The sequence below is a fragment of the Streptomyces sp. NPDC058307 genome (genome assembly GCF_042880295.1).
In the GTDB taxonomy this organism is placed as follows: domain Bacteria; phylum Actinomycetota; class Actinomycetes; order Streptomycetales; family Streptomycetaceae; genus Streptomyces.
In genome coordinates, this window is sequence record NZ_JBHVYZ010000071.1 from 1 (window position 1) to 42,028 (window position 42,028).

The following is a 42,028-nucleotide window of genomic DNA, read 5'->3' on the forward strand; positions in this document are numbered from 1 at the left end:
GTCAGTGGCAGAGCCACGACCACCGGAACCTGAGTATCAGGATCAATGTCAGTGGGGCCGTTTATGCTGCACCAACGATCACGCGGGACCAGGGGAGGGCGCGGCATGTTCGGCAAGCTGTTCGGAAAGGATGCGGAGAGACCGGGGGCGAATCCGTACGCCCTGCCCGTTCCGCGCCGACAGAAGAACGGGACGTACCGGCTGCGCGCCCTCGGCGACACCCGGGTGCTCGCGCTGGTGGAAGCGGCCGACGCCGGTGACTGGGAGGCGGTCAAGGCGGCCCTGGCTCCCTTCGATCTCGGCCGTGACCACGCGGTGCTGAGCGAACTCGCCGAGTTGGACGGTCTGCAGGACTGGATCGGGCGGGCCGTCGAGGAGGACAAGGAGCACCGGGCCACGGCCCTGCTGATATCCGGGGCGCGCCACATCAGTTGGGGCTGGGAGGCCCGCACCTCCGCACGCGCGGTGAACGTCACACAGGAGCAGTGGCGGATCTTCCACGAGCGGCTCGAGATCGCCGAGGAGCAGTTGCTCGAAGCCGCCGAGCTGCGGCCCGACTGGGTCACCCCGTGGCGCCGCCTCCTCACCTCGGGGCGTGGCATGTCGCTGGGCCCCGCCGTCAACGAGACCCGGCGCGACGCCGCCCTGCGCCGCGACCCGCTGGACCTGGAGACGCACATCGAGTGGGTGTCCCAGCTGCAGCCCAGGTGGGGCGGCGAACCCGGCCAGGCCCTGGCGTTCGCCCGCAAGGCCTTCGCCGGCGCGCCCGACGGGCACCGCCTCGGCTGTGTGATCGCCATGGCGCACATCGAGGAGTGGGTGGAGTCGGACAGCCGTGACTGTCTGCAGGACCCGCGCATCCGGACCGAGCTGAGGGAGGCCGCGGAGCGCAGCATCCTGCACCACTCGTACGAACGCCGCCTGGGCTGGCAGGGCGACTACAACCTCTTCGCCATGGCCCTTTCGCTGGCGGGCAGCAGCAAGGCCTCCAATGTCTTCCGCGAGCTGGACGGTGTCTTCACCGAGTGGCCGTGGACCTTCATGGCGGACCCCCAGAAAGCCTACGCACGCTTCCGCAAGGCCTTCTGAGCCGAAGGCCGCACGGTCCCCGCCCGTCCCGGCCGGACCATCGCCCACCCCCGCCGTTCCCTCTTCCCCGGACTGCCCCATGCCTCTGCGCCACGACCCCGCCGACCCCGCCACCGCCGACCGCACCTTCCAGGTGGACCTGCGCGGCCTCGTCGACCTCCTCTCCCACCACCTCTACTCCAGCCCCCGCGTCTACCTGCGCGAGCTCCTCCAGAACGCGGTGGACGCGCTGACCGCCCGCCGCAGTCTCGAACAAGGCGCCCCCGCCGACGCGTTCGGCATCCGCCTGTACGCCGACGGCGCCGTGGTACGCGTCGAGGACGACGGCGTCGGACTCACCGAGGCCGACGTGCACACCTTCCTCGCGACGATCGGCCGCAGCAGCAAGCGCGCCGAGCAGATCGCCGACCAACGCGCCGACTTCATCGGTCAGTTCGGCATCGGTCTGCTCTCCTGCTTCCTGGTCGCGGACGAGATCCACGTCGTGAGCCGCTCCGCCCGCACCCCCGACGCACCCGCCGTGGAGTGGCGCGGACGCGGCGACGGCAGCTACACCGTCCGCACCCTGCCCACCACCGCCCGCCCTCGGCCCGGCACCACCGTCACGCTGACGCCCCGCGCCGACGCCGGCGAGTGGACCCGCCCGGCCCAGGTGCACGCACTGGCCCGGCACTTCGGCTCCCTGCTGCGCCACCCGGTGACCTTCGACGACGGCACCGGCGGCCCCGGTGGCCAGGCCGCGCCCGTCAACCCCGAGCCCGCACCCTGGGCGCGCACCCATCCCACCCCCGGAGCCCGCGCCCGCGCCCTGGCCGCCTACGGCGAGGAAGTCTTCGGGTTCACGCCGCTGGACACCATCGAGCTGGACCTGCCGGCCGTGGGCCTCAAGGGCATCGCCTGCGTGCTGCCCGAGGCGGTACCGGCCGGGCGCCGCCACGGCCACCGCGTACACGTCAAAGGCATGCTGCTGTCCGAGCAGGCCGAGGAGATCCTGCCCGACTGGGCGTTCTTCGTCCGCTGTGTCATCGACGCCGAGAGCCTGCGCCCGACCGCGTCCCGCGAGTCCCTGTACGAGGACGACACCCTCGCCGCCGTACGCGACGCCCTCGCCGAACACCTGCGGGCGTGGATCGCCAAGGCCGCCGCCAGCGATCCCGAACTGCTCGGCCGCTTCCTCCAGGTCCACCACCTGGCCGTGAAGTCGCTCGCGGTGCACGACGACGAGATCATGCGGATGCTGCTGCCCTGGCTGCCGTTCGAGACCACCGACGGACACGCCACCCTCGACGAGTTCGCGCGCACCCACCGCACCGTGCTCGTCACGTCGAGCGTCGAGGAGTTCCGCCAGGTCGCGGCCATCGCCTCCGCCGCCGGGCTCGGCGTCGTCAACGGCGGCTACACCTACGACCGCGCACTGGTCCACCGGCTGCCCGAGGTCAGGCCCGAGGTCAGCGTCGCCGACCTCGACCCGGCGACCCTCACCGCCCACCTCGACCCCGTCGACCGGGAGACCGAGCTGGCCGCCGCGGCCTATCTCGCCCAGGCCCGCGACGCCCTCGCCGTCTTCGACTGCGATGTCGCGCTGCGCACCTTCCAGCCCGCCTCCGCCCCCGCCCTCCTCCTCGACAGCCGCGAGGCCCGGCACGAACGCACCCGCTCCCAGCTCGCCCGCGAGCAGCAGGGCGGCGTGTGGGGCGACATCCTCGGCGCCCTGCGCCAGGAGGCCCCGCGGGCCCAGCTGATCCTCAACCAGCTCAACCCGCTGGTGCGCACCGCGGTCACCATCGACGAGCCCGAGCTGGCCCGCACCAGCGCCGAAGCCCTCTACGGGCAGGCCGCGATGCTGTCCCGCCGCCCGCTCAGGCCCGCCGAGTCGAGCCTCATCAACCGCTCCTTCCTCGACCTCCTCGCCCACGCCCTCCGCAAGGACAGCTGACGATGCCCACCACGATCCAGACCACCGACGAGCTGTACCAGGCGCTCCAGGACAACGACGAGCGTCCCTACGGCCGCACCCGCACCGTCACCGCCGAGGAACTCGTCGACGCCGCCGATCAGTTCGAGGAGCCCGTACCGCTGATCCACGCCCTCCTCGAACTCCAGGAGGCGTACACCTACGGCTCCGAACCCCGTAAGTCGCCCGTCGTCTTCGCCCGGCTGCTCACCCTCTTCGACGAGCAGCCCGACGTCTTCGACGAGCGCCTGCGCCACCTGCTGTTCTGGCGGTTCAAGTGGGTGGGCCACGCCCTGCGCCAGCTGCCCGAGATACCGCTGGCCAGCCTGCGCCAGTGGCTGACCGAGATGCGCGACCGCTACGAGAAGGCCGGCCTCGGCCTCCAGCCCTACTACAGCCAGGCGTACCAACTCGCCGCCCACGTCGGCGAGGACACCACCGCCGCCTACGAGCTGTGGGCGGGCCGCACCCGCACCCGGCTCAGCGACTGCGAGGCCTGCGAGATCTGCGAGCGCGCCCTGTTCCACCTCGCGGCGGGCGACGACGAGCGGGCCCTGCGCACCTGGCAGCCCGTCCTGAACGGCAAGGAGTCCTGCCAGGAGGAGCCGGCCCGCTCCCTCTCCCACGCGCTGCTGCCCCTGCTGCGCACCGGTGCCGCCGACCGGGCCCGCGAACTGCACCTCGCCGGCTACCGCGGCTGCCGTCGCAACCCCTCGATGTCCGGGGAGGTCGGCCGGCACCTGGAGTTCTGCGCGCTGACCGGCAACGAGGCCCGCGGCCTGGAACTGCTCGCCGAGAACCGGAACCTGTTCGACGAGGTCGACTCGCCCCTGGACCAGCTCGACTTCCTCACCGGCGTCGAGGTCCTCCTCCAGCGCGTCGAGCACCTCGGCCACGGCGACCTGCCCGCCGCCGGATACCCCGGCCGCACCTGGACGGTGTCCGGGCTGCACGCCGAGGTGCGGGGCCGCGCGGACGACCTCGCCGCCCGCTTCGACGCCCGCAACGGAACGTCGACCCACACCGACCGCCGCAGGGCCCGCCTCGACCGGGCCCCGCTCCTCGACGCGCTGGAACTGACCCTGCGCAGCCGCAGCCTCGACGACGTCGCCCCGGCCGCACCGGTCACCGCGTCGGCCTCCCGTACGACCGCCCCCGTTCCCGACGCCCTGCCCGAACTCATCCTCCAGGCAAGGACGTTGGACGAACAGGGGCACCCGGGCGCCCAGACCTGCTTCGCGCGGCTGCGCACGCTCGTCGCCGCCCGCGACTACACCCACCCCGACGACCCGGCCGTGGGCCCGCTGGTCCGGCTGCGCGCCGACCTGCTGGCCGACGAGGCGACCTCGGCGGCCAACAAGGACGACTTCGCCGAAGCCGCCGCGCTCGACGAGGAGGCCGCGGCCCTCTACGACGACGCCGCGGAGCCCGGTCACGCGGCGATCGCCCGCGCCTGCGCCCTGCTCGCCACCGCCCAGATCCCCGAAGAGAACGGGGACGACACCGAGGCCAAGGCGGCCGCGCTGAGTGCCGCCCACGCGTCCGTGGTCCGCCTGCACGAGGAGACGGCCGGCCTCGCTCCCTACCTGGAGGCCCGCCTGCTGCGGCTGCGGGCGACCGCGCTCGGCCTGCGCCTGCAGACGACGGGAAGCAAGGAGCACGTCGCACCGGTCTTCGCCGAGACGGAACTGCTGCACGCCTTCGCCACCCGGCACGACCTCGCCGGACAGATCTCCGGCGCCCTGCTGCTGCGGGCCAGCACCCACGCCATCTCCGGAGACCTGCCCGCCGCGGTCACCGAGATCGACGCCCTCCTCGACCGGCTGAAGGCACACGGCCCCGCCTGGCACCTGCCCCGCACCCTCGGGCTGCGCGGCCGTCTCCAGCTCGTCCTCCAGGACCCGCAGACCGCGCACGCCAACCTCACCGAAGCGCTGCGACTGGCCGCCGACTGGCCCGCCGACACGGTCGACACCGGCCGCCTGCACGGTGATCTCGCCGAGGCCTGCATGCACCTGGGCCGCCCCGACGAGGCACTGCGGCACCTGACACGCTCGGCGGATATGAACCTCCGCGACGGCAACCGGATCGACGCGTTCTGCACCTACAGCAACGCCGCCCAGCTCAGCCTCGACCTGGGCCGCGTCGAGGACTGCATCGCCCTGCTCGACTCCCTGCTGGCCGAACCGGACGTCGTCTCCGGAGAGCTGGACGACCGGCTCGCCGCCCAGCTGCGCCTGACCCGCGCCCGCGCACTGCGCGCGGGGGAGGACCTCAAGGCCGCCACGGCCGAGTTCGCCGCGCTCGCGGCCGAGTCCGCCGACTGGGACGACGACCCCGGCAGCCACGCCATGATCGCCGCCGAGACGGCCGTACTCCTCGGCGAGTCCGGCGAGTTCGGCCCGGCCCGCGAGGCCGCGGACCAGGCGATCGCCGCCCACGCCCGGGACCCGCGCTACGAACTGCTCAGCAACAGCCTGCGCGAACTCGCCCGCCTCCAGGCCCAGCAGCAGGGCCCCGAGGGCCTGGCCGACGCCCGCGCCTTCCTCGCCGACGCCGGCCGGATCGCCGACGAGGCCCGCGCCGCCGGGTACGAGGCCCGCGGCCGTTCGCTGGACAGCGCCCTGGCCTACGAGCACGGGCGGGTCAACGCCTACGCGGGCGCGTACGAGGACGCGCTGGCCGCTCTGGAGAAGGCCCTGGCCCTGCTCGGCGAGCTCGGACCGGAGGACGACCGGGCCGGTGAGTGGGCCGAGTGCGTCCGCCTCGCGGGCGCGGTCGAGGGCCTCTACCTGAAACGCCCGGCACCCGCCCTCACCCGCCTCGACGCGGCGGTCGCCCGCCTGACCGCCCTGGGCCACACCGAGGAGACCGAGACCCTGACGGCCCTGGCTGCCCGGCTGCGCGACGAGGAGTGAGCCCCGTCCCATAAAATCGTTCACGCGGACGTCAGTTGCCCGGTGGATCCACGTCGAGGAGGCAATGGTGCTCGGAAAGGGCACATGGTTGCTCGTGGGCGCCATGATCGTGGCCTGGATGGTGCTCTCCGGTCCCAGCGCGCCGAGCGGTGCCCTCGACGCCGGATCACTGCCCGCCGAAGCCGCCAGGGACGTCGTACCCAACCGGGTCATGACGTGGAACCTGTGCAACCCCTGCGAGACGGGCAACGACGACCGGGCCGCGGAGATCGCCAGGTTCGCGCCCCAGGTCATCGGCCTGCAGGAAGCGTGCGTGGGTGACGTCAAGCAGATCCGCGACTATCTGGAGAACCTCCACGGGCTCGTCTACCACGTCGAGTACGGGCCGGTTCTCCAGAGCTGGGGCCGTTGCGGGGGAGCGCCCTGGAACCCGGGCGGCTACGGAGAGGCGATCCTCTCGGCGGCCCCGATGACCGACGTCGTCACCGAGGAGTATCCCGACGGCGGCTCCGAGGACCGTGGCTACATGGAGGTCACCACCACGGTGGGCGGCCGCCCGGTCCGGATCTTCAACACCCACCTCGCCGAACGGCGTCAGGAGCCGGTCCGGGCCAAGCAGGTCGCCGTCCTCGCCGAGGAGGTCGCCCGGCGCGACCGCGCGATCGTGATCGGCGACTTCAACGCCGTGCCGGACGCCTATGAACTCACCCGGATGTGGGCCCTGGCCAAGGACGCGGACCCACAGTGCCGTCCCGGGGCCGACGGCACCTGTGAGCCCACCACCGACTGGCAGAGCAAGTTCGACTACGTGTTCTTGCGGGGTTATGTCCCCCTCAGACAGCGCGTGCATCCGAGCCCGGTCTCGGACCACCACGTGGTGTACGCGGACGTGGCCTGAGGTCACGGAGAGCCGGGATTCGCCCTGGCCGCGGCTCAGCTCCTTCTGACACCGATCGCCTGGGCGGCCGCCACCGCGGCCGCGAGGACCCCCGCCGAGCTCGCGAGCAGGACGGCGGTGGACGCCAGGAGATCCGCGGAGCCGGACGCGTTCTGGAGGTCGCCGAGCAGCACGTTGACCGGGGAGACCCCACCTTGGCCAGCAGGACCGCCAGCAGCAGGACGAGGGCCAGCAGCAGCGCGTATCCCTGTCGGCGGAAGAGCAGCCCGGAGCAGAGCACACCGATCGCGATACCGGTGAAGGCGCAGGTGAGCTGGGCCTCGGTGCCCAGGACGGCGTCGGCGAAGGTGAGGGTTGGTGTGCGAGCCGAACAGCAGGGGCAGGACGAGTCCGGCCGCCGTCAACGGCAGGCACCACAGGACGGCCGTGCCCACCGAGCCGAGCAGCACCCGCAGATGGCTGCCCGCGGTGACGACGACGACCGAGCGGTGCGTCCGGTCCTCCAGCCCGAGCAGCCCCATGGTGAGCCAGACCGAGCAGACCAGCATGCCACCGGCCGCCGAGCCGTAGGTGGCGGCCAGCGGGCCCGAGTCACTGCTGGTGAGAACCGCGAGCAGACCGACGAAGAGCAGGAACGGCGCGAGATAGCGCTGCGAGAGCAGCATCACGGTGAACAGGTAGCGCACCAGGGCGATCACAGGGCAGCCCTCCTCGCGCCCGCGCGGGAGGCGTGGCCCGCGCCCGGCCTCGTGAGACTCTCCACCGACCAGTGATGGTCCAGCGCCGTCAGGAGCACGGCGTCCGAGTGCTCCCGCGCGACACGCAGGACGATCCCGTCGTCCCGGCGTGCGGCGTCGGTCACGCCGGGCAGGGCGGACCAGTTCACTTCGAGCGGCGCAGCGCCGGTGACCGGCACGGTCAGGACCAGTTCCACCTCCGTGCCCCGCCCGAAGTACGGTCCGCCGCGCGGGCTCACCCGGCCGTCGCTGAGGGCGTGGACAACGGTGGCGTGCGTCTCGGTGATCGCCTCGCGGTGGTCGGTGAAGACCACGGCCCCGCCGGCGCCGGACACCTCCCCGACGAACTCGGCCAGTACTTCATGCGCCGAGGCGTCCAGGCCCGACCACGGTTCGTCGAGGACCAGCAGCGCGGGCTCGACGAGCAGCGCCTGGGCGAGCGCGACCTTCTGGGCGTTGCCCTTGGACAGGGTGCGCAGTGCCGCGTTCCGGTCGCCCACCAGGTCCAGCCGGTCCAGCAACCGGCCGGCCCTGGTTCGCGCGGCCGCGCCGGACAGACTCCGGATGCGCCCCATGTGGGTGAGGTAGGAGAGTGCGGAGACCCGCTCGTGGGCGGTGAAGCGGTCCGGTACGTAGCCGATGTGCCGCGGCCGGCCCAGCACGTGTCCGGACGTGGGCCGCGACAGCCCCACGAGGATTCTCAAGAGGGTCGACTTTCCCGAGCCGTTGCTGCCCACGACCGCCAGGACGTCGCCGGCCGAAATCTCGAGATCCACGTCCCGCAGGATCCAACGCCCCCTGCCGTAGCGCTTGCTGACGGATTCACAACGTAACAAGTCGACTCCTCGCCCACCTCGTCTGCGCAGAGGTGGGCGAGTCTATTCAGGTACGACACCAGGGGAGCCGGACCCGTGTCACACCGTCAGCGCTGCAGTGTCAGCAGACCCGGCCGGTAGGGCAGGAGGCCGTAGTCCCCGCCGGAGCTGGGGCTGCGCCCCTGGTAGAGGAACTGCAGGTTGCAGGGATCGACGGTGAAGGTCTGATCGGCGCTCGCGCGGATCAGTTCGCCATGGCTGATGTCGTTGGTCCAGGTGGCGCCACTGTTGGCCTTGCCGGCGAAGGGGTTGCTCTCGGTCGCGGCCTGGGGTGTCCACGAGCCGTTCAGACTGGTGGCCGTGAACGAGCGGAAGTAGCGGCCCTGCGAGCCGATCGCCTCGACGATCATGAGGTAGCGGCTCTGGCCCTGCAGCTTGTAGACCTGCGGGGCTTCGAACAGGTTGTTCGTCGTATCGCTCATGACCGTTGTGTAGGTCGAGCCGAAACTGCCCGGGAAGTTCCCGATCGGCATGCTGGCCCGGTAGATCTTGCCGTTGTCACCGGCGAAGAACAGGTACATGTTCGTCCCGTCACCGATGAGCGTCTGGTCGATGGGCCCTGTTCCGGAGCCGGAGATGCTTCCGGAGAAGAGCACCTGCGGGGACGACCAGCCGTTCGGGTTGGTGGGGTCGCTCGATGTCCGGTAGGAGAAGGCGGTCCCGCCCCACTGGTAGGCGAGCACCCAGATGTTCTTCGGCGCGAAGTAGAAGAGCGTGGGTGCGACGGTGGAGGACGACATCGTGTTCTGGCCGGCCGAGGCCATCTCCGACCAGTTGGTGAAGGGGCTGAAGTTCATCGAACCCCAACTCGTCCCTGTGTCGTGCGTCGTTGCGTAGACGAGTTGCTTGCCGTTGTAGGGGGCGACGGTGAAGTCCTTGAGAGAGACCCACCCTGCCTTGGGCTGCGCCAGCGCGCCCGTGGAGTTCCAGCGGTACGTCGACGGAAGATCACAGGCGCCGGGAGTGTCGCCGCCGACCTTGACGAGCTGCCACTGCTGGTTGGTGCCGCCCCAGTCGTCGTACTGCACGATGTTCCCGTTGTCGGCGGTGGAGGCGCCCTGTACTTCGAGGGCCTTGCTGCTGTGGCGCGAGATGAGCCGCACGTAGCCGTCCGAGCTGTCGGCGAGCCGCCACTGCTGGTTGGTGGCGTTCTGGTCGCTCCACTGGACGATCGGGCCGCCGTTCGCGGTGGACCAGTTGTAGACGTCCAGGACCTTGCCCGAGAGGCGGGACTTGATGCGGTAGTAGCCGCCCCCGGAATCGACGAACTGCCACTGCTGCTGGGCCTGATCGTTCCTGGCCCACTGGGTGATGCGGGCGCCGTCGTCGGTCGCCATGTCGTAGACGTCCAGGGCCTTGCCGCTGTTGCGGTTGACCAGCACATACGAGGCGTTGGGATCTACGGTCGCCGCGCCGGCGGGCTGGGCGCCGAGGAAGGCGGCCATGAGCAGCAGGGGCGCGAGGACGGCGAGTAATCGTCTCAGGCGGACCGGGGACCGGTGGCGCAACCACATTGCGGGGCCTCCTTTGAGGGGCGGGGGGGCTTCGAAAGTTTCGAAGAATTCCCGGATGGCTCGACGCCACAAGCTAGGAATGCGGGACCCTCCGGTCAAGACCTGTCACCGATCTGCCCACGCGAAGGCGGCTCCGGAAACTTTCGGACGAGAAACGGAAACTTCTTCTGCTCGGAGTATTGACGATGCATCGTCAACGCCTCAATCATCCCTGTCGAGAAGGCGGCCACAGTTCGAGATATCGAACCGCGATGGCCGCAGTTGAGATCGCCCCGGTCTGCCGAGTGGCCGATGGACGACACATTCCCCTGCGCTTCAGTCCTTCCGTGATGTCCACCTTGGAGGCACAGTCATGCGCTCATACGCCCTTCCCAGACCCGTCATCCACCGGAAGATCCGCGGCCTGGTGCTGGCGCTGGTCGTCGGTGTCCTCGGCGCGGTCGCCGCACTGGCCGCGCCGCCGCCCGCACACGCCGCCGAGACCACGCTCGGCGCCGCTGCGGCGCAGAGCGGCCGCTACTTCGGCACCGCCATCGCCTCGGGCAGGCTGGGCGACTCGGCGTACACCACGATCGCCGGCCGTGAGTTCACCATGGTGACGCCCGAGAACGAGATGAAGATCGACGCCACCGAACCGCAGCGGGGCCAGTTCAACTTCACCGCCGGTGACCGCGTCTACAACTGGGCGGTGCAGAACGGCAAGAAGGTGCGCGGTCACACTCTTGCCTGGCACTCCCAGCAGCCCGGCTGGATGCAGAGCCTCAGCGGCAGCACGCTGCGCCAGGCCATGATCGACCACATCAACGGCGTGATGGCCCACTACAAGGGCAAGATCGCCCAGTGGGACGTCGTGAACGAGGCCTTCGCCGACGGCGGTTCGGGAGCACGGCGCGACTCCAATCTGCAACGCACGGGCAACGACTGGATCGAGGTCGCCTTCCGCACCGCGCGCGCCGCGGACCCGGCAGCCAAGCTCTGCTACAACGACTACAACATCGAGGACTGGACCTGGGCCAAGACGCAGGCCGTGTACGCCATGGTCCGGGACTTCAAGCAGCGCGGTGTGCCGATCGACTGCGTCGGATTCCAGTCGCACTTCAACAGCGGCAGCCCCTACAACAGCAACTTCCGCACCACCCTGCAGAGTTTCGCCGCCCTCGGCGTCGACGTGGCCATCACCGAACTCGACATCCAGGGTGCCTCGGCCACGACCTACGCCAACGTGACCAACGACTGCCTGGCCGTCTCGCGCTGCCTCGGCATCACCGTCTGGGGCGTGCGCGACACCGACTCCTGGCGATCACAGGACACGCCTCTGCTGTTCAACGGAGACGGCAGCAAGAAGCCCGCCTACACCGCCGTCCTCAACGCGCTCAACGGCGGCACCTCCACGCCCCCTTCCGGTTCCGGAACGATCAAGGGCGTGGGGTCGGGCCGCTGCCTGGACGTGCCCAGCAGCAGTACCACGGACGGCACCCAGCTCCAACTGTGGGACTGCAACAACGGCACCAACCAGCAGTGGACGTACACCGCCGCCGGCGAGCTCAGGGTCTACGGCAACAAGTGCCTGGACGCCGGCGGCACCGGCAACGGCACCAAGGTCCAGATCTACGGCTGCTGGGGCGCCGACAACCAGAAGTGGCGCCTCAACTCCGACGGATCCATCGTCGGCGTCCAGTCCGGCCTCTGCCTCGACGCCGTCGCGAGCGGCACCGCCAACGGCACGCTGATCCAGCTCTACTCCTGCTCGAACGGAAGCAATCAGCACTGGACCCGCACCTGAGAGGACTTCCCTCCGCTCGGACTTGCGGGTGGAAACCGATCGGTTTACGATGAGGGTGAACCGATCGGTTTCCTGGGAGGGCATTGGCCATGAGTGCGAATTCACAGCAGAAGAAATTTTATGCCCTGAACATGTTTGACGTGGTCGACTTGAAGAAGTACCTCGCGTATTTCAGTCGTCTGCCCGAAGCGGCTCCCCAATATGGAGGCCGAATGGTGGCGTTCGGCCGTTTCCGGGACAACGTAGCCGGTGACCTCGCGCCCCGGCAGGTTCTGTTCCTCGTTGAATGGGAGTCCGAAGAGGCGTTCAACAGCTTCCGGGACGACCCGGCCTTGGCCGACCTGCATCCGCTGCGGGAGAACGGGACGGCGTCCTACGTCTGGCAGACGTTCGACGGTTCCGATATGAGTGACCCCGCCAGTGTTTCGCTGGACGATGTACTGGCGGTGCTCAAGCCTTAAGTCCTGTATCGCGGTCACGGTATTTCGGATCACTGGGGTGAACTTCCCTTGCTCTGCTGGTGTGCTGAGAGTGCCGTCAACAGCAAGCCGGTCAGAGCGGTGAGTTGCTCGCTGTCGAGGGCGAGGCTCAGGTCTTTGTCCGATGACGCATAGGCGCGTCTCCCGGCCTCGAGGAGGTCGTATCCCTTGTCGGTGATGTGGAGTTCCGCGGTGTGGCCGCGGCCGGGGAAGCTCCTGCGTTCGACGGCCCCGCGCTGCTCGAGCTGACGGACGGTGGCCTGTGCGCTCTGCGCGGTCACTCCGGCTCGGCGGGCGAGTTCACTGTAGGAGATTCCCGGCTCACGCTTCTGAGCCGGGACGATGAGACGTGGCCGGAGTCTCTCCCGGCACGCCGCAGACTCATCAAGCAACTTCCCGAACTCATCCGCGCGCTCCGAACGCCCCGCCCCTCAGGAAGTGAAGGGCGAGCCAGGCCCGGAAAGCGACCAAGTGTGCCGTAGTCGGGTGCTCCGGTAGTCCGGAACGACGGCCTGCCAGGTAGGAACCGCTTCCGGGCGTCTACTGCGGGCCAGGCTCCACGTCCGGCGCTCAGCCGAGCAGCAGTCCCAGTGCGGTCTCGCCCGCGATGATCCGCCAGGCGGGCATCCGCACGGTGCGGCTGACGGGGCAGGGCTTGGCCCCGTGGCCCCCGGAGGGCAGACCGATGAGCAGGTCGCCTCGCGCGTGGGTCAGCTGGAGGTGCCGCGCGGGGTCCGCCCCGGGCCCCGGACCGGGGTCGATCAGCACCGCCGTGTTCTCGCCGGCGTCGGTGAACAGCAGGTCCACCGGGTGGCCGCCCACCAGCACGGCCCGCTCCAGATCGGTGATGCCCCGTCCGGCCAGGTACCGCTGCAGGCGGTCGGCGAGGTCCGCGCGGGCCTCGGCCACCGGGCCGGGGGTGCCGGCCTCGGCTGTCGTGTCGTCGTCGCCGGTTCCCAGGGGCGACGAACGCGCGGAGAGGAGGGCGGGTAGTCCGCTCTGGGCCTGCCAGAAGGCACGGCTGCCCACCGTGATCAGCTGCGACTTGGCCCGGGTGACCGCCACGTTCCACAGGTTGACCTGGCTCGCGACCCAGTGCGTCGTGCGGGACGGTGTGTTCTGCGCGGCCACCGGGCTGAGCACCATCACGTCCCGCTGTCCGCCCTGGAAGGTGTGGACGGTGCCGACCCGGACGCGGTCGTCGTCCCGCCACATCCGTGCCAGGGTCTCTTTCTGCGCCCGGAACGGCGTGACCACTCCCACCGTCGCATCCGGGGGAAGCCCCGCCAGCAGCCCGTCGACCACGCGTCGGACGGCCTTCGCCTCCTCCGCGTTGCGCCAGGACTGTCCGTCACCGCCGCGCGCCGATTCCCCGGACGGTACGTCGACCCAGCCGAGCACCGGCGCCGGGTCGGCCGCTCCCGTCGGGTCGTGTGCCGGCACCTGGCGTCGCACGTCGGTCAGCACCTGCAACCGGCCGCCGTAGCAGTGGCCGTTGACGACGTCCGCGATCCGTGGGTGGCAGCGGTAGTGCTCGTCGAGGAGCAGTGCGCTGTCGCCGTGCTGTTCGGCCGCGTGGTACGAGGAGTAGACGTGGTAGGTGAGGCGGTGGTGCTCCAGCTGCGCGGCGCTCAGGCCGGCCCGTATCCGTGCCTGGCGCTCCTGCTGAGGTGACACGCCGGGGATGTGTCCGAGCTGCATGGGGTCGCCGATGATCAGTGCTCGGCGGGCCCGGAAGAGCAGCGGCAGCACCGACGGGATGGAACACTGGCTGGCCTCGTCGATGACCACGAGATCGAACAGCTTCGGAGCGAGCTCCAGTTGCCGCACCGAGTGGGTGCTGACGGCCCATCCCTTGATGTGCGTCATCAGGTTCTTCTGGCTGCGCTGGTAGCCGGAGCGGCGGCGGAGCGCCTGGAGCCGCTGGTTCATGAGCCCGGTGGCCCGGTCCAGGGCCTCGGCGGACAGCGCACGGGACAGTTCCGCCGACAGCCCGGACAGTGCCTCCGCCGTCGCGAGCCGGGCTTGCCTGAGCCCTTCCTCGTCCCATTCTCCGTGCCGGTGGACGAGTTCCCGCACCTCCCGCTCCACGGACACGATCCCGGCCAGCGACTCCAGCAGTTCGGGCGGCACGGGTCGTTCCGTCGCCCACTCCGGCCATGCAGGTCCGGCACCGTCCTCACGCTCCACTCCCGCCGCGACCAGAGTGGCGAGCGCCCGCCCGCGCCGCCATGCTCCCAGCTGCCACCAGCGGGCCCCGGCCGTCTTCAACGCCCTCTCCGCCCACCGGCCCAGCGCTGCAACGCCGTCGACGTCCGCCGCCCAGGCCCCCTCGATCAGGGGAAGGGGCAGCCCCAGGGCCGCGGCCCGCTCCTCCCGGTCGCGCAGCAGTTCCAGCAGCTGCCCTTCCTCGCCGACGCGGTGTGCCGCCTGCGCCCGCAGGCGGTCGGCCGTTCCCCGGGTGTTGCGCAGCTCGCCGCCCACGGTGGCCGATCCGCGCCGCGACGCCCCGGCCGGTTCGGCGAGCAGCCGTTCCAGTTTGGCCGCCTCCCGCTCCAGCGCCTCGGCGTTGCCCGTCCGCATGAGCAGGCCGGGCGCGATGTCGTCGCAGCGCTGGGCGACGACGTTCACGGCCTCGTTGTTCGTGGAGGCGACCAGCACGGACTGCCCCGCGGCGACACAGGTGGTGACGACCGCCGTGACGACCTCACTCTTCCCCGTGCCGGGCGGTCCGGTCGCCACCGTCAGCGGCTGGGTCATCGCCGATGAAATCACGAGCTCCTGGCTGTCGTTGCACGGCCCCGGAGCGACGAGCGTCGCCGGGTTCGCCGCGACGGCGGCCGTGGCCGACACCCGGCGGGCCTCGCCGTTCAGCAGCGCGTCCAGGGCGGTGCCCGCGATCTGCGCGGTTCGCGTGGAGATCTGAAGCAGGTTCTCCACCAGCGCCTGGGTGGCCATGGCCTCCGCGCCCGACGGCACCAGCAGCACGGCCGCGTTGTGCGCGCCGGGCCGCAGTGCCTGCATCACCGTGCGGTCGCTCAGCGCGGACGGGTCCAACGGTTCGAGTTCCGGCAGCCCCAGCTGGTCCAGCAAATCCCTGATGGCGCGCAGCATCTGGGCGTCGTTGCCCTCCTGCCAGGCCGGCTGCCAGCGCGCAACCAGGTCGGCCGCGTCACCCGCGTCCAGGAGCTCCGAGACGACACCGCTGTGCAGGGACGGCACACCGCTGGGCCGGAGCACGTCCCGGCCCTCCTCGTCCGGCGCCAGCTCCATCTGCTGGATGAGCAACGGCGCCAGCTCGACGGTCGCACGCCGCCCCCGGCCGCCGTCCCGCGCGGGCAACGTGATCGCCGGGTAGCCGTACCAGTAATCCTGCCGCTTCCCCGCCTCGGCGTCCGAGCCGCTCCGCCCCTCCTGCAGCCGGGCCAGCGCTCCGGGCGCGACGATGTGCGGGCCGCGCCCCGACTGGATGGTCTCCTCGCCCTGGGCCAGCAGGAAGTACTTCTTGTCCCGGCCGCCATCCCGGTCCGGCCGCATTCCGGCAGCTGCCTGCGAGGTGAGGCAGTCCGCGTAGTACCGCAGCAGCTCCTGGCGGTCGACGCCGTCCCGCTCGTCCGCCTCCGCCCGAGCCCGGGCCTTCAGCAGTGCGGGAGAGCGCGGGACGGTTCCGGTCGTGTCCTGGGGGAGCGCGGGGAGCCGCACCGGCCGTGCCACCGACCGGGCGAAGGGAAGCCGCCGGGTGGCCCTGATCGTGGACTTGGTGGGCCGTTGCTCCTCCGGTACGCCGTCGCGGGTCATCTGGGCGGTCAGGTAGTCGAAGAGGTCGTCCGGGGTGATCCAGCCGCCCTCCTTGATCCGGCCGTTGCGCAGCCCCTCGACGATCTCGCCGGTGAACCGGGAGGTGCCGAGATTCGACCCGGACGGCGCCATCGCGGAGGCCGCCTGGAGGGCGTCGGACGCGGTGATGAAGTACACGCCCGTCGGCCGCAGCAGGGTGCTCGGCGCGGGCCGGTCCGGTTGTCCCGACGGGCCCTTGGCGGTCCAGCCCTGGACAACGGAACCGCTGGAGCAGCAGTCCAGGAGGACCAGCTTGGAGGCGGCCCGGCACGACTGGAGCATCCGCTCCAGGAACTCCGCCGGTACGGCTGTGCCCGGCAGGTCGGCCGGGTCGGTGTCCCGCGTCAGGAAGTACAACTGGCCGTCCTGCTCACAGTACTCGCCGTGCCCGCTGAAGTAGAGCAGCGCGGTTTCACTCGGCTGCCGGGCCTCCAGGAACGTCTCGACCGCGTGCAGCATCTCCGCGCGCGTCGCCTCGGGGGCCATCTCGCACTCGTTGTACATGCCGATTTCGAGGTTCTCCAGCACGGCCCGCATATAGTGCAGATCGGCGCGTACGGCAGGGAGTTCGGCGTACATCTCGCTGTCGTACGTGGAGACGCCGACGAGTAACGCGTGCCGGTCATTGTCGGTCATCGCCGCTCAGCCCGCCGTCGTGCCGTCGTCACCGTCGTCCCCGAGGAACCGTTCGACGATCGTGTCGTCCTCGCGGGCCTCCTTGCCGGTGATGTGCAGGGTCGCCCCGTCCGGCCGCTTGACCACGATGGTGCGCTGTGGGACCCGCGCCAGCCACGTCTGCACCAGCGCGACGACGAAAGAACCGGCGCTCAGCACCAGTCCGACGGTCTCGGCGGACGGCCCGCCCTTGTCGCCGGCGCCCACCGCACTGCCAGGTTCGGGCAGGTCGAGCCTGGCCGTGGGGTCCACCTCGCCCAGCGCGGTGAGCAGTTCGCGCGCGTCCTTGCGGGCACGCAGCAGATCATCGTCGACAACGGAGATCAGGTAACCAGTGTGGCTGTCGGGCATGGCGGTCGCGTACTCCCCCTGAATTCACCGGCTCCTTGCCGGGTGAACGAGATTAGTACCCGGTACTGACACCGCACGCCCACAAGGGTTTGCCGCCACGGGCGTTGGCGTGAAACCGGCCGACGATGGCCGGGGCGCGTGTACTTGTGTCAGGCGCAGTTCCGTCCAAACAGGGTTGCCCGGGCGACCTACCCGCAGGTGATCACCCAGCGGGCCATCGCTGTGTGGTCTGCGAAGCGACTCACTCTCTGCCCTGCCCTGCCTTCGCCGTCGGCTGCATCCGTGAGCCCGACCGGACCGAAATCCGAGGTGGCGGATGGCGGCGCATCACCGGTGGGCTCCAGACCCATGCCCCCGCCTCTTACGCGGCTCTTCCGGCCGGTGCGAGCTCGGCAGCCGTCGCCGCTGTGGAAGGCGACCTCGGAGTGCAGATGCCCGTCGAGCTGCCCACCCTTTGGCTGCTGACCGCGGGCGACGACGGGGCTCAGTGCCGGGGATGCCTGCCAGGCGACCAAGCTCTGATGACCTTGGATGCTGCGCGGGCCCCTTACCGGATGAAGAGGGACGCGCAGGCCCCGGATGACGCCCTCGACTCCGGCCGTCCCAGGGCTTCGCACGCATCCGATGTCAGGCGGTGAATGGCCTTCGGCGGGGGAACCCGCATCTCCCGGGGTGTCTCCGTGCCGTGCGGGGAATGCGCCCAGCATCACCTGGCATGTACGGGGCGCCACCGGACGTCCCCTGAGGGCGCGGGCCTGCTGTGACTTCTCCCACCTGCTCTTGCCGGGGCGAGAAGCGCTTGCCTACGTTCGACCCATGTCCTCCCATGGCCGCGCCGTTCCAGGCGACCCGCTCCCGACGGTCGACCTGGACGTCGACCTGAGCTCACATGAACTGCTCCGGCGCGCTCATGTCCTGGACGCTCTCGGCCCCGACTGGGACCCCGTCGCCGCGCTGCGTGGTGAGGAAGCGGCGTATGAGCTGCTGTATTCCGGCCTCAGCGCGGAGCAACAGCGCGTGTACGACGAGCTGGTCTCGGCCGGTGTGCTGCCGCGGAGAGGCGGCGGCGATGCTGCCGCTTGACCCGCAGGCGGACATCGGGCGCCGCGCCTGGGTGGCCTGCCCGAACTGCGACGACCGGCGCGGGTGCGCCACCTGCGAGCAGGGGCGCACCTGTTCCGAGCACTGGCGCTACCTGCTGTCCCACGTGGGCAGCCTGCTCCACCTGCAGTGCCGGTCATGCACCCACATCTGGACACATGAGACCCACTTCGGTGCCACTCGCTCCCGGTGGGAGCGCATCACCAGCGGCCTGCGACGCATGTGATCATCAGTGGCGCCGTCGGTCGTGGCCAGTGAGGCCGGACGGCGGATCGTCGCCCGCTTTCGGATGATCCCACCGCCTGTCGTCACGAACGGCAGGCCGTCTTGCCCGAGGATCGCGTCCGGCGGCCATTCCTGCCTGCCGTTCGTCCGTCCCGGAGGCAGCCGTGCACATCCTGCTACTGGCCAGTGCGTTCAACAGCCTCACCCAGCGTGTCCACGCCGAGCTGCGCGACCGTGGCCACACCGTGGCGGTGGAACTCGCCCTGCCCGACAGCCCGTTGCCCGAAACCGTGCGGCGGCACGCACCGCAGCTCGTCGTGGCGCCGATGCTGAAGACGGCGATTCCCGAGGAGGTATGGACAGCGCACACCTGCCTCGTCGTGCATCCGGGGCCCGTGGGCGACCGCGGCCCCTCCTCCCTGGACTGGGCGATTCACGAGGGCGTCGACCAGTGGGGCGTCACCGTCCTGCAGGCCGACGGGGAGATGGACGCCGGTGACGTGTGGGCCTGTGCACCGTGCCGGGTCCCTCCGGTTCCCAAGAGCGAGCTGTACCGGGGCGAGATCGCCGACGCCGCCCTGGAGGCCGTCCTGCTCGCGGTGGAGCGCTTCGCCGAGGGAACCCACGTACCACGCAAGCAGGACGTGGCCCCCACGGCCGACGCCCGTCTGCGCCCCCGCCCCTACCTCGACCAGAGCGTCCGGCGCATCGACTGGGCCGAGGACTCCACGCAGGACGTCCTGCGCAAGCTGAGAGCGGCGGACTCGCAGCCCGGTGTGCTGGACGTCCTGCTCGGCCAGGAGTGGTATCTGCACGGCGGTCATCCCGAGAGCGTGCTGCGCGGCCGCCCGGGCGAGCTGCTGGCCACCAGGGCCGGGGCGGTGTGCCGTGCCACCAAGGACGGCGCCGTGTGGATCCCCGAGCTGCGGCCCCGGCGCGTGCCCGGGCAGCCGCCCACGTACAAACTGCCCGCCGTGATGGCACTGGGCGACCTGCTGCCGCCCCTGCCCGATCACGCCCTGCCCCTGCTGCCCGAGGTACGGCACCGTACCTGGACGGACATCCGCTACCGGGAGGACGGGAACGTCGGGTTCCTCTCGTTCTCCTTCCCCGGCGGCGCCATGAGCACGGAGCAGTGCCGACGTCTGCTGGACGCCTACCGGGAGGCGTGCGAGCGGCCTACGTCCGTTCTGGTGCTCGGCGGCGAACGGGACTTCTTCTCCAACGGGATCCACCTGGGGGTCATCGAGGCCGCGGACGACCCCGCCGCCGAGTCCTGGGCGAACATCAACGCCATCGACGATCTGGTCGAGGCGGTCCTGACGACCACGGACCGACTGGTGGTCGCGGCGGTCGCGGGCAACGCCGCGGCGGGCGGGGTGATGCTCGCCCTGGCGGCCGACGAGGTGTGGTGCCGCGCGGGCGCGGTACTGAACCCTCACTACCGACTGATGGGCCTGTACGGCTCGGAGTACTGGACGCACACCCTGCCCCGCAAGGTGGGCCCCGCGACGGCCGAACGGCTCATGTCCGAGGCCCTGCCGGTGAGTTCGGCGGGCGCACTGCGCCTCGGGCTCGTCGACCGGGTGGTTGACTGCGGTCCCGACGCGTTCGCGGGGGAGGTCGGCGGACTGGCTGCCCGACTGGCGTCACTGCCGGCGACGGCGTCGCGGATCACCGCGAAGAAGACGGAGCTGGACCGGCTGGAGAGCGTGACCCCGTTGGCCGGCTTCCGTGAGCGGGAGCTGGCCCGCATGCGCCGGACCTTCGACGACCCGGACGCCCCCTACCACTCGCTGCGTCGTTCCTTCGTCCACAAGGAGCGGCCGGCGTGCACCCCGCCGCACCTCGGTTCCGCCCAGGTTGCGGAAACCGGTCCGACCCCCTCCGCGGCGGATGTCACCGGAACGGCCCTCAATGGCGTCACATCACGGCCGAACGGCTGATACGAAGAGAAGCGATGGTCGAAATCTGGGCTTTCATCCCTTACCTCCCCAGGAGGCGGTCCCATGACTGAGGCGACGCCGGACACGGTCGACGCTGCGGACGCGAGCGGCGCGCCCGCCGACGAGACACCCACGATCCACATCCTCTGGATCAACGCGGGCCTGAGCTGCGACGGCGACTCGGTCGCGCTGACGGCGGCCATGCAGCCCAGCATCGAGGAGATCGTGCTCGGTGTGCTGCCGGGCCTTCCGAAGATCGCCGTCCACTGGCCGCTCATCGACTTCGAGTGCGGTCCGGTCGGCGGCTCGGACACGTTCATCGAGTGGTTCTTCAAGGGGGAGCGGGGCGAGATCGACCCGTTCGTCCTGGTCGTCGAGGGCTCCGTCCCCAACGAGGCGATCAAGCCCGAGGGCTACTGGTGCGGCTTCGGCGACAACCCGGAGACCGGCCAGCCGATCACCACCAGCGAGTGGATCGACCGGCTCGCCCCGAAGGCACTGGCGGTCGTCGCCATCGGCACCTGCGCCACCTACGGCGGCATCCACGCCATGGCGGGCAACCCGACCGGCGCGATGGGCGTGCCCGACTACCTCGGCTGGGACTGGAAGTCCCACGCGGGCATCCCCATCGTGTGCGTCCCCGGCTGTCCGATCCAGCCCGACAACTTCTCCGAGACGCTCACCTACCTGCTCTACCAGGCGACCGGCGCCGCCCCGATGATCCCGCTGGACGACAAGCTGCGCCCGACCTGGCTGTTCGGGGCCACCGTGCACGAGGGCTGCGACCGCGCGGGCTACTACGAGCAGGGACAGTTCGCCCTGTCGTACGACTCGCCGACCTGCCTGGTCAAGCTCGGCTGCTGGGGCCCGGTCGTCAAGTGCAACGTGCCCAAGCGCGGCTGGATGAACGGGATCGGCGGCTGCCCCAACGTCGGTGGCATCTGCATCGCCTGCACCATGCCCGGCTTCCCCGACAAGTTCATGCCGTTCATGGACGAACCCCCCGGCGCCAAGGTGTCGAGCAACGCCAGCGGAGCGTACGGCGCCGTGGTCCGCAAGCTGCGGTCGATCACCGCGAAGACGGTGGACAAGGAGCCCAAGTGGCGCCGCACCGGAGACAAGATCACCACGGGATACCGACCGCCGTGGTGATGCGCCGCACGTAATCCGCTCCCCGCTTCGTGCACCCCCACCCGAACCTCCCGCGCAACGAAGGGCACGGCACACAGATGGCACCGACGACGAAGGCGGCCGGCGACGGCAGCGGCCTGGTGGAGATGGCCTGGGACCCGATCACCCGGATCGTGGGCAGCCTGGGCATCCACACGAAGATCGACTTCAAGCAGAAACGAGTCGCCGAGTGCTACAGCACCTCGTCGGTCTTCCGCGGCTACAGCGTCTTCATGCGCGGCAAGGACCCCCGCGACGCCCACTTCATCACCAGCCGCATCTGCGGCATCTGCGGTGACAACCACGCCACCTGCTCGGTGTACGCGCAGAACATGGCGTACGGCGTGAAGCCCCCGCACCTCGGCGAGTGGATCATCAACCTCGGCGAGTCCGCGGAGTACATGTTCGACCACAACATCTTCCAGGAGAACCTGGTCGGGGTCGACTACTGCGAGAAGATGGTCAAGGAGACCAACCCCGGCGTCCTCGAACTCGCCGAGCGCACCGAGGCCCCGCATGCCGCGGAGCACGGCTACCGCACGATCGCCGACATCATGCGCTCGCTCAACCCCCTGGAGGGCGAGTTCTACCGCGAGGCCCTCCAGGTCAGCCGCTACACGCGCGAGATGTTCTGCCTGATGGAGGGCCGCCATGTGCACCCCTCCACGCTCTACCCGGGCGGCGTCGGAACCATCGCCTCCGTACAGCTCTTCACCGACTATCTCAGCCGGCTGATGCGCTACGTGGAGTTCATGAAGCGCGTCGTGCCCCTCCACGACGACCTGTTCGACTTCTTCTACGAGGCGCTGCCCGGGTACGAGGAAGTGGGCCGCCGACGTGTCCTGCTCGGCTGCTGGGGCGCGCTCAACGACCCCGAGTACTGCGACTTCACCTACGCCAACATGACCGACTGGGGCCGGCGCATGTTCGTCACGCCCGGCATCATCGTGGACGGCAAGCTCGTCACCAACGACCTCACCGAGATCAACCTCGGCATCCGCATCCTGCTGGGCAGCTCCTACTACGAGGACTGGCAGGGCCAGGAACAGTTCGTCACCCACGACCCGCTCGGCAACCCGGTGGACCCGCGCCACCCGTGGAACCAGCACACCATCCCCACCCCGCAGAAGCGGAACTTCGACGACAAGTACAGCTGGGTCATGTCCCCGCGCTGGTTCGACGGCAAGGACCACCTCGCCCTGGACACCGGCGGCGGCCCCATCGCCCGCCTGTGGTCGACCGCCCTGTCCGGTCTCGTCGACATCGGGTACGTCAAGGCCACCGGCCACAGCGTGGTCATCAACCTGCCCCGCACCATGACCAAGCCGGAGACCACCTTCGAGTGGAAGATCCCGAAGTGGTCCAACGCGCTGGAGCGCAACCGCGCCCGCACGTACTTCCAGGCGTACGCCGCCGCCGTCGCCCTGCACTTCGCGGAGAAGGGACTGGCGGAGGTCCGCGCCGGACGCACCCAGACCTGGGAGAAGTTCGAGGTTCCGGACGAGAGCATCGGGGTCGGCTTCACCGAGGCGGTCCGCGGTGTCCTCTCCCACCACATGGTGATCCGGGACGGCAAGATCGCCAACTACCACCCGTACCCGCCGACCCCCTGGAACGCCAGCGTCCGGGACACCTACGGCACGCCCGGCCCGTACGAGGACGCCGTGCAGAACACGCCCATCTTCGAGGAGAACACCCCGGAGAACTTCAAGGGCATCGACATCATGCGCGCCGTCCGCAGCTTCGACCCCTGTCTGCCCTGTGGCGTCCACATGTACGTCGGGGGCGGCAAGACGGTGAAGTCCATGCACGTGCCCACCGGCCTGAGCGGACTGGGCGGATGAGCGCGGTCAGCTCCACGGAGCAGACCGGGCGCCGCGTCGAGGAAATCCTCGACAGGCTGGCCGAGAGCGGCGACCCGGCCGCCGCCGCCGCGGCGGAGGAACTCGTCCGCTCCCTCATGGACTTCTACGGTGCCGGCCTCGCCCGCATCCTCAACCTGCTCTCCGGCGCTCCCGGCGAAGCAGCCGCACGCCTCCTGGGCGACGACCTGGTCGCGAGCCTGCTCGTCCTGCACGACCTGCACCCCGAGGACCGCGACACGCGCATCGTCCGCGCCCTCGACGGTGTCCGGGACCACCCCCTTGAGGTGGTGGGCTTCGACGAGGAGAGCGGCACCTTGACCGTGCGGGCCCGGGAAGCCGGCGGCTGCGGTTGCGGCTCCGGCACGGGTGCCCGGGAGGCCGCGGAGGCAGCGCTCGCCTGCTTCGCACCGGAGGTCAGGGCGGTCGACGTACAGACCGCCCCCGCGGGGCCGACGCTCCTCCAGATCGGCACCGCACCGACGGGGGCCCGATGACGGCGTCCCCGGCGACGCGCACGCCCGGCCTGCGGAGGTTCCTCACCGAGAGGCCTCCGCAGCCCGAGCAGTGTGAGCTGTGCGCCGTGGCGGTCGAGGCGGGCCACCGGCATCTCGTCGACACCGAGAAACGCGCCCTCGTCTGCGCCTGCCCCCCGTGCGCGCTGCTGATGGAGCAGCCGGGCGCCGCCGCCGGCCGCTTCCGAACGGTCCCGGCCCGCTACCTCACCGACCCCGGACACCGCCTCGACGAGAGCGCGTGGGAGGCACTGCAGATCCCGGTCGGCGTCGCCTTCCTCTTCCGCAACGCGGCGCTCGACCGGCTCGTCGCGCTCTACCCGAGCCCGGCCGGAGCCACCGAGAGCGAACTCGAACCGGCCACGTGGACGGACGTCCTCGGTGGCAGCCGCCTCGCCGAACTGCTCGAACCCGACGTGGAGGCGCTGCTGCTGCGCCGCACCGACGGCCGCTTCGAGTGCCACCTCGTACCGATCGACATCTGCTACGAACTCGTCGGCCGTATGCGCCTGTTGTGGCAGGGCTTCGACGGTGGAGCCGAAGCCCGCGCCGCGCTGGACGCGTTCTTCGCGGACGTCGCGCGACGCGTCCGGCCCGTGGGCGAGGTGGGTCACCCGTGACCGCGTTCTCCTTCGCCTGCACCGGCGTCCGCGCCGACCAGTACGCCGCCGGACCGACCCTCGTCTTCCGGCTGCGCGTCACCGCCGCCGACAACGCGCGCGTGCACGCCCTCGCGTTGCGCTGCCAGATCCGCATCGAACCCGCCCGCCGCGGCTACGCGCCCGCCGAGGCGGACGGTCTCGCGGACCTCTTCGGCGAGCGCTCACGCTGGGGCAGCACGCTCCAGCCGGTGCAGTTCGCCCAGGTCTCGGTCATGGTCCCGAGCTTCACCGGAGAGATCGAGACCGACCTCGTCGTGCCCTGCACCTACGACATGGACATCGCCGCCACCCGCTACCTCACCGCCCTCACCGACGGTGAGGTGCCCCTGCTGATGCTCTTCTCCGGTACGGCGTTCACCGGAGACGGCGGATTCCAGGTGGAGCCCGTCCCGTGGGACCGCGAGGCCGCCTTCCGGATGCCCGTCACCGCCTGGCGGGAGATGGTCGAGCAGCACTTCCCCGGCTGCGGCTGGATCCGGCTGCCCCGCGACACCATGGACGCCCTCCTCGCCTACCGCTCCCGACACGCCCTGCCCTCCTGGGAGGCGACGGTCGCGGCGCTGCTGGAGAGGGGTGCCGACCCGCCCGCGCACGACCCGCTGCGCGCCCTGACCGCCACCACCGGAAGGACCGATCCGTGACCGTGACCGCGTTCGCCCCCGAGACCGAGGAGCGCCTCGCTCTCGCCCGGCAGGTGGCCGACGCCGTCCTCTTCGAGGGCTATGTGCTCTACCCGTACCGCGCCTCGGCGGCCAAGAACCGGCTGCGCTGGCAGTTCGGTGTGCTCGTGCCGCCCGGCTGGGGCACCGAGTGCGAGGAGAACGACTTCCAGCACACCGAATGCCTGATGGAACCGAAGGCGGGGTCGACCCTCTCGGTCGAGGTGCGCTTCCTGCACGCCCGACGGCGCACGGTGCAGCGGGCCCGCCCGGACGGCGGCTTCGACACGGTGCCCGAACTCCGCCTCGCCGACCGGGTGTTGATGCCCTGGGACGAGGGAAGCGAGGAGCGCGTCGAGGTGGTCGCCGCGGTGGACGAGCTCCTCGGCGACGGCATCACGCATCCCTTCCGGCTCCCCGCCCGCGAGGACACCGAGCCGGTCGTGGACGAGGCCGGCCGCGCCGTCGGCCGATTGGTGCGGCGGTGCGAGGAGATCAGCGGGACCGTACGGCTGTCCGCGCGCGAACTCGACGGCCCCTACCGGGTGTTGCGGCTGACTGCCGTCGTCGAGAACACCAGCGACTGGACACCGCCCGAAGGCCGTGGCGCGGACCGGGAGGCGGCGCTGCCCCGCTCCCTGGTGGCCACCCACCTCCTCATGGCCCTCAGCGCCGGATCGTTCCTCTCGATGACCGATCCCCCCGAGTGGGCGAAGGGCGCGGTCGCCGCCTGCCGCAACCTGCACACCTGGCCCGTACTCGCGGGCGAACCCGGCCGCGCCGACCTCGTGCTGTCCTCGCCGATCATCCTGGAGGACCATCCGGCCATCGCACCGGAGAGCCCCGGCGCGCTCTACGACGCCCTGGAGATCGACGAGATCCTCGCGCTGCGCACCGCGGCCCTCACCGACGAGGAGAAACGCGAGGCCCGGGGTACGGACGAGCGGGCGGCCGCCGTGATCGAGCTGGCGGACTCGATGCCCCCCGAGGTTCTGGAGCGGCTGCACGGGGCGGTGCGGAGCCTGCGCGAGGTGACCGGTCCCGGCCCCGCCGCACCGGACGTCGGCTTCCCCGACGAATACGGGGTGATGCGGCCGGACACCCCCTGGTGGGACCCCGCGAGCGACGCGGGCTTCGACCCGGCGCAGGACCGGGTGGTCGTGGACGGCCGGTCGGTGGGCCAGGGCAGCCGCGTCGAGTTGCGTCCGGGGGCGCGCCGCACCGACGCGCAGGACATCTTCCTGCGGGGCCGCACCGCGAAGGTCGAGGCGGTGCTGCACGACGTGGACGGCGGGGTGCACCTGGCGGTCACCGTCGAGGGCGACCCGGGCGCCGACGTCCGCCGCGAGCAGGGACGGTTCCTGTACTTCCAGCCCGACGAGGTCACACCGCTGGAGGACGAGGTATGAACCTTTCCCCACCGCCTGGTCCAAGGACGCTCGTGGCGGGCATCGGCAACGTCTTCCTCGGGGACGACGGCTTCGGCGTGGAGACCGCACGCCGGCTCGCCGAGCACGACCTGCCCGGACACATCGAGGTCGTCGACATCGGGGTGCGCGGGGTGCACCTCGCCTATCAGCTGCTGGACGGCTACGACACCCTCGTCCTCGTGGACGCCACGGCACGCGGCGAAGCCCCCGGCACGCTGTACGTGATCGAGCACGACATCGGCGGCGGGAGCCCTTCACCCGCCGCCCCCGCGCTGGACGGCCACCGGATGACCCCCGACACCGTCCTGGCACTGCTGGGCACCCTGTGCGCCGGGACCGGCGGCGAGCCACCCCGCCGCGTGCTGGTCGTGGGATGCGAACCGGCCTCGGTGGACGAGGGCATCGGTCTCAGCCCGCCGGTGTCCGACGCCGTACCGGAAGCCGTCCGGCTGATCGAAGAGCTGCTGCGGGACGGCGAGCCGTCCGTGGCGCAGGCCTCAACCGCTGAGGCTCCGACATGAGGAGAGACGGGATGAAGAAGATCGTCATCGGCGGAGCGGCCGTCGCCGCCATGGTCGTGGTCGTCGTCGAGGTACTTCCCGACCTGAGGCGCTACCTGCGCATCAGACGGATGTGAATCGTGGCCGCCACCGTTCGTGGCCGCCACCGTTGTGCCGCGCGGTTGCGTCGAACGGCGTACCCGCCGGCCGGCCACGGCGTGCCGGGCCGTGCGACCCGGCCGCACGCGCCTCTAATGAAGGCCGACCGGAGGCAGCCGCGGACGGAAGGACGGAAACCATGCACGAGATGTCCATCGCGCTGGCCGTCGTCGACCAGGTGGAAGAGGCCGCCGCACGGGCCAAGGACGTCACGGCGGTGCGATCGGTACGGCTCCAGGTGGGCGAACTGGCCGGAGTCGTACCCGACGCACTCGCCTTCTCCTTCGAACTGGCCTGCGCCGGAACCCTGCTGGAAGGCGCCGAGCTGATCACCGAAGCGGTGCCCGGGCGGGCCCGCTGCACCCCCTGCGCACACGAATGGGCCGTCGGCATGCCGCCCCGGCTGACCTGCCCCGCGTGCGGCGGTACGCAGACCGACCTGCTCGCGGGCCGGGAACTGCAGATCGTCGACGTGCACTGGGAGGACGGCCTCGGCCCCGCGCACACGCCCACCCGCGAACCGATCTCCGAGGAGCGCTGAACCATGTGTCGTGTCGTCGACCTGCGGCAGGCCGTACTCGCGAAAAACGACGCGAGCGCCCACGAACTGCGCGCGCACCTCGCGGCTCGAGGCATCGCGCTCGTCAACCTGCTGTCCAGTCCGGGCAGCGGCAAGACCGCGCTGCTGGAGCGCGAACTGCTGGCGGCACGGGAGCGAGCCGTTCCCGTCGCGGCGCTGAGCGCCGATCTGGCCACCGAGAACGACGCGGCCCGGCTGGCGCGTTCGGGGGTCCCCGTCAAGCAGGTACTCACCGACGGACTGTGCCATCTGGAGGCGGGGATGCTCGCCGGGCACCTGGACGGGTGGCTGCCCGACGACACCCGGCTGCTGTTCGTGGAGAACGTCGGCAACCTGGTCTGCCCGGCCTCCTACGACCTGGGGGAGACCCTGAGGGTCACCCTCGCCTCCGTGACGGAGGGCGAGGACAAGCCACTCAAGTACCCCACCGCCTTCGGCCTCGCCCACCTCGTGGTGGTCACCAAGACGGACATCGCGGAGGCCGCCGAGTTCGACGAGGCGGCGTTCCGCGCGAATGTGCAGCAGGTCAACCCGGGAGTGGAGGTGATCCTGACGTCGGCACGCCGGGGCCAGGGAGTCGGCGCGCTGCTCGATCGGGCGCTGGCCGCCATGGACGGCACACCGGTCCACTCACCGGTCATGGCCCGGCAGCCTCATCACCACGGTCACGCGCACACGCACCCGGAGGCCGCCGGCACCATGGCCCACACCCACTCGTGAGCGGTCCGCAGGCTCCCACCACCGTCGCCGAGAACACCCCACGACGCCGCCGGGTGACCGTCCGGGGAGTGGTACAGGGCGTGGGCTTCAGGCCCTACCTCTACGGCCTCGCCACCGAACTCGCCCTGGCCGGACACGTGACCAACACCCCGGAGGGCGTCGTCGCGGAGGTCGAGGGCAACGCCTCGGCCGTGGCCCGGTTCTGCGACCTGATCGCCGCCCAGGCACCGCCGTTGGCCCGCGTGGAGTCCGTCGACCACCGGGAGATGCCCCCCGTCGGCGGCACCGCGTTCACCATCCTCACCTCACGCACCGGCGGACCGGCCCGCACTTTGGTCTCGCCCGACTCCGCCACCTGTGCCGACTGCCTCGCCGAGCTGGCCGCCCCGGCGGACCGGCGCTACCGGCACCCGTTCGTCAACTGCACTCACTGCGGCCCGCGCTTCACGATCGTCACCGGCGTGCCGTACGACCGGGCGAACACCACCATGGCCGGCTTCGCGATGTGCGCCGACTGCGCCCGGGAGTACGAGGATCCGGCCGACCGCCGGTTCCACGCGCAGCCGGTCGCCTGCCCGGCCTGCGGGCCCCGTCTGCGGCTGGTCCTCGACGCTCGGCTCAGGAATGCCGAGGGGGCAGACCCGCTCACCGACGCCCGCACGCTGCTGACGCGGGGCGCGATCCTCGCCGTGAAGGGCCTGGGCGGCTACCACCTGGCCTGCGATGCCACGAACCAGGAGGCGGTCGCCCTCCTGCGCCGACGGAAGGCGCGCGGGGACAAGCCGTTCGCCGTCATGGCCAGGACCGCGGACACGGTCCGTCACCTCGTCCGGCTGAGCCCCGAGGAGCGGAGCCTGCTCGAAGGCCGTGCCAGGCCGGTCGTCCTGCTGAGGCGGCGTCCGTGCACCAGCGGGGATCCCCGGCCCGCCGAGGCCGTGGCACCAGGCAGCCCCGACCTCGGCGTGATGCTGCCCTACACGCCCGTGCACCATCTGCTGCTCGGCCTGCCCGGCGACCCGGACGGCCCCGGGCTGCTCGTCATGACCAGCGGCAACCTGTCCGGAGAGCCCATCGTCACCGACGACGACGAGGCGCTGGAGCGACTCGCGCACCTGGCCGACGCCTGGCTCACGCACGACCGGCCGATCCACGTCCCGTGCGACGACTCCGTGGTCCGCGTTTGCGACGGGGAGCCACTGGTGATCCGCCGCTCGCGTGGCTACGCCCCGCTGCCTCTCTCCCTCCCGCTGCCCGTACGGCCGGCCCTGGCCGTCGGCGGAGACCTGAAGAACGCCTTCTGTCTCGGGGCGGGCCGTCAGGCCTGGCTGTCGGCGCACATCGGCGACATGGACGACGTAGGCACACAGCGGGTCTTCGAGCGCGCGGTGGCGCAGTTGGAGTCCATCACCGGGGTGCGCCCCGAGACCCTGGTCTCCGACCGGCATCCCGGCTACCGCTCCGCCGGATGGGCCGACCGGAACGCGGCGCACCGGCCCGTCGTACGCGTCCAGCACCATCACGCGCACATCGCCGCCGCCATGGCCGAGCACGGACTGGACGGCACCCGGCCGGTGATCGGCGTCGCCTTCGACGGCACCGGCCACGGCGACGACGGCGCCGTGTGGGGCGGGGAGTTCCTGCTCGCGGACTACGACCGCTACGCCCGGTTCGGACATCTCGCTTATGTTCCACTGCCTGGTGGTGACGCCGCGGTGCGCCGGCCGTACCGCATGGCGCTGGCCCATCTGCGGGCGGCCGGGATCGACTGGTCCGACGACCTTGCCTGTACGACCGCCTGCCCGCCCGATGAACTCCACGTCCTGGAGCGGCAGTTGGAGCGCGGCCTGAACTGTGTCCCCACGTCCAGCATGGGCCGGCTCTTCGACGCGGTGTCCTCGCTCGCCGGGGTGTGTCACCGAGCCGGATACGAGGCGCAGGCCGCCGTCGAACTGGAGGGGGCGGCTCTGCACGCACCGGCCGACGACACCACCGCGTACGCCTTCGCGCTGCACGCGTCGGAGGAGAACCTGGACGGCCCCGTACGGGCCGATCCGGCACCCGTACTCGCGGCGATCGTCGACGACCTGCGCGTGGGTGTCGAGCCGGCCCTGGTCGCCGCCCGCTTCCACCGGGGCGTGACCGGCCTGGTGCACCGGATGTGCGCGCGGGCGCGAGAGCGGCACGGGCTGGACACGGTCGCCCTGACGGGAGGCGTGTTCGCCAACACGCTGCTCTCCTCGGCCTGTGCCGCCGCCCTGCGCGAGGACGGCTTCACGGTCCTGCGGCACCACCTGGTGCCGCCCAACGACGGTGGCCTGGCGCTGGGCCAGCTGATGGTGGCCGCCCGCGCCACTCCCACACTCACTCCCACCGACTGAGCAAACGCGCGACCCACAGCGAGGAGAGGCTCATGTGCCTGGCGGTACCCGGCAGAGTGCTGGACATCGAGGAACGGGACGGTACCCGGATGGCCACCGTCGACTTCGGCGGCGTGGTCAAGGAGGTGTGCCTGGAGTATCTGCCCGACCTCCAGGTCGGCGAGTACGCCATCGTCCACGTCGGGTTCGCCCTGCAGCGGCTGGACGAGGAGTCGGCGCGGCAGACACTCGAACTCTTCGCCGAACTCGGCCTGCTGCAGGAGGAGTTCGGCGACCCCTGGGAAACGGCGGCGGCGGAGGCGGCGGCCTCGGAACCGGTGGAAGAGGTGCGCAACAAGTGAAGTACATCGACGAGTTCCAGGACCCGGAGCTGGCTCGACGGCTCCTCGACGACATCCACACCACGGTGACCAGACCGTGGGCGCTGATGGAGGTGTGCGGAGGGCAGACCCACAGCATCATCCGGCACGGCATCGACCAACTCCTGCCGGACAAGGTCGAGTTGATCCACGGACCCGGCTGTCCGGTGTGCGTGACCCCGCTGGAGGTCATCGACAAGGCACTGGAGATCGCCTCCCGCCCGGAGGTGATCTTCTGCTCCTTCGGTGACATGCTGCGCGTGCCGGGCACCGGACGGGACCTGTTCCAGGTCCGTGGAGAGGGCGGTGACGTGCGCGTCGTCTACTCACCGCTCGACGCGCTGCGGATCGCCCAGCAGAACCCGGACCGCGAAGTGGTGTTCTTCGGCATCGGCTTCGAGACGACCGCACCCCCCAACGCCATGACGGTCCATCAGGCCCGGAAGCTGGGCATCGAGAACTTCAGCATGCTGGTGTCCCATGTCCGCGTCCCGCCCGCCATCGAGGCCATCATGTCGTCGCCGAGCTGCCGGGTGCAGGGCTTCCTCGCGGCCGGCCATGTCTGCAGCGTGATGGGCATGGGGGAGTACCCGGAACTGGCGGAGCGCTTCCGGGTGCCGATCGTCGTGACGGGCTTCGAGCCACTGGACATCCTCGAAGGCGTGCGCCGTACCGTCCGGCAGCTGGAACGCGGTGAGCACACCGTCGACAACGCCTACGCCCGTGCCGTTCGCGCGGAGGGCAACCCGGCCGCCCGGGCCATGCTGGAGGACGTCTTCGAGGTCACCGACCGCGCCTGGCGCGGCATCGGGGTGATCCCGCAGAGCGGCTGGCGGCTGGCGCCGAAGTACCGCGCCTACGACGCCGAGCACCGCTTCTCCGTCGAGGGCATCCGCACGCAGGAGCCGGCCGAGTGCCGCAGCGGAGAGGTCCTGCAGGGACTGCTCAAGCCGCACGAGTGCGAGGCCTTCGGCACTCTGTGCACGCCTCGTACGCCGCTGGGGGCCACCATGGTCTCCAGCGAGGGAGCCTGTGCCGCGTACTACCTCTACCGGCGGCTGGACATGCCCGCCACCAAGGCCCAGGAGGCGACCCCCGTTGTCTGACACCACCGATCTCCCCGTCCCCGCCCTGGACGTCGAGGCGTGGACGTGTCCGGCGCCCCTGCGGGACCGGCCGCGTGTCGTCATGGGCCACGGCGGCGGCGGAGTGCTCTCCGCCGAACTGGTCCAGCAGATCTTCGCTCCTGCTTTCGGGGGCGAGGTGCTCGCCCAGATGGGTGACGCCGCCGTCCTCTCCCTGGGCGGCGCCCGGCTGGCGTTCTCGACCGACTCCTACGTGGTGCGGCCGCTGTTCTTCCCCGGCGGCAGCATCGGAGACCTGGCGGTCAACGGCACCGTCAACGACCTCGCCATGAGCGGCGCCCGCGCCGCCTACCTCTCCTGCGGATTCATCCTGGAGGAGGGCGTCGAGCTGGATGTGGTCACTCGGGTCTCCGAGGCTCTGGGAGCAGCCGCGCGCACCGCCGGTGTGGAGGTGGCCACCGGGGACACCAAGGTGGTGGAGGCCGGCCACGGCGACGGGATCTACATCAACACCGCGGGCATCGGCCTCGTCCCGGCGGGCGTCGATCTGCGCCCTCAGCGGGTCGTCCCCGGCGACGTCGTGATCGTCAGCGGCGCCATCGGCGTCCACGGGGTGGCGGTCATGAGCGTACGCGAGGGACTGGAATTCGGAGTGGAGATCAAGAGCGACTGCGCGGCGCTCGGCGGCCTGGTCGACGCCATGCTCGCCGTCACCTCTGATCTGCACGTCCTGCGCGATCCGACCCGGGGCGGCCTGGCGGCCTCGCTCAACGAGATCGCGCAGGCCTCCGGGACCGGGGTGGTCATCCAGGAACGCGATGTCCCGGTCCCGCCGGCCGTGGCCAACGCCTGCGCCATTCTCGGACTGGACCCCATGTACATCGCCAACGAGGGCAAGCTGGTGGCCTTCGTCCCGCGCGAGCACGCCGACGCCGTCCTCGAGGCGATGCGCGCCCATCCTCTGGCCGCGGACTCCGTGATCATCGGAGAGGCCGTGGAGGCGCATCCCGGCATGGTCGTGGCACGGACCGGCCTGGGAGGGACGCGGGTGGTCGATCTGCCGATCGGGGAGCAACTGCCGCGTATCTGCTGACAGGGGTGTCGCTCGCCGACGGATGCCGTCCGGGCCAGATCGGAGCGCTGATCCGGTCAGCGCTCGGACGGCGGATCCTGTGGGTCCACGCCGGTCTTGGCGGCAGCGTCCTTCGTGCCGCTGGGGCGCTGGGAACGGCCCCTGCGTCCGGTGTCGCGTCTGCCCTTCTCGTCCGCGTCGCCGTACTCCTCGCCGCTCGCGTTCGGGCTCTCGACCGTGTCACCGGGGACGGACTTCGTCTCCTCGGCGGACTTCCGCCGGCCCGGACCGGGCTTGCCGGCGTGCTCAGCATGGAAGGAGCGTTCGGCGCTCGGGTTGTCCTGCTGGCGCGTCTCGTCCACGTCGGGCGACCAGCCGTGCTGTCCGGTGCCCTGGTGACGGCTGGGACCACTTCCGTGCGGTGGCTCGGACGAACGTGGTTTCTTCGACATGGTCGGATCCGCCTTTTCACGGTCAGTGGGGGGACACCGGTGACGGCGTTCCCGAGTTAGGTAGATTATTCCACCTTGCTATGTTTTGGGCATTTCATGACCCACTCCCACGCCGGGCCCTGCGGAAGATCCGCGGACAGCGCACGTTGATGGTCTGCGGGGTGGGTGTGAGGGCACGGCCCGGCGTGCGTCCGAGCGCCGGTCCCGCCGGGACGCGCTGGCGCTCACGGATCCGGCTGATCCGGTGAGTGAGGGCCGCGGCGAGGTCGTGCGCACGGCCGGGCAGTGCGGGCGAGATCCGCAGCGGCTGGCAGTGCCTGTGAGAGACATCGGACCTCAGGTGGTGCACGGACCGCGGACCGTCGTACCCGGGCTGCCGTCGGTCACCGTGTTTCGCGCTGGCTTCCCAAGTACCGCGCGGACACCGGACATAGCGGCGCGGCATCATGTCCGGGCGTCGCCCGGGTACGAGAAGCGGACGACTTTGGACCGTCCGTCGGACCGGGTTGAGGACTATGCTGCGGTACGGACGTCCCAGACCCCGGCGGTTTGTCGTTGCTCGACGCAGATGGCTGCGGGGAGCGGGCTCTTCGTCCGTCACCCGGCGCATCCCTGGAAGTAGCTGAGCGGGTCCGCTGTCCTGTCGCACAGGCTGCCGGGCCGGCCGTTGCTTCGCCTCCGCCGAACGTACGCCCTGCCGGCAGCGCACCATGGGCGTCGGGATTCCCGGCGTCACCGCGTCCGTAGCCGCGTGGTCTTCTGAACTGAGGCGTCATGCCCCTCCCGCAGCTCGCTGTCTACCGCCATGACCGAAGGAAACGGGCACTGATCACCCTGGCCGGTGAGATCGACCTGGAATCGGCCCCTCTGGTACGCAGGGCACTGGCGTGGTGCCTGCGCGACGGCATCCGCACCATCGACATCGATCTCACCCCCCTCACCTTCTGCGACTGCAGCGGCCTCAACGTCTTCCTGGACGCCGCGCGGAAGACCGCCGAGGCCGGCGGGACCCTGCGACTGCACCACCCGCCACCGACACTGAGTAGGCTCCTCGACCTCACCGGCTCCGGGTTCCTGCTCCTCGACGTCCCGTTCGGACATTTGTCGCCTCCTCTCGGGGGAGTGCCGGCCCCGACCGCCCAAACCCCGCGGAACCGGACTGTCCCGTCTGCCTCTGTCCTCTCGGGGGATGCGCGGTGAGGGCCCGGTCGACGCGGGGGGAGCCGCGAAAGCCCGGTGACAGCGCGTCGTCCACCATGGACACGGTCCGGCTACGTCGGGCGAACCGCCGACAGGCGCAGGGCCCGAGCGGGAAGCTGACGGATCTGTACACGGACTCCCACAGGACGTCACTTCCTGAGGCCTACCGCCGTCCCAGCCGTCGGCACCTTCTGAACCGTCTCACCGCCGGCATCCGGTGGCCAGGCTTTGCCATGGTGATCGCTGAGACGGATGACCGCGGGAGATGCGCTTCCGACTTCCCGGTGCGTGGCGAGGGCTTCTGGCGGTTCGGGTTCGGCGCAGCACCGCCGCGCGGCGTCGAGCGACTCACCCCCCTTGGCGGCGTCTTCGCGATCATCGATTTCCCGGTCCGCCCGCACCCGCAGGATGCGCACGTGGCCCGCCGATCGCAGGAACGGCTGCCTGCCGACCACCAGGCGTCACTCGGCGCCACCCTGGTGGACCGGGCCGATCACCCCGCTTTCACATCGCTCCGTTCCTGGGGACGGCCGGCCGTGGGAGAGATCCGGAAGCCGGTCACCGCCACGCTGCTCCGGGTGCCGGGCCTGCCCGTCGGCGAACGAACCGCCCCGAGGCCGGCGGGACTTGCGCACGATGCCTGGACGCGGTGGTCTGCATGAGGTCCGGCAGCCGGTCGGCCCGCGTCCAGATGCTGGTTGCCGAGCAGGCGGCCCTGCGCGGTGCCCGGGTCGGTGTGGTGGACGTGTGCACCGCTGCCGTGGCCGTGCTTCCGGTCGGCGGGGCCGGGCTGTCGGCGATGTCCCGTACCGCGGCCAGTCATCCGCTGTGCAGCACCGACGGCATCAGCGAACAGCTGGAGGAGCTGCAGCTCACCCTTGGCGAGGGACCCTGCGTGGATGCCTTCCGGCACGGCTCGGCCGTCCTGATCCCCGATCTGCTGGCCAGTGAGATACAGGACCTCTGGGCCGTGTTCGCGGATGCGGCCCTGGACGCCGGGGCACGCGCCGTCTTCGCGCTCCCCCTGCAGCTCGGGGCGATCAGCCCCGGAGTTCTGGACCTGTACGCCGACGTGCCGACCGTGTTGGACGCCGGGGAGCTGGCCGACGCGCTGGCGTTCGCCGACCTCGCGACGCTGCTCCTGCTCGACGCGCGGATCGACGAGACGAACGCGCCGGTCGACGGAGCACAGGAAGACGGAGGCTTCGAGGACCTGGGCGGATACCGGGCGGAGATCGACCAGGCCGCCGGCATCCTCACCGTCCAGCTCGGTGTCGGCATCGACGAAGCCTTCGTACGGCTGCGCGCTCATGCCTACCTGCGGGGACGCCGGATCACCGACGTGGCCGCCGACGTGGTGGCCCACCGGCTCCGTTTCCCTCCGGACGCGGAACCCACACGGGCCGACGACGAAATCTGACGCACCGGTGCCATCCGATGAACCTGCTGTGCTTCCCGGCGCCTTTCGGCCGGACTAATCTCAATCGAGGGTGCCCACGATGAATCAGCAGTTACTGGCCAAGGCCTTCGTCGAGCTTGCCGACAACCTGGTCGCCGACTTCGACCTGATCGACTTCCTGCGCCTGCTCAGCGACCGCTGCGTCGGCATGCTCGGCGCGAGCGCCGCCGGGGTACTGCTCGCCGACCGCGACGGCGAACTGCGCGTCATGGCCGCCTCCGACGAACAGGTACGCCTGCTGGAACTCTTCCAGCTCCAGAACGACGAGGGCCCCTGCCTGGAGTGCTTCCGCACCGGCATACCCGTGATCGTCCCCAATCTGAGTGCGCAGACCGTGCGCTGGCCACGCTTCGCGGTAGCGGTACAGCGCAGTGGTTTCACAGCCGTCCAGGCGCTGCCCATGCGCCTGCGGGACGAGGTCGTCGGCGCCCTGAACCTCTTCCACGCGACCCCCGGCCCCTTCGACCCGGCAGACATACTCGTCGCCCAGGCCCTGGCCGACGTCGCCACCATCAGCCTTCTGCAACAACGCTCCGCCCAACGCGACACGATCCTCAACGAACAGTTGCAGACCGCGCTGAACAGCCGCGTACTGATCGAACAGGCCAAAGGCAAACTCGCCGAACGTCTGGGCGTCGACATGGAACAGGCCTTCACCACCCTGCGCGGCTACGCCCGTTCCCACAACCGGCGCCTGTCCGATGTGGCCCGCGCCTTCATCGACGACTCCGAACCCCTCCCCGGACTGGGGTCCTGACCCGCTCCGCGCCACCGACCGCCGCCCCCACGCCGGGATGCACGGTCCGTACGGCCGCCGCCGTAGTGCGGCGGCGGCCGTACGTGGCGCGAGGATGGGAGTCCCCCTCCACCGTTTCCTCGCGCGCTGTCCTCCGCGGCGGCGGGACTGGTGAGAACACCCCGTCTGGAAATGCCGGGAGGACGGAGACTGGAGCCGCTCACTGCGGCGATGCGGCTCCGGCCGGGCCTGGGTTCCGACTCAGGGGCTGGGAGCCTGGATGGGAAGACCTGCTGGTGCCTGACACGGTCGCAGTTTCGTCTTCCCCGCGTGAAGCTTAGAGTAGATACCCGTGAAGCGGAACAGGGCCTTTCACAGGCGCCGCCCGGGTACCCGGACATCGTCACGCGGCCCTTCTCGGCACACGGGTGTCGCGTAGAGCAGCCGCAGCGCACGCCGCAGCCCTGCTGTATCCGCCACCGGAGCTGCTCGCCCTCCCGGGTGGCGACCAGAGCCGCCGCCACGTCCGGAAGTTCGGTCCTGCACTGCCGCGCGATGTCCACCAACAGGCTCCTGGCCGGCCCACGGTGGCAGGGAGCCAGGACCATCACCATGCCGCACGACTGGTCGACAACCGCACGGGCGGCCAGCCCTCGCCGCAGCTGATCGATCTCAGTGCGCAGGGCCACGAGGTCCTGACCCGCCGGGTACTCCTTCACCGAGTGCTCGGCTCTCAGCCCCCGCCAGTTCCTCGGAAGCATGGCTGTGCTGTGCTCGGCATCCACCCCTCCACGATCTTCACGCGTCCGATGTGACGGAAGCCGCCCCGGAACCTCTGGCGTCAGGCCGATTCACCGGTCACTCGCGGCGTTCATGGTCCTGACGGTCCTCGCGCCTCCAGCGCGCCCGGTTCCGACGGCTGTAGCGGCGGTCCCAGCGGTCCTGGCGGTCCCGGCGCTCCTCGTACGCCCGATAGTCCTCGAGATCGGAACCGTCGCCACGGATCCAGCCTCCCCCTCGATCGCGGCCGTAGCGGGTGGCGCCGAAGAGCAGCACGGCCGCGGCCACCCACCAGAGGGGATGGAGAAAGCCGAGGCCGAACAGGGCCACGATCAGGATGACAAGCAGAACGAACACGGCGGGCCTCTCCGGAACGGAACAACGCATCACTGCCGGGGGCCAGGGCCTGTTCGAACAGTCTAGTCCTACCCAGAGGTCGCGGACAGCGACCTGTGCCCGCGGCTTCAACCGGTTGAAAGAGGATGGCCAGTTGGCATCTGTCCGCGGAGTGCGGCGAGGGCTACCGTGCGCGGTGCGGCTCGAGCCCCCGGCAGTGTCGACCGGTTCTCGCGCTCCTCGGGGGCGCACCTCCCGCATCAGTGCGGACCCCGTCTCGTCACCAACGGGCCGCTCCCGCACTCGCCGCCACTCGCTCCTGGCGCTGCATCGATGCGCCCGTGCGGACACCCTTCCGCTGCCCACCGCGTCGCACGCGTTTCACGACAGTCTGTACACATGTACACGGTGATCGTTGCGGCTTCGCCCCTTCGCCCTGCGCGCCACCGTGCTGGGCTTGTCCTGCGTCAACCCTCTTTTCGGCAGGCCAAGTTCACTTTCCATCACGCCAGACCGGTGAAGAACGAACTCACTGAACCGGATCCGGCGGACTGCCGAGTGGCAGAGGGCCCCGCTCATTGACCGGTGACATCGGAACTGCGCACGGCACCGCTGCCGGACGGCCCGGACGACGCCGAAGCGCTGGGGCTGAAGCCGGAACTGTGACTGAGGCTGGGACCAGAACCGGTGTCCGGCGACGCGCTCGCGTCCGGCGACGCTGAACCTCCCGTCTGCGACGCCGAGCCACTGGACGCACCCGGGGTGGGGGTCACGTTGTCTGCGGGACCACGACTGCCGGTCGAGCCACCGCCCACCGAGGTTCCCCTGCCCTGCTCGTTCCTGACCACGGCCGCCACCGGCTTGCCCATGACGAGCTCCCCCACAGTCACCGTGACCATCGCCAGGGCGAACACCAGGCCCGTCGCCAGGGCGTACTTCTTCCAGCCGATGGACTTCCGGAGGGAGCCACCTCGATAAGTGGTGACCGACTCACCTTCGGAGGGCGCGAAGGGCCGTAGCGCGTCGGCAACGGAAGCGTCGGCTGGTAACCCGAACGCCGCCCAGGCGTCCGCGCGGTGTTCCGTCCGCTTCTCACCCGGCGCCCTCGGCACTCCCACCGGCGGCACGCGGCTGCGGATCCCCTCGCCCGTCCGCCGGAAAGCATGCGAGAAGACCGCTGCGCCGGTGGTCGCGCTGGTACTGACCACGGCGGCGCCGATGATCGTCCCGGTCACCCCCAGCAGGGACGCCAGCACCGCCCACCACCGTGGCGAGTGCGCTCGCCACCACCTGCACAGCCGTCAGGTCGAGCACCTTGCGCTTCGGCGCCCCTGCCTCTTCTTCTCTTTCTTCTCTGCGATTCTTCATCAACGTCCTTTGGTAGTTCCGGAGCCCGACGGTCATCGACACCGTGGCCACCGGCGTGGTGGCGGACAGCGAGGACCAAGCCGGCGGGGAGAAGGCCGATACGGGGTGGCCCGGCCGCGAGTTGTGCGGTATTCGCGGAGCACAGGGGCGTGTGAAGCTCCTACGGCGGTGCGGACGGTTCAGCGGGACGACTGCCCGGCTGATGGGGTTTCACCTGTGCTCGGCGCCCCCCGGCACGGCAGCGGAGCCGCCCTGATCACCACCGTGTAAACGTCGTGGTGTCCCTCTCCCGGACCAACCGAAGGGCCGGCCTCAGGACTATGCTGTGTGCGGACGTCCCAGACCCCGGCGGGCCACCACTGCTTGGTCCACATGCCTGCGGAGAGCGGATCGTTCGTCCGGTCGCCCAGCGCATCCCCGAGGGAACGGCTGGGTCCTGCGCCCCGGAACATCGGCTGCTGGATCGGTCACGCACCTGCCTGCTCGACAGTACGACCGTACCGGGAGCCCGGCACGGTCTCGTGAACCGAGGCACCCTGCCCATGAGTGTCCCATCCGTCCTGAACGTTCACCGGCACGACGCCGACAACCGGAAGATGGTCACCCTCACCGGCGAGATCGACCTGAGTTCGGCGCCTCTGGCGCACGCGTCACCGGAGCGGTGCCTCCACGACGGTATCCGCGCCGTCGAAGTCGAAGTCACCGCCGTCACCTTCTGCGACCGCGGCGGCCTCAACGCCTTCCTCCACGCCTTGCCGCACACCACTGCGGCCGGAGGATCCCTGCAACTGCACCACCCCAGCCCGGCGATGGAGCGCCTCGTTGCCCTCACCGGCTCCGGTTCCCTCTTCCTCGCTCTCCCGGATGCCTTCGCCGGGAGCCGACCGTCCCTGCGGCCTTCTCCCGTGCACCAGGCCGCGCACCGGCTCGCCCCGGCGTCGGCTGCTCTCCCGGGCGGTGTGCTGTGACGGCCCTGCCCGGGCCGATCCGATCGCGCGGGCGCCCAGACCATCAGCCGCACACCACGCGCATGACACCTGGCGATCAGCGTTCGCGATGCTGACCGATGAGGCGTCGAACTCGGTGGGGCACGCGTCCGGATTGCCCGTACGCGGCGACGGCTCCTGGTGGCCGGGATTCGACGGAGCACTCCCGCTCGCCGTCGACCGGCTCACCGGTGCCGACCGCACCTTCACCGGGATCCGGGTTCACCCGCACGCGCGGAACCGGGACGTGGCCCGGCGGCTGCAGGAACGGCTGCTCGCCGAGCACCAGGCATCACTCGGTGTCACCTCGGCGGATGGGGCCGACCAGCCGGTCCCGGCCGCTCTCCGCTCCCAGAGCCGGAAGGATGCCGGAGACGTCAGCAGGGTGGCCGACCGCGCCGTGTTCCCGTCGTTGGTTCTCCTCCCCTGGGGGTGCGAACGGCGGCGAAGCCGGAGGAGCTTGATCACCACTCCCCAACCGGGTGGTCACCGTGATCCCCGGCAGCCGGTCGGCGCGGATCCAGGCTCTCGTGGCCGAGCAGGCGGCCCTGCGCAGCGCCCGGATCGGCGTCCTCGACGTGTGTACGGCGACGGTTGCGGCGCTGCCGGTCGGAGGGGCCGTGATGTCCGTGAGGTCCGCGAGATTCCGGGGGCGGGCGAGTCATCCACTGTGCGCTACCGACTCAGTCAGTCAGCAGCTGGAAGAACTCCAGCTCATACTGGGAGAGGGGCCGTGTGTGGACGCCTACGTCCTGGGCTCGGCGGTCCTCTGCCGCGAGCTGTTGGCCGGTGAACTCCAACGACATTGGACGGTATTCGCCGACGCGGCTCTGGAAGCCGGAGCAAGAGCGGTCTTCGCCTTCCCCCTGTGGACCGGAACCATCAGCCCCGGCGTACTCGATCTGTGCTCCAGCAGTTCCGTCGAGCTGGACGCGGACGCGGTTGCCCACGCGATGGGCTTCGCCGACACCGCCGCGCTGCTTCTGCTCGATGCCCGGATCACTGAGACGGGTGTTCCGTCGGACACCGGCACGTCCGACACCGATCGGACGGACGCCGCGCCCTTCGACGACCTGGGCGGTTACCGCGCCGAGATCGACCAGGCCGCCGGCATCCTCATGCTGCAGCCCGGTGTCGACTTCGAGGAAGCCTTCGTCCGGCTGCGCGCCCACGCGTAC

38 protein-coding genes are annotated in these 42,028 nt (G+C 70.6%); 29 read left to right on the plus strand and 9 right to left on the minus strand.

Annotated features, from left to right (window positions below; translation table 11 throughout):
• Positions 1-105 precede the first annotated feature (105 nt).
• The 4 genes from ACFVYN_RS34695 to ACFVYN_RS34710 all read left to right on the plus strand — a co-directional run bounded on the left by ACFVYN_RS34695 (position 106) and on the right by ACFVYN_RS34710 (position 6,859).
• The gene (locus ACFVYN_RS34695) at positions 106-1,089 is read left to right on the plus strand and encodes a hypothetical protein (RefSeq protein ID WP_390005913.1); all 984 of its coding nucleotides are present in this window, start codon (positions 106-108) and stop codon (positions 1,087-1,089) included.
• 79 nt (positions 1,090-1,168) lie between these two features.
• Positions 1,169-3,025, plus strand: a complete 1,857-nt coding sequence (locus tag ACFVYN_RS34700; RefSeq protein ID WP_390005915.1) for an HSP90 family protein — start codon at positions 1,169-1,171, stop codon at positions 3,023-3,025.
• A 2-nt stretch (positions 3,026-3,027) separates the two neighbouring features.
• On the plus strand, positions 3,028-5,961 hold the full coding sequence (locus ACFVYN_RS34705) for a hypothetical protein (RefSeq protein WP_390005917.1): 2,934 nt from the start codon (positions 3,028-3,030) through the stop codon (positions 5,959-5,961).
• Between the two features lie 64 nt (positions 5,962-6,025).
• Positions 6,026-6,859, plus strand: a complete 834-nt coding sequence (locus ACFVYN_RS34710; RefSeq protein ID WP_390005918.1) for an endonuclease/exonuclease/phosphatase family protein — start codon at positions 6,026-6,028, stop codon at positions 6,857-6,859.
• A gap of 35 nt (positions 6,860-6,894) precedes the next feature.
• On the opposite strand, the gene ACFVYN_RS34715 is transcribed toward ACFVYN_RS34710, so the two are convergent.
• From ACFVYN_RS34715 to ACFVYN_RS34725, 3 genes are all read right to left on the minus strand, one after another.
• A complete protein-coding gene (locus ACFVYN_RS34715) occupies positions 6,895-7,557 on the minus strand; it encodes a hypothetical protein (RefSeq protein ID WP_390005920.1) in 663 nt (220 codons plus the stop codon).
• On the minus strand, positions 7,554-8,372 hold the full coding sequence (locus ACFVYN_RS34720; RefSeq protein WP_390005922.1) for an ATP-binding cassette domain-containing protein: 819 nt from the start codon (positions 8,370-8,372) through the stop codon (positions 7,554-7,556). Before ACFVYN_RS34720 ends, ACFVYN_RS34715 begins: the two co-directional genes overlap by 4 nt.
• 146 nt (positions 8,373-8,518) lie before the next feature.
• On the minus strand, positions 8,519-9,985 hold the full coding sequence (locus ACFVYN_RS34725) for a non-reducing end alpha-L-arabinofuranosidase family hydrolase (protein WP_390005924.1): 1,467 nt from the start codon (positions 9,983-9,985) through the stop codon (positions 8,519-8,521).
• Between the two features lie 352 nt (positions 9,986-10,337).
• Between ACFVYN_RS34725 and ACFVYN_RS34730 the strand changes: the two genes are divergently transcribed.
• Together ACFVYN_RS34730 and ACFVYN_RS34735 are read left to right on the plus strand one after the other, a co-directional pair.
• Positions 10,338-11,768: an endo-1,4-beta-xylanase gene (locus ACFVYN_RS34730; protein WP_390005926.1), complete on the plus strand. Its 1,431-nt coding sequence runs from the start codon at positions 10,338-10,340 to the stop codon at positions 11,766-11,768.
• An 89-nt stretch (positions 11,769-11,857) separates the two neighbouring features.
• The gene (locus ACFVYN_RS34735) at positions 11,858-12,229 is read left to right on the plus strand and encodes a DUF1330 domain-containing protein (protein WP_390005927.1); all 372 of its coding nucleotides are present in this window, start codon (positions 11,858-11,860) and stop codon (positions 12,227-12,229) included.
• 29 nt (positions 12,230-12,258) lie between these two features.
• On the opposite strand, the gene ACFVYN_RS34740 is transcribed toward ACFVYN_RS34735, so the two are convergent.
• From ACFVYN_RS34740 to ACFVYN_RS34750, 3 genes are all read right to left on the minus strand, one after another.
• Entirely contained in the window at positions 12,259-12,639 is a 381-nt protein-coding gene (locus ACFVYN_RS34740) for a MarR family transcriptional regulator (protein ID WP_390005929.1), read from the minus strand.
• 178 nt (positions 12,640-12,817) lie between these two features.
• Positions 12,818-16,720, minus strand: coding sequence for an AAA domain-containing protein (locus ACFVYN_RS34745; RefSeq protein ID WP_390005931.1), 3,903 nt, complete (start codon positions 16,718-16,720; stop codon positions 12,818-12,820).
• Positions 16,721-16,726: 6 nt separating this feature from the next.
• The gene (locus tag ACFVYN_RS34750) at positions 16,727-17,110 is read right to left on the minus strand and encodes a hypothetical protein (protein WP_390005933.1); all 384 of its coding nucleotides are present in this window, start codon (positions 17,108-17,110) and stop codon (positions 16,727-16,729) included.
• A gap of 816 nt (positions 17,111-17,926) precedes the next feature.
• Here ACFVYN_RS34750 and ACFVYN_RS34755 point away from each other — a divergent pair.
• From ACFVYN_RS34755 to hypE, 17 genes are all read left to right on the plus strand, one after another.
• A complete protein-coding gene (locus ACFVYN_RS34755; RefSeq protein WP_390005934.1) occupies positions 17,927-18,193 on the plus strand; it encodes a DUF6400 family protein in 267 nt (88 codons plus the stop codon).
• Positions 18,180-18,437: a hypothetical protein gene (locus tag ACFVYN_RS34760; protein WP_381333657.1), complete on the plus strand. Its 258-nt coding sequence runs from the start codon at positions 18,180-18,182 to the stop codon at positions 18,435-18,437. The genes ACFVYN_RS34755 and ACFVYN_RS34760 overlap by 14 nt, the downstream gene beginning before the upstream one ends.
• Before the next feature lie 163 nt (positions 18,438-18,600).
• Positions 18,601-20,382 (plus strand): enoyl-CoA hydratase-related protein, encoded by a 1,782-nt coding sequence (locus tag ACFVYN_RS34765; RefSeq protein ID WP_390005936.1) that lies wholly within the window; start codon positions 18,601-18,603, stop codon positions 20,380-20,382.
• 63 nt (positions 20,383-20,445) lie between these two features.
• A complete protein-coding gene (locus ACFVYN_RS34770) occupies positions 20,446-21,534 on the plus strand; it encodes a hydrogenase expression protein HypE (protein WP_390005938.1) in 1,089 nt (362 codons plus the stop codon).
• Positions 21,535-21,611: 77 nt separating this feature from the next.
• Positions 21,612-23,396, plus strand: a complete 1,785-nt coding sequence (locus tag ACFVYN_RS34775) for a nickel-dependent hydrogenase large subunit (protein ID WP_390005940.1) — start codon at positions 21,612-21,614, stop codon at positions 23,394-23,396.
• On the plus strand, positions 23,393-23,911 hold the full coding sequence (locus ACFVYN_RS34780) for a hypothetical protein (protein WP_390005941.1): 519 nt from the start codon (positions 23,393-23,395) through the stop codon (positions 23,909-23,911). The genes ACFVYN_RS34775 and ACFVYN_RS34780 overlap by 4 nt, the downstream gene beginning before the upstream one ends.
• Entirely contained in the window at positions 23,908-24,549 is a 642-nt protein-coding gene (locus tag ACFVYN_RS34785; protein WP_390005943.1) for a DUF5947 family protein, read from the plus strand. Before ACFVYN_RS34780 ends, ACFVYN_RS34785 begins: the two co-directional genes overlap by 4 nt.
• Positions 24,546-25,232, plus strand: a complete 687-nt coding sequence (locus ACFVYN_RS34790) for a DUF6084 family protein (protein ID WP_390005945.1) — start codon at positions 24,546-24,548, stop codon at positions 25,230-25,232. Before ACFVYN_RS34785 ends, ACFVYN_RS34790 begins: the two co-directional genes overlap by 4 nt.
• The gene (locus ACFVYN_RS34795; protein WP_390005947.1) at positions 25,229-26,659 is read left to right on the plus strand and encodes a hypothetical protein; all 1,431 of its coding nucleotides are present in this window, start codon (positions 25,229-25,231) and stop codon (positions 26,657-26,659) included. Before ACFVYN_RS34790 ends, ACFVYN_RS34795 begins: the two co-directional genes overlap by 4 nt.
• Positions 26,656-27,201 carry a hydrogenase maturation protease gene (locus ACFVYN_RS34800; protein WP_390005949.1) on the plus strand — a complete coding sequence of 182 codons (546 nt, stop codon included), beginning with the start codon at positions 26,656-26,658 and terminating at the stop codon, positions 27,199-27,201. The genes ACFVYN_RS34795 and ACFVYN_RS34800 overlap by 4 nt, the downstream gene beginning before the upstream one ends.
• Before the next feature lie 11 nt (positions 27,202-27,212).
• Positions 27,213-27,317 carry a DUF6893 family small protein gene (locus tag ACFVYN_RS34805; RefSeq protein ID WP_390005951.1) on the plus strand — a complete coding sequence of 35 codons (105 nt, stop codon included), beginning with the start codon at positions 27,213-27,215 and terminating at the stop codon, positions 27,315-27,317.
• A 161-nt stretch (positions 27,318-27,478) separates the two neighbouring features.
• The gene (locus ACFVYN_RS34810) at positions 27,479-27,880 is read left to right on the plus strand and encodes a hydrogenase maturation nickel metallochaperone HypA (RefSeq protein WP_390005953.1); all 402 of its coding nucleotides are present in this window, start codon (positions 27,479-27,481) and stop codon (positions 27,878-27,880) included.
• Positions 27,881-27,883: 3 nt separating this feature from the next.
• Positions 27,884-28,639, plus strand: coding sequence for a hydrogenase nickel incorporation protein HypB (gene hypB, locus ACFVYN_RS34815; protein ID WP_390005955.1), 756 nt, complete (start codon positions 27,884-27,886; stop codon positions 28,637-28,639).
• A complete protein-coding gene (gene hypF / locus ACFVYN_RS34820; protein WP_390005957.1) occupies positions 28,636-31,017 on the plus strand; it encodes a carbamoyltransferase HypF in 2,382 nt (793 codons plus the stop codon). The genes hypB and hypF overlap by 4 nt, the downstream gene beginning before the upstream one ends.
• Before the next feature lie 32 nt (positions 31,018-31,049).
• Positions 31,050-31,358 (plus strand): HypC/HybG/HupF family hydrogenase formation chaperone, encoded by a 309-nt coding sequence (locus tag ACFVYN_RS34825; RefSeq protein ID WP_390005959.1) that lies wholly within the window; start codon positions 31,050-31,052, stop codon positions 31,356-31,358.
• Positions 31,355-32,482, plus strand: a complete 1,128-nt coding sequence (gene hypD / locus ACFVYN_RS34830) for a hydrogenase formation protein HypD (protein WP_390005961.1) — start codon at positions 31,355-31,357, stop codon at positions 32,480-32,482. Before ACFVYN_RS34825 ends, hypD begins: the two co-directional genes overlap by 4 nt.
• Positions 32,475-33,554 (plus strand): hydrogenase expression/formation protein HypE, encoded by a 1,080-nt coding sequence (gene hypE / locus ACFVYN_RS34835; protein ID WP_390005962.1) that lies wholly within the window; start codon positions 32,475-32,477, stop codon positions 33,552-33,554. Before hypD ends, hypE begins: the two co-directional genes overlap by 8 nt.
• A gap of 56 nt (positions 33,555-33,610) precedes the next feature.
• On the opposite strand, the gene ACFVYN_RS34840 is transcribed toward hypE, so the two are convergent.
• The gene (locus tag ACFVYN_RS34840) at positions 33,611-33,985 is read right to left on the minus strand and encodes a hypothetical protein (RefSeq protein WP_390005963.1); all 375 of its coding nucleotides are present in this window, start codon (positions 33,983-33,985) and stop codon (positions 33,611-33,613) included.
• 774 nt (positions 33,986-34,759) lie between these two features.
• Here ACFVYN_RS34840 and ACFVYN_RS34845 point away from each other — a divergent pair.
• From ACFVYN_RS34845 to ACFVYN_RS34860, 4 genes are all read left to right on the plus strand, one after another.
• Positions 34,760-35,185: an STAS domain-containing protein gene (locus ACFVYN_RS34845; RefSeq protein ID WP_390005965.1), complete on the plus strand. Its 426-nt coding sequence runs from the start codon at positions 34,760-34,762 to the stop codon at positions 35,183-35,185.
• Between the two features lie 233 nt (positions 35,186-35,418).
• Entirely contained in the window at positions 35,419-35,847 is a 429-nt protein-coding gene (locus tag ACFVYN_RS34850; protein WP_390005967.1) for a hypothetical protein, read from the plus strand.
• Positions 35,844-36,605, plus strand: a complete 762-nt coding sequence (locus ACFVYN_RS34855) for an ANTAR domain-containing protein (protein ID WP_390005969.1) — start codon at positions 35,844-35,846, stop codon at positions 36,603-36,605. The genes ACFVYN_RS34850 and ACFVYN_RS34855 overlap by 4 nt, the downstream gene beginning before the upstream one ends.
• A gap of 79 nt (positions 36,606-36,684) precedes the next feature.
• Entirely contained in the window at positions 36,685-37,401 is a 717-nt protein-coding gene (locus tag ACFVYN_RS34860; protein WP_390005971.1) for an ANTAR domain-containing protein, read from the plus strand.
• 837 nt (positions 37,402-38,238) lie between these two features.
• Here ACFVYN_RS34860 and ACFVYN_RS34865 read toward each other — a convergent pair.
• Both ACFVYN_RS34865 and ACFVYN_RS34870 read right to left on the minus strand, forming a co-directional pair.
• Positions 38,239-38,517 (minus strand): hypothetical protein, encoded by a 279-nt coding sequence (locus tag ACFVYN_RS34865; RefSeq protein ID WP_390005973.1) that lies wholly within the window; start codon positions 38,515-38,517, stop codon positions 38,239-38,241.
• A gap of 554 nt (positions 38,518-39,071) precedes the next feature.
• A complete protein-coding gene (locus ACFVYN_RS34870) occupies positions 39,072-39,752 on the minus strand; it encodes a hypothetical protein (protein ID WP_390005975.1) in 681 nt (226 codons plus the stop codon).
• A gap of 654 nt (positions 39,753-40,406) precedes the next feature.
• Between ACFVYN_RS34870 and ACFVYN_RS34875 the strand changes: the two genes are divergently transcribed.
• A complete protein-coding gene (locus ACFVYN_RS34875; RefSeq protein ID WP_390005976.1) occupies positions 40,407-40,832 on the plus strand; it encodes an STAS domain-containing protein in 426 nt (141 codons plus the stop codon).
• 641 nt (positions 40,833-41,473) lie between these two features.
• A partial coding sequence (locus ACFVYN_RS34880) for an ANTAR domain-containing protein (protein WP_390005978.1) occupies positions 41,474-42,028 on the plus strand: 555 nt, incomplete at its 3' end.

Excerpts from the sequence above, each read along its gene's own strand:
- ACFVYN_RS34735 (WP_390005927.1), top strand. The coding sequence starts at position 11,858 with ATGAGTGCGAATTCACAGCAGAAGAAATTTTATGCCCTGAACATGTTT.
- ACFVYN_RS34710 (WP_390005918.1), top strand. The coding sequence starts at position 6,026 with ATGGTGCTCGGAAAGGGCACATGGTTGCTCGTGGGCGCCATGATCGTG.
- ACFVYN_RS34845 (WP_390005965.1), top strand. The coding sequence starts at position 34,760 with ATGCCCCTCCCGCAGCTCGCTGTCTACCGCCATGACCGAAGGAAACGG.
- ACFVYN_RS34800 (WP_390005949.1), top strand. The coding sequence starts at position 26,656 with ATGAACCTTTCCCCACCGCCTGGTCCAAGGACGCTCGTGGCGGGCATC.
- ACFVYN_RS34855 (WP_390005969.1), top strand. The coding sequence starts at position 35,844 with ATGAGGTCCGGCAGCCGGTCGGCCCGCGTCCAGATGCTGGTTGCCGAG.
- ACFVYN_RS34825 (WP_390005959.1), top strand. The coding sequence starts at position 31,050 with ATGTGCCTGGCGGTACCCGGCAGAGTGCTGGACATCGAGGAACGGGAC.
- ACFVYN_RS34780 (WP_390005941.1), top strand. The coding sequence starts at position 23,393 with ATGAGCGCGGTCAGCTCCACGGAGCAGACCGGGCGCCGCGTCGAGGAA.
- ACFVYN_RS34810 (WP_390005953.1), top strand. The coding sequence starts at position 27,479 with ATGCACGAGATGTCCATCGCGCTGGCCGTCGTCGACCAGGTGGAAGAG.
- ACFVYN_RS34840 (WP_390005963.1), bottom strand. The coding sequence starts at position 33,985 with ATGTCGAAGAAACCACGTTCGTCCGAGCCACCGCACGGAAGTGGTCCC.
- ACFVYN_RS34750 (WP_390005933.1), bottom strand. The coding sequence starts at position 17,110 with ATGCCCGACAGCCACACTGGTTACCTGATCTCCGTTGTCGACGATGAT.
- ACFVYN_RS34725 (WP_390005924.1), bottom strand. The coding sequence starts at position 9,985 with ATGTGGTTGCGCCACCGGTCCCCGGTCCGCCTGAGACGATTACTCGCC.
- ACFVYN_RS34770 (WP_390005938.1), top strand. The coding sequence starts at position 20,446 with ATGACTGAGGCGACGCCGGACACGGTCGACGCTGCGGACGCGAGCGGC.
- ACFVYN_RS34875 (WP_390005976.1), top strand. The coding sequence starts at position 40,407 with ATGAGTGTCCCATCCGTCCTGAACGTTCACCGGCACGACGCCGACAAC.
- ACFVYN_RS34860 (WP_390005971.1), top strand. The coding sequence starts at position 36,685 with ATGAATCAGCAGTTACTGGCCAAGGCCTTCGTCGAGCTTGCCGACAAC.
- ACFVYN_RS34760 (WP_381333657.1), top strand. The coding sequence starts at position 18,180 with ATGCTGCCGCTTGACCCGCAGGCGGACATCGGGCGCCGCGCCTGGGTG.
- ACFVYN_RS34700 (WP_390005915.1), top strand. The coding sequence starts at position 1,169 with ATGCCTCTGCGCCACGACCCCGCCGACCCCGCCACCGCCGACCGCACC.
- ACFVYN_RS34785 (WP_390005943.1), top strand. The coding sequence starts at position 23,908 with ATGACGGCGTCCCCGGCGACGCGCACGCCCGGCCTGCGGAGGTTCCTC.
- ACFVYN_RS34705 (WP_390005917.1), top strand. The coding sequence starts at position 3,028 with ATGCCCACCACGATCCAGACCACCGACGAGCTGTACCAGGCGCTCCAG.
- ACFVYN_RS34755 (WP_390005934.1), top strand. The coding sequence starts at position 17,927 with ATGTCCTCCCATGGCCGCGCCGTTCCAGGCGACCCGCTCCCGACGGTC.
- ACFVYN_RS34805 (WP_390005951.1), top strand. The coding sequence starts at position 27,213 with ATGAAGAAGATCGTCATCGGCGGAGCGGCCGTCGCCGCCATGGTCGTG.
- ACFVYN_RS34730 (WP_390005926.1), top strand. The coding sequence starts at position 10,338 with ATGCGCTCATACGCCCTTCCCAGACCCGTCATCCACCGGAAGATCCGC.
- ACFVYN_RS34850 (WP_390005967.1), top strand. The coding sequence starts at position 35,419 with ATGGTGATCGCTGAGACGGATGACCGCGGGAGATGCGCTTCCGACTTC.
- ACFVYN_RS34695 (WP_390005913.1), top strand. The coding sequence starts at position 106 with ATGTTCGGCAAGCTGTTCGGAAAGGATGCGGAGAGACCGGGGGCGAAT.
- ACFVYN_RS34775 (WP_390005940.1), top strand. The coding sequence starts at position 21,612 with ATGGCACCGACGACGAAGGCGGCCGGCGACGGCAGCGGCCTGGTGGAG.
- hypB (WP_390005955.1), top strand. The coding sequence starts at position 27,884 with ATGTGTCGTGTCGTCGACCTGCGGCAGGCCGTACTCGCGAAAAACGAC.
- ACFVYN_RS34745 (WP_390005931.1), bottom strand. The coding sequence starts at position 16,720 with ATGACCGACAATGACCGGCACGCGTTACTCGTCGGCGTCTCCACGTAC.